The organism is Hydrogenophaga sp. (assembly GCF_026125785.1).
In the GTDB taxonomy this organism is placed as follows: domain Bacteria; phylum Pseudomonadota; class Gammaproteobacteria; order Burkholderiales; family Burkholderiaceae_C; genus Hydrogenophaga.
In genome coordinates this window covers 168849-226519 of record NZ_JAHCKL010000001.1, presented here as the reverse complement: position 1 = coordinate 226519, position 57671 = coordinate 168849, and the positions used below count along the sequence as shown (strand labels likewise).

The window sequence follows — 57671 nt, the reverse complement described above, 5'->3', positions numbered from 1 at the left end:
GCAACACGAAGGCGGTCTCTTCGATGGTATCGGTGCCGTGGGTCACCACCACCGCCCGCACTTCCGGCCGAGCCAGGTGAGCGGCAAGTTGACTCGCCAGAGCCTGCCAGACAGACAGATCCATGTCCTTGCTGTCCACCTGAGCCACCTGCTCCACATCCAAGGAGAGGTCCTGCAGCAGGGGTACCGCATCCACCAGTGCACCCACTGACACCTGCGCGGCCACATAGCCGACGTTGTCGCCCGTCTGCGTTGCGCGCCCGGCAATGGTCCCGCCCGTCCCCAGAATCACCACCCGGCCGTCTTCATTTGCCTGTATCACTTGCCAAGATTTCCAAACTGGTTAAAAATACAGATACTGGATGCAAAAACAGTCCCCGCCCCAGGCAGCATCTGCCCTGCACACCAGCCCATTCCACCGCCCCGTGTTTCAAGAGGTTTCCATGTCCGACCTGCCCTCTTCCGCACCGAAGCTCACCGCCCGCCAACAGCAGATCCTGACGCTGATCCAGACGGCCATTGCGCGCACGGGAGCTCCACCCACCCGGGCCGAGATCGCCAGCGAGCTCGGCTTCAAGTCTGCCAATGCCGCCGAAGAGCACCTGCAGGCATTGGCACGCAAGGGCGTGATCGAACTGGTCAGCGGCACCTCTCGCGGTATCCGGCTTCGCAGCGAAGACCTTCGCACCATCAACGATTCTCGAGCCCATCAGCTTACCCTGCCCGGCCTCGCGCAGCTCGCCCTTCCCTTGATCGGCAGGGTTGCGGCAGGTTCGCCCATCCTGGCGCAGGAACACGTGGACCAGACCTACCATCTGGAACGCAGCCTGTTTCAGCGTACCCCCGACTACCTGCTCAAAGTGCGTGGCATGTCCATGCGGGATGCCGGCATCATGGATGGTGATCTGCTCGCCGTGCAAGCCACCAAGGAGGCCAAGAACGGCCAGATCGTGGTCGCCAGACTCGGCGACGATGTCACCGTCAAACGCTTCATGCGACGCCAGCATTTCATCGAGCTGCACGCTGAAAACCCTGATTACAAGACCATCGTGGTCGAACCCGGCGAGCCTTTCGAGATCGAGGGGCTGGCCGTCGGCCTGATACGCAACAGTTTCCAACTTTGACCGGCCTGGCCGGTGTCGCCTCAGCAGGTGGCGGGCGTTTGGTCCGTGGGCACGGAGCCCGCATGCGGACACATCCCTGCGCTGGCGGCTTTCACGCAATCCTGCCTGTGTTCAACCCCACCAAGGAGTTTCACATGGGAATCCGTTTCAACAGCAACACCTGGCGCGCGCCTCTGCAACTGATCGATTGCTGGCTGCCCGCCCCTGCCGTACGGCAGGCGCCAGCGGCCAATGAACCTTTCACCACGCGGGCCATGCGGCGCTTTGCCCGCGCAGGCTGGCTAGGTCGGAAGACCGCTGACACCCCGAGCGGGGCCATCACGAACGCTTCACAAGCGGTTTCGCCTGCAGGCGCCGTGGCCCACCCGTCTTGTCGGGTCCGCGTACTGCGCCAGGTCGACCCTCTGCCGGCACGTGCGGGGGCGGTACGGCTCGTGATCTCGGGCCGCATCAGCGACGTCTGTGCCGAACTTGATCGCCTGGCCGATCAGGAAACCCAGGTGGCTGCGCGCGTGGCCTGAGACGGCGTGTGCGCCGTGGCATGGCCACGGCGCCGAAACCGGGCCCTCGAAAAGTGAGAGGGCACAATAGCGTCCATGAACATTGTGATCCTGGACGACTACCAAGACGCGGTGCGCAAGCTGCGGTGTGCGGAAAAGCTCGAGCCTTACCCCGCCAAGGTGTTCACCAACACCGTCAAAGGCGTGGGACAGCTTTCCGTGCGGCTGCGCGACGCGGATGTGCTGGTCTTGATCCGTGAACGCACCCAGATCACGCGCCAGCTTATCGAGAAGCTTCCCCGGCTCAAGCTGATCGCCCAGACCGGGCGAGTTGGCAGTCACCTGGATGTGCGGGCATGTACCGAACGTGGCATTGCTGTTGCCGAAGGGGTGGGCTCCCCAGTCGCCACGGCCGAGCTCACCTGGGGCCTGGTACTGGCCGCCATGCGGCGCATTCCGCAGTACGTTTCGCATCTCAAACACGGTGCGTGGCAACAGGCTGGGCTCAAGGCCGCTGCCATGCCGGCCAACTTTGGACTGGGCATGGTGCTGCGGGGTCGCACGCTCGGGGTCTGGAGCTACGGCCGCATTGGCCAGATCGTGGCAGGGTATGGCCGCGCTTTTGGCATGCGCGTGCTGATCTGGGGCAGTGAAGAGGCGCGTGCGCGCGCTGCTGCAGAGGGATATGAGACCGTGGAAAACAAGCAGGTTCTCTTTGAAGAATCCGACGTGCTTTCGCTGCACCTGCGGCTGGGCGAAAAGAGCCAGGGCTGCGTGAAGGCCGAAGACCTGGCGCGCATGAAGACCACGGCTTTGCTGGTGAACACCTCGCGCGCCGAACTCATCGAGCCCGAAGCGCTCATCGCGGCACTCAACCGGGGCCATCCCGGCATGGCGGCCATTGATGTGTTCGAGTCAGAACCCATCCTTCAGGGCCATGCGTTGCTGCGCCTGGAGAACTGCATCTGCACGCCCCACATCGGTTATGTGGAGCAGGACAGCTACGAGATGTACTTCGCCGCTGCTTTCGACAATGTGGTGAATTTCATCAAGGGCACGCCGACCAACATCGTCAACCCTGGAGCCCTGCAGGTCAGACGCTGAGGCAAGCCTCCACTGGGCTCTGGCTCGGCTCAGGGCTTGCTGGTGGGCTCCTGGCTGCCCCCTTCGTCCGCCGGCGGCATGAAATCCTGCAGCTCGAAGTCGATCAGGTTGCTGGGCGCACCCGCGGCCTCCGACTGCGCCCTGTTCGCGGTAGGCTCAATCGCCACATCCACTTCGGGCAAGGACGCTTCAAAGGCAGAAAACTCCGAGATGTCGTCGAGGTTGATGTCCAGGCCGACGTGGTCCGACATCGGCAGAAGATCGTCAAGCGACATCGGTTCGGTAGGCCTGTCCTGCCGAGCGACAACGGCTTCTCGGGCGTCTGAGCGCCCCCCAGGCAGCAGGCGGCCTGCGGCCTTGAGCGGCTGCGAGGCGGTGTGGCTGAAATCGGGGTCCTGCCGATCGACCGGCTCCGCCTCGCGCTTGACCAGATCTTTGGCGATGGCGTGCAGCAACAGCAATTCGCGGTAGGCCTCCAGGTCAAATACCTCCACCTCGTCGTCGTTCGCGTCCCGGAAAATCGATTGCTCGATCAGGTCGAGCACGCGCGGCTCAGGCCAAAGGGTCTGGATGCGGCTGAAGGCGGTTTCGTAGGCCTCCAGGCCACGTCCTGCATCGGCGTAGTGATCGAACGGCGGCGCCCCGGCATTGAAAACCTGGTTGAACTCGTCGCGCAATTGGTCGTAGTCGTGACGACGACCGAGCCTGTGGTAGAGCTTGAAAAGATCCAGGTAGGCCAGCGGACTGGGCTCCAGGCTCTCCGCCAGATGGTTGCGCAGCACCTCGATCGCCTGGTTGTCCTCCCCCAGGGAGACGAAGAAATCGGCCTGCTGCTGCACGTCAAACAGTTCCTCCGTAGCGATGGAGCGCGAAACGCCGATGGCACTGGAGGAAAACTCGCGCTTGTCGCGTGCGCTCAGCGGCGGCACAGTTTCGGGCGCTACGGACGAACGGAAGCCCGGGTTCGCACTGGTCGGGCTGCCTGCCTTGCTCCCCCCGCCAAAGCTCGAATCGGGCTCGAACTGGAAATCCACATCCTTGGCCCCTGACGCTGCCGTCGCAGGACGGGGCTTGGTCTGAAGCGCCGCCGGCACGGTCTTTCTGGCTGTCGGGGGTGTCTCCAGGTGCGCCAGCACCGCCTTGTCATCGGGGTGAGAAGACCACCAGGCACGAGGCTGGCCCGCCACCGGAGTGGCCGATCGGCGGCGCCAGAGCCATGCCAGAGCCAGCAGGGCCAGCAGCAGCAAGGCGCCGAGCAGGTAGATCAGCGGGTTTCGGAAGCGCTCGTCGCGCGCCTGCGCCAGTTCTGCCCGCAGTTCGGCCAGACTGGCCTGGTCCTGGGCGCGGGCATTGCGCAGTTCGGCCGTCTCGCCCTCCAGCGCGCTGAGGCGCCGGGCGTCGCGCAGGATGTCTTCCGGCGATGCGTTGATGGCGGCCCAGCGCTGCAGCGCCTCCGCGCGGGCCTCTTCGGACGCGTTAGGTTCGCTGAGCAACCAAGGCGAGAGCTTCAGGTTCGGATCGCGTTCGACGCCGGGATCGAGATCGATAGGGTCCAGTCGCAGGCGCGGCGTGGCGGCTGCGGGCGCTGCGGGCGCTGCACGGCGGACCACGCTGGACGTCCCACGCGGCGCGGCGGCGGGGGTGTCGGCGCGGCGGGCCGGCGGGCTGCCTGCCGGTTTGCGCACGGGTGTTTCGGTGCGGGGAGTGGCTCGCGGCGTCGGCTCCGACGCTGCAGCAGGCAAGGGAAGCGGCACAGTGCCGGCCAGTGGCGCCGCCGAGGCGGCAGCGGTCGGGGTCACCGGCTCGGACGCGGGGTCGGCCAGCAGCACATACCTGCGTGTAAAGGCGTTGGTGCAACCCGCGCGCACATACAGCGTCACGATGGGTTCGTTGACCGGCACACTGGCCTGGATGCGCACCGAGGCCTGGGCTTCAGGAGAGGTGGTGGCCTGGGTCGCGCTGCGCACCATGCTGGGCGAAACCTGGCTGTCACCGTAGAACACGTCGGTAGACACACAGGTGGTACCCGCGTCTTCACCAGGCGCCAGCAGCAGTTGCACGCGCACGTCCAGCGGTTGCCCTATGAGGGCTGCGCCAGCGTGTCGACCCAAAGTCACTGCCGAACTGCCCATGGCAGTTGATAGCAGAATACAGGCTGTCCATGTCTGGCGCACGTTGGAAATCCTTCGTTCTTTCGTTGGGTCATTTTGTCATAGCCGACAGACCCTCCATTCCCAAATACAACACACTTATGCAACCCAATTTCCTTCATGCAGGCATTGTTGGTACTGGCGCCATGGGCCGTGGCATTGCCCAGATGGCGGCACAGGCCGGCAGCCAGGTCTGGCTTTTCGACTTGCAGCCAGGTGCCGCCGAGGCCGCCAGGGAGGCCTTGCAGTCCGCCTGGCAGACCCTGGTCGGCAAGAACCGCATGAGCGCAGAGCAGATGCAGGACTGCCTGGGCCGCGTGCATCTGGCCCAGGCACTCGCCGATCTCGCTGTCTGTGACCTGGTGGTGGAAGCGGTGGTGGAGCGCCTGGATGTGAAGCAGCGCCTGTTCGGCGACCTGGAAGCCATCGTGGCCCCCGGAGCCGTGCTGGCCACCAACACATCGTCGCTGTCGGTGACGGCCATCGCTGCGACCCTCAAGCGCCCAGGGCAACTTGCGGGCTACCACTTCTTCAACCCGGTGCCCTTGATGAAGGTGGTGGAAGTGATTGCCGGCCTGAAGACCTCGCCCGAGGTCTGCGAGCGCCTGACCGGGTACGCGCGGCAGTTCGGCCACACACCGGTGGCCGCGCAGGATACGCCCGGCTTCATCGTCAACCACGCCGGACGCGGTTACGGCACCGAAGCGCTGCGCGTGGCGGGGGAGTCGGTCGCAGACTTCGCCACCATCGACCGGATCCTCAAGGACCAGATGGGTTTTCGCCTGGGGCCGTTTGAGCTGATGGACCTGACCGCGCTGGACGTTTCCCATCCGGTCATGGAGTCCATCTACCACCAGTACTACGAGGAGCCGCGCTATCGGCCCAGCGTGATCACGGCCCAGCGTCTGGCCGGCGGGGTGGTCGGCAAGAAGGTGGGCGAAGGTTTCTATGTGTACGAGAAGGGAGCGGCCCAGGTGCCCGCCGAGCCTGCCGCCCCCACCGTGACCGAGCTGCCGCCGGTATGGGTTTCGCCCAAGGCGGCAAGGCGCCAGGAGCTCTATCAGTTGCTCAAGGACCTCGGCGCCCGCATCGAGACCGCCGCCACACCCTCGCCTGCTGCGCTGATCCTGGTCGCACCCCTGGGCCTGGACGTCACCACGCTGGCGGCGGTGGAGCGACTGGACGCCACTCGCACCGTGGGCATCGACATGATGCTGGAGGACGCAGCGACCAAGCGCCGCGTGCTGGCCACCAACCCCGCCACCCGTCCCGACATGCGCGACGCCGCCCATGCCCTGTTCGCGCGCGACGGCAAGGCCGTCAGCGTGATCCGCGACAGCGGCGGGTTTGTGACGCAGCGCGTGGTGGCCACCATCGTCAACATCGCGGCCGACATGTGCCAGCAAGGGGTCTGCTCCCCCGCCGATCTGGATGTGGCCGTCACACTGGGTCTGGGCTATCCGGCCGGACCGCTGGCCATGGGCGACCGCATCGGTCCCACCAACGTGCTGGAGATCCTGTTCAACCTGCAAACCGTGTACGGCGACCCGCGGTACCGCCCCTCGCCGTGGCTGCGCCGGCGCGGTGCGCTCGGGCTGAGCCTCACGCACGAAGAGGGGTAAAGAAGGCCTCCGTCGCCCCTTGGGACTTGGCAAAGCCGGTTCCTCGGTATCTCTCCCTGGATGGATCTCTCCTTTCCCAGCCAGTTTCTCGCATTGACCCACGGAACGCATCCCATGACCGCCAGCCTCAAGAGCCACAGCCATGGACAGACCATGGTGCTGACCATCAGCAACCCTGAACAGCGCAATGCGCTGAGCCCGGACATCTATGCGGCGGGGGTGGAGGCCCTCACCGTGGCCGATGGCAGCGCCGAGGTGCGCAGCGTGGTCATCACCGGTGAAGGCAGCCATTTCTGTGCCGGCGGTAATCTGCAGCGGCTGCAGGGCAACCGCCAGAAGCCGCCCGAGGTTCAGGCCGAGAGCATCGAGGGCCTGCACAACTGGATAGAAACCATCCGCGCCTTTCCAAAGCCCGTGGTGGCTGCGGTGGAGGGCTCCTGTGCCGGTGCCGGGTTTTCGCTCGCGCTGGCCTGCGACATGGTGGTGGCTGCACAGAACAGCGTGTTTGTCATGGCTTACAGCAACGTCGGCCTCTCGCCGGACGGCGGTGCCACCTGGAGCCTGCTGCGCGCCCTGCCCCGCGCCACTGCCCTGCAACTGCTGATGTGCGGGGACCGCATCGACGCGCCTCGGCTTGCGCAACTGGGTGTGATCAACCAGGTCAGCGTTGCCGGCCAGGCGCTGACCGATGCGCTGGCGCTGTGCGAGCGGCTCAACGCGCGCGCCCCCAACGCGATCTGCAGCATCAAGGAGTTGGCCAACGAGTCCGTGCATGCCAGCCTGCACGACCAACTGATCGCCGAACGCGACCACTTCGTGCGCAACCTGCACCACCCCAACGCGGGCGAAGGCATCGCCGCCTTCATGGAGAAGCGTGCGGCGAACTACCGCTGAACACCCACGCGCATACCCCGATCCACCCGCCACGTCCCAGTGGCGACAATGTCGGCCTTTCCAGTCACTCAAAAGACAGTCCATGGACGAACCGATTCTGACAATGGAAGAACGCGAGGCGATCAACAACGGTCGCTGGTTCACCAGCCTCTCCCCTTCCCTGCGTCACGACATACTCCGATGCGCCTACGTCAAGCGATTCAAGGACGGCGACCTGATCGTTGCCCGCGGCGATCCGCCGTCGGAATGGTCGGCCGTGGCCAAGGGTGCGGTGCGGGTGAGTTCGACGTCGCTCTCGGGCAAGCAGATCACGCTGACCTACGTGGAGCCGGGCGTGTGGTTCGGCGATGTGGCGATGTTCGACGGCGACCAGCGCACGCACGACGCCTACGCCCATGGTGCGACCACCATGTTGTGTGTCGCACGCACCGACTTCCAGAAGATCCTCAGCATGCACGTGGAGCTCTACGAGGCGCTGATGCGTCTGCAGGCGCGCCGCATCCGCACGCTGTTCGGGCTGGTCGAGGACCTCAACACCCTGCCGCTGCGCGCGCGGCTGGCCAAGCAGTTGCTGCATCTGGTGCGCAGCTATGGTGTCCCTTGCCTGTCCGATGGCAACGAGGTCCGCATCGGCCTGCAGCTCGCGCAGGAGGAACTGGCGCAGTTGCTGGGAGCGTCGCGTCAGCGCGTCAACCAGGAACTCAAGTCCATGGAACGCGAGAACGCCATCCGCATCGAGCAGGGTGGCCTGGTGGTGCGCAACCGCGACTTGCTCATGCGCATCGCCGAAAGCGAAGGCTGAACGCAGGCGGTACAAGCCGCACTCCGCAGCCGGTGGTACACCTTGCAGCCCCTGCCCCGGGCCATGACACGCCATGAGCCATCCGCAGAACTTCACCGGCACCCGCCCCGTCGCGCCGCAACACGCCATCGATGAAGCGGCGCTGGCTGCCTGGCTACAGGAGAACCTCGAAGGCTTTGTCGGCCCGCTGACGGTACAGATGTTCAAGGGCGGCCAGTCCAACCCGACCTACAAACTCATCACGCCGCAACGCGCGTATGTGATGCGCGCCAAACCCGGCCCGGTGGCCCGGCTGCTGCCGTCGGCGCACGCGATCGAGCGGGAGTTCCGCGTGATGGGCGCGCTGCACGGCACCGGCGTGCCGGTGGCGCGCATGCACGTGCTGTGCGAGGACGAGTCGGTGATCGGCCGGGCTTTCTATGTCATGGAGTGCGTGGAAGGCCGCGTGCTCTGGGACCAGTCGCTGCCCGGCATGACGATGCAGGAGCGCGGTGCGATCTACGATGAGATGAACCGCGTGATGGCCGCGCTGCACCGGGTGAAACCGCTGGACATCGGCCTGGAGGGCTACGGCAAGCCGGGCAACTACTTCGAACGCCAGATCGGCCGCTGGAGCAAGCAGTACCAGGCCTCTATCACGCAGCCCATCGAGGCGATGGACCGCCTCATGGACTGGCTGCCCCGCCACATTCCCGACATGGCGCGCGACGAGTCGCTGCTCTCGGTGGTCCATGGCGACTACCGGCTGGACAACCTCATGTTCCACCCCACCGAGCCGCGCGTGCTCGCGGTGCTGGACTGGGAGCTGTCCACCCTGGGCCATCCGCTGGCCGACTTCAGCTACCACTGCATGTCCTGGCACATTCCGCCCGGCGCTTTCCGGGGCATCGGTGGCCTGGACCTGGCGGCATTGGGCATACCGGCGGAGGACGACTACATCGCACGTTACTGCGAGCGCACCGGTTTCGCCGAACCCGCGCAGCTCAAGGCCGATTGGAATTTCTACCTGGCCTACAACATGTTCCGCCTCGCCGCCATCCTGCAAGGCATTGCCAAGCGGGTGGAGGCAGGCACGGCCTCCAGTGCGCAGGCCGTGAGTTCTGGCGCCGGCGCCCGTCCCCTGGCCGAGATGGCCTGGCGGTTTGCCAGCGCTGCCTGAATCTTCTCCAAGGAAACCTCATGAATTTCGACTACACCGACAAGGTCAAGGACCTGCGGGAACGCCTGCTGGCGTTCATGGACCTGCACATCTACCCCAACGAGGCACGCTTCTACGAAGAGATCGCGGCCAACCGCGCGAAGGGAAACGCCTGGGTACCGACCCGGATCGTGGAGGAGCTCAAGCCCAAGGCACGCGAGGCCGGCCTGTGGAACCTGTTCCTGCCCCGCAGCGCACGCGCGCCGCAAGGGCTGTCCAACCTGGAGTACGCGCCCCTGTGCGAGATCATGGGCCGGGTGCCCTTCGCCGCCGAGGTGTTCAACTGCTCCGCCCCCGACACGGGCAACATGGAGACGCTGGAGCGGTATGCCAGCGAGGCCCTCAAGGACCGCTGGCTCGAACCGCTGCTGCGCGGCGATATCCGCTCGGCCTTCCTCATGACCGAGCCCGAGGTGGCCTCCTCCGACGCCACCAACATCCAATGCCGCATCGAGCGCGATGGCGACAGCTACGTGATCAACGGCCGCAAGTGGTGGTCTTCCGGCGCGGGTGACCCACGTTGCGCGGTCTACATCGTGATGGGCAAGACCGACCCGGAGGCGCCGCGCCATTCCCAGCAGTCGATGATCGTGGTGCCCGCCGATGCGCCCGGCATCCGCGTCCTTCGACCGCTCTCCGTATTCGGCTATGACGATGCGCCGCATGGCCACATGGAGGTGCTGCTGGAAAACGTGCGCGTGCCGGCCGCCAACATCCTGCTCGGCGAAGGCCGCGGCTTCGAGATCGCGCAAGGGCGACTGGGCCCGGGGCGCATTCACCACTGCATGCGCTCCATTGGCGCGGCAGAACGTGCCATGGAGTTGATGTGCCAGCGCCTGAACAGCCGCGTGGCCTTCGGCAAGCCGGTGTCGGCGCAATCGGTCTGGCATGAACGCATCGCCGACGCGCGCTGCCGCATCGAAATGGCGCGCCTGCTCACGCTCAAGGCCGCCTACATGATGGACACGGTCGGCAACAAGGTGGCCAAGGCCGAGATCGCGATGATCAAGGTGGTGGCACCCAACATGGCCTGCGACGTCATTGACATGGCCATCCAGGCGCACGGCGGCGGCGGCGTCAGCGGCGACTTTCCGCTGGCCTACGCCTACGCGGGCCAGCGCACCCTGCGCCTGGCCGACGGGCCGGACGAGGTCCACCGCCAGGCGATCGCCAAGCTGGAGCTGGCCCGCCACATGGCCGTCAAGACCGAAGTGGAGATGCCCATCACGCGCGGCTGCTGATCGGGTTCTGGTACAGAATCCGCCCATGATCGACGTTTACTCCTGGCCCACGCCCAATGGCCACAAGGTGCACATCATGCTGGAGGAATGCGGCCTGCGACTCGGCCGCGACTGGCAGGTCCACCCCATCAACATCGGCCGTGGCGACCAGTTCGACCCGGCGTTTCTGAAGATCAGCCCGAACAACAAGATCCCCGCGCTGGTCGACTCCGATGGACCCGATGGCAAGCCCATCAGCCTGTTCGAGTCGGGAGCCATCCTGCTCTACCTTGCCGCCAGAAGCGGCAAGTTCCTGCCGCGTGGCGAGCGGGCCAGGTGGAAGGTACTTGAATGGCTGATGTTCCAGATGGGCGGCGTGGGGCCCATGCTGGGCCAGGCGCATCACTTCCGCATCTATGCACCAGAGAAGATCGAGTACGCGGTCAACCGCTACACGAATGAGGCCAAGCGCCTCTACGGCGTGATGGACCGCCAACTCGCAACGCAGAAGTTCATCGCCGGCAACCAGTACAGCGTGGCCGACATCGCCATCTTCCCCTGGCTGCGCAGTTGGCAGAACCAGGGCATCGACTGGGCCGACTACCCGCGCCTGAAAGCATGGTTCGACACCATCGCGGCTCGCCCGGCCGTGCAACGCGGCGTGGCGGTGCTGGCCGACGCGCGCAAGCCCTTGACGGACGGCCAATCGCGCGACGTGCTCTTTGGCAACACGCAATACCAGAAGCGCTGAGCGAAAGTGCCTCTACAGCGGGTACAATGCACGGCTTAGTCGGAGCGTAGCGCAGCCTGGTAGCGCATCTGCTTTGGGAGCAGAGGGTCGCGAGTTCGAATCCCGCCGCTCCGACCATGTCCACACAACGAAAAGGCCCACAGCGTGGGCCTTTTTCGTCTCCTGCATCGCTCGTGGTGTGCACAGACTGCCCGTAGCTCAACCGGATAGAGCAGCTGCCTTCTAAGCAGCAGGTCGGGGGTTCGAGTCCCTCCGGGCAGGCCAGGTCCCGCGCAGCGGCATCCGGCCCGCCGCGGGCCCGCTCACATCTTGCACAGTGGTGAGGGCGCCGGCACGATGGACGTCGGGTACTCCTGCTCCAGCACCTGCCGCAACGAACCATCGACCATCTTGGCGCGCGCCACGTAGGTCGGCAGCACCAGTTGGTTGTCGGCCGCGCGCATGGTGACCTTGCCGTAGACGGTATCGAGCTGCGCGCCCCGCAGTGCCTTGCTCACGTCCTCGGGCTTCACGCTCTTCGCAAGCCGCACGCCGTCGAAGATGACCTGGGCACCGTTGTAGGCGGAGCCTTCGTTGTCCGTGGGCAGGCGGTTGAACTTGGCCTTCCAGGCATCGACAAAGGCCTTGTTGCGCGCGGTCTTGATGTCCGGCGAGTAGGTCGTGTTGCCGGGCACGTTTTCCAGCGCCTTGCCGGTGGCGCGGATGGTCAGCGGCTGGATCAGCGAATGCCCGATCAGCCGGGTCTTGGGGATCAGGCCGAACTCCTCCGCCTGCTTGAGAAAGGCGATCTGGTCGCGCCCGACTTCGGCGACCCAGATGGCGTCCACATTGGCGGCCTTGAGTTGCGCGATGTAAGGGGCGAAATCCTTGGTCCCCATGGGGGCGAACAGGCTCAGCGCGACCTTCTTGCCCTGGGATTCAATGGCCTTCTTGAAAGACTCACCCGAATCGCGGCCCCAGATGTAGTCCGCGCCGAGCACGGCAAAGGTGTTGCCCGGTATGGTCTTGGCCCACTCGTTGATCATCGCGATGTCCATCGCGTCGGAGTGGTTGGTGCGGAAGCTGCGCGGCTTGCAGGTGTCCCCGGTGAGCCGGTCCGACTTGGAGATCACCGAGAAATAGGCGGCGTCCCAGCGGTCCAGGTTCTGCGCGATGGCCAGCGAGATCGACGAAGGGATGGTGCCGATCAGGAGGTTGTGCCCGTCGCGGGCCAGGCGTTCGGCCACGCGGCGGCCTGCATCGGGCGTGCCTTCGTCGTCGGCCTCGGCCACCTCCACCTTGCGGCCATCCACGCCACCTTGCGCGTTGGCCTCCTCGATGGCGAAGCGGATGCCCCGGATCACTTCCTCGCCCTGCTCGGCGAACACGCCGGACTTGGAAGACACCAGGCCGATCTTCACCGGCTCCTTGCCCTGGGCATGAGACATCAGGGGCAGCGCGGCCAGCAGTGCGGCGCCGAGCACCGTCATGCGACGGCGATTGAGCTTGTACATAAATCCTGTTTCCTTGCTTGTGGCAGTTTCAATCGGTCCAGGGGATCAATCCAGGCGGATGTTCTTGTCCTTCACCACCTTGGACCACAGCGCCTGCTCGCGCTTGAGGATCTCGGCCAGGTCGCCCTGCCCGCCCTTGGCCACCACATTGACGGCCATGTACTTGTCCACGACATCCGGCTGGGCCAGGACCGTGGAGACGGCTTGCGAGAACTTGTCGAGAATGGCTTGCGGCGTACCGGCGCGCGCCAGCAGGCCGAACCACACGCTGGCGGAGAAACCGGGCACGACCTCGGCAATGGCCGGAACGTCGGGCAAGGTAGGCACCCGGTTCGGGTAGCTCACGCCCAGGAAGCGCAGCCGACCCTCCTTCACCAGGCCAGCGGTGGAGGCCGACGGCGTGGACAGCAGGTACTTCACCTGGCCGCCCAGCAGTGCCTGCACGGCCGGCGCGGAGCCCGAGAACGCGACGCGCACCATGTCCTTGATGCCCGCCATGTCGTGGAACACTTCGGTGGCCAGATGGCCGACCCCGCCCAGCGATGCCGTACCCCATTCCAGCTTGCCCGGGTTGGAGCGCGCGTAGGCCACGAACTCGGCCAGCGTGGCCGGCATGGACGGATGTGCCATGAGGATCATGGGAGAGGTACCCTGCAGCGAGGCAGGCACCAGGTCCTTGACCTCGTAACCGGATGAGTTGCGCACCAGCGGCGACGTGATGAAACCGTTGTGGTGCGTGAGGAAGGTGTAGCCGTCGGCCGGTTCGCGGGCCACGAACTGGGTGCCGATGGCGCCGCCGGCTCCGGCCTTGCTGTCGATGACGATCGGCTGCCCCAGAATCTTGCTCAGCGGCTCCGCCAGGTAGCGCGTGAGCGTGTCATTGGTGCCGCCAGGCGCGCCTGGATTGACGATGCGGATGGGACGCTGCGGCCAGTTGTCCTGCGCGGACACCTGAGAAGCCAGCGGGGCCAGCGCGGCCATGGAGATGATTTGTCGACGGTTGATCATGGTGGGCGTCTCCTGAATGGTATGGTCGTGGCCGATGATATAGGCCATATACCCAAACATTCATTGGTAAGACCACTTATGAGCCATCCTTCATGATCCGTCGAGGTCAACCGAGGGTTTACCCGGTTCTTTCGCGCGAAAGCATGAAATATATTGCACGCATCTCGCCATGACCACGCCCGATCGCCTCATCATCCTCGTTGGCTCCGTGACCGACAACGCGCTGCACGCCGCGCAGGCCATAGCGATGGATGGCACCGATCTGATACCGGTGATCGAAGTTCGTCCCATGGACGGCCTGGACACCCGCGTATTTGACGAAGATGCACTATTCCTCATCTGTACGTCCACCCACGGGGCGGGTGACGTGCCTGAAAACGCCCGCGCGCTCTATGAGTCGCTCGACAGCGCGCCCCGCTACCTCGGGCATGTGCGCTACGGCGTCGTCGCGCTGGGCGACAGCGCCTACCCCCAGACGTTCTGCAACGGCGGCCTGCGCTTTGACGAACGCCTGAGCGACCTGGGTGCGCAGCGCCTGGGCGACGTCTTCCGGCACGACGCCTCCATGGGCACCGACGCCGCCGAGCAAGCCAGCGCCTGGTGCCGCGACTGGCTGAGTCTGGTGCGGCCGGCGGCGCAGACCATTCAGGCATGAATGATTCAAATCTGAAGTACGGGTAATTCAGGATCGTCAACCCCTACCCCCGCCCCTACAGTGAAACGCATTCCGGCAACCCCCACAGGAGATCCCACCATGACCACCCGCCGTCTCGTTCTGACCCGCAGCGCCGCCGTGATCGGCGCCGCCTCCACAGGCCTGCTGTTGCCGCAGATCGTGCGTGCGCAATCGGACAAGGTCCGCGTGGGCTTCATGCTGCCCTACACCGGCACCTTTGCCCAGCTTGGTGTCGCCATCGAGAACGGCTTTCGCATGGCCGTCAACGAACAAGGCGGCAAGCTCGGAGGCCGTGAGATCGAATTCTTCAAGGTGGACGACGAGTCCAACCCGGCCAAGGGCATCGAGAACGCCACCCGCCTGGTGCAGCGCGACAAGGTCGACGTGCTGATCGGCACGGTGCACTCGGGTGTGCAGATGGGCATCCACAAGGTGGCGCGCGACACCGGCGTGCTCAACCTGATTCCCAACGCCGGCGTGCACGTCGCCACGCGCGCCCAGTGCGCCCCCAACGTGTTCCGCACCTCGTTCACCAACTCGCAGCCCACGCTGGCACTGGGCAAGGCCATGGTGGACCGCGGACACAAGAAGGCCGTGTGGATCACATGGAACTATGCGGCCGGCGACGAAGCCTATGAAGGTTTCGAGCAGAGCTACACCGCCGCGGGCGGCACCATCGTCAAGAAGCTGGGCCTGCCCTTCCCCAACGTGGAGTTCCAGGCCCTGCTGACCGAGATTGCCTCGCTCAAGCCCGATGCCGTGGCCTGCTTCTTCGCTGGCGGTGGCGCCGCCAAGTTCCTGCGCGACTACGCTGCCGCTGGCCTGAACCGCAACATCCAGCTCTATGGTTCCGGCTTCCTGACCGAAGGCGTGCTGGACGCCGCGGGTGACGCCGCCAATGGCGTACTGACCACCATGCACTACAGCGACTCGCTGGACACGCCGCGCAACAAGCAGTTCCGCCTGGACTACGCCAAGACCTTCCGTCTGCAGCCCGATGTGTACGCGGTGCAGGGCTACGACACCGGCTTGCTGCTGGTCAAGGGCGCCAATGCGGTGAAGGGCGACCTCAGCAACAAGGCGGCGCTTTACGGCGCCATGGAGGGCGCCACCATCGACAGCCCGCGCGGCAAGTGGACGATGAGCAAGGCGCACAACCCGATCCAGGACATGTACCTGCGCAAAGTGGAGAACAAGGAGAACAAGGTGATCGGCGTGGCCGCCAAGGCGGTGGCCGACCCCGCCACCGGCTGCCGCATGGGCTAACGCTCTGGCTGCCCGGCCTCCTCGCAGAACCGAACCGAACTTCCTGCCGACCGGCGCCCCAGGGCGCTGGTCTGTTTTTTGCTCGCCCCGCTGCTCTCCATGGATTTCGCCAACCTCCTGATCCAGCTGCTCAACAGCCTGCAGTACGGGCTGCTGCTGTTCATGCTGGCCGCCGGGCTCACGCTGATCTTCGGGATCATGGGCGTGGTCAACCTGGCTCACGGCAGCTTCTACATGTTGGGCGCCTACCTGGCCTGGTTCCTTGTCGGCCAGCTTGACAGCCTGGCCCTGGCCATCGTGCTCGGTGCGGTCCTCGCGGTGGTCTTCGGCTGGCTGCTGGAATGGCTGCTGTTCCGCCACTTCTACCACCGCGACCACCTCGACCAGGTGCTGCTCACCTTCGGCCTGATCTACATCTTCGAAGAACTGCGCTCCATCCTGTGGGGGGACGACGTGCACGCGGTGCAGGTGCCGGAGATGCTGAACTGGTCCATTCCGCTCACCGAGAACCTGTCCTACCCGGTGTACCGGCTGGTGATGTCGGGTGTGTGCCTGCTGCTCGCGCTGGGCCTGTACCTGCTGATTTCCAGGACGCGCCTGGGCATGAAGATCCGCGCCGGGGCCTTCAACCGGGAGATGACCGAGTCCCTGGGCATCAACATCCGGCTGATCCACGGCATCGTGTTCGCCCTGGGCGTGGGGCTGGCGGCCGTGGCCGGCATGATCGCCGCGCCCATCTCCAGCGTCTATCCCGGCATGGGCAGCTCGGTGCTGATCATGTGTTTCGTGGTGGTGGTGATCGGCGGCATTGGCTCGGTGCGGGGCGCGCTGGTGGCTGCGCTGCTGGTGGGCCTGGTCGATACCTTCGGCAAGGTGCTGCTGCCACAGATCGCCGGCATGGCGGTCTACATGCTGATGGCCGTCGTGCTGCTCTACAAACCCGAAGGCCTGTTCAAGCAATGAGTGCCCCCAAAGCCCAACTGGAGAAGCTGCCGCGCAGCATGCAAGTCGTGCTGCTGCTGGGCGCGCTGGCGCTGGCCGCCTTTCCACTGATCCCGCTCACGGGATCGGACTTTTACCTGCAGATGCTCTCGCAGATGATGATCCTGGCGATCTTTGCCATGAGCCTGGACCTGCTGCAGGGCGTGACGGGTCTGGTGTCCCTCGGCCACGCCGCCTACTTCGGCCTGGCCGGCTATGCCCTGGCCTTCCTCACGCCGGCCGACAAGGCCATCAGCCTGTGGTGGTCGCTGCCGCTGGCCGCCCTCGCCGCGGGCCTGGCCGCGCTGGTCATCGGCTTTTTCGTGGTGCGCACGCGGGGTATCTACTTCATCATGGTCACCATGGCCTTTGCGCAGATGGTGTTCTACCTGTTCTTCGACAACAAGGCCCTGGGCGGATCCGACGGCGTGTACGTCTACTTCCGTCCCGACGCCACGCTGTTCGACCTGGAGAGCAAGACGGTTTTCTACTATTTCACGCTGGCCGTGTTGGTCATCGTCTACCTGTTGCTGCGCCGCCTGCTGTTCTCGCCGTTTGGCCGCGTGCTGGCCGGGATCCGCGTCAACGAACACCGCATGCGGGCCGTGGGCTACGGCACCTTCGGCTACAAGCTGGCGGCCTTCACGCTGGCCGGCACACTGGCCGGCGTGGCCGGCTACCTCTGGGCGGCACAGACCGGCTTCGTCAATCCCGAGCTCATGGGTTTTCACATGAGCGCGCACGCCATCATGATGGTCATCCTCGGTGGCATGGGCAACTTCGCCGGGGCCATCGTCGGGGCTTTCGCGTTCGAGTACGTGATGCACTTCTTCAAGGACCTCACCAAACACTGGCAGTTGCTGATGGGCAGCTTCATCGTGCTGGTGGTGGTGTTCGCGCCGCGCGGCCTGCTGGGCCTGGCCAGCGGCCGGCAGAAAGGCGACGGCGCATGAGCGATCTGCTGCTCTGCGCGCGCCAGCTCACCAAGCGCTTCGGTGGCCTGGCCGCGGTCAACGGTGTCTCGGTCGACCTGTTCCGAGACCGCATCCACGCGGTCATTGGCCCGAATGGCGCGGGCAAATCCACCCTGACCAACCTGCTCTCCGGCGATCTGCCGCCCACCTCCGGCCAGATCACGCTCAATGGCACGGAGATCGCCGGCCACAGCCCAGAGAGCATCTCCCGCCTGGGCCTGGGGCGCAGCTATCAGAAGACCAACATCTTCCCGCCCTTCACCGTCTGGGACAACGTGCGCCTGGCCGCGCAGTCACGCGAACGCCATGCGCCCTGGAACCCCTTGCACTGGCTCACGTCCGCCAATGCCCTGGCCACGGTCAACCAGCGTTGCGAACGGGCCATCGAGCTCGCGGGCCTGGCCGCACGCGCGCGCACCGTGGCCGGCACCATCAGCCATGGCGAGCAGCGTCAACTCGAGATCGCCATGACGCTGGCCACCGAACCCACCGTGCTGCTGCTGGACGAACCCCTCGCGGGCATGGGCCAGGCCGAAGCCGAAAGCATGGTCGCGCTGCTGCAGCGGCTCAAGAAAGACCACGCCATGATGCTGGTCGAGCACGACATGGACGCCGTGTTCACCCTGGCCGACCAGTTGACCGTGATGGTCAACGGCCAGGTGATCGCCAGCGGCACGCCTGCGGAGGTGCGGGCCGACTCGGGTGTTCAAGCCGCCTACCTCGGAGAGGAACACGCATGACCGCCCTGATCGAAGCGCGCGGCCTGCACACCCACTACGGCGTCAGCCATATCCTGCGCGGCGTGGACTTCACCGTGGACAAGGGGCAGACCATCGGGCTCATGGGCCGCAACGGCATGGGCAAGACGACCCTGCTGAAGTCGCTCATGGGCATCGTCAAGCCCAGCGGTGGCCAGGTACACGTCAAGGGCCGCGACATGACTGGCGCCCCGACCTTCGAGATCGCCCGCCAGGGCGTGGCCTACGTGCCCGAGGGCCGCGGCATCTTCGGCAATCTGAGCGTGAAGGAAAATCTGCTCATGTCGGCACGTGCCGGCACGCAAGGCCAACGCGACTGGACCTACGAACGCGTGCTGGAGACCTTTCCCCGCCTGGCCGAACGCCTGGGCCACGGCGGCCAGCAGCTCAGTGGCGGCGAACAGCAGATGCTCACCATCGGCCGCGCGCTCATGACCAACCCGGACCTGCTGATCCTGGACGAGGCCACCGAGGGTCTGGCACCGCTGATCGCGCGCGAGATCTGGCGCATCTGCGGCCTGATCCGGGAAAGCGGCATCAGCAGCGTCATCGTGGACAAGAACTGGAAGCACGTCACCCAGATCACCGATCGCAACGTGATCCTAGTCAAGGGCGAGGTGGTCTTCGAGGGCAGTTCCGAAGAACTGCTGCAGACGCCGGCGCTGCTGGAGCAGTACCTCGGCGTCTGAGGCGCCCACTCAGAGCAAGGGCCGCAGTTCGCGCGCGGCGTCCAGCAGCAAGGGCAGCAGATCCTGGTGCAGGCGGGTCGTCTCCAGGCGTTCGGGTGACGCCACCACGTTGAGCGCGGCCACCGTGCGGCCCTGCATATTGCGCAGAGGAACGGCCAGTGCGTGCACACCCAGCTCGTGCTCTTCCTGCGCGATGGACAGATCGTCTTCCCGCACGCGGGCGATGATCGCCTTGAAGCTTTTCAGGTCCACGGTGGTCCGTGGGGTGAGCCTCGGCAACTCACGCCCCTTGAGCCAGGCACTGAAAGCCGAGCGCGGCATGGCCGCCAGCAGTACGCGACCGGTGGAAGTGGCGTGCGCGGGCAGCCGCGCGCCCAGGTGCAGGCCGTAGGCCATGAGCCGCTGACCGCCGATGGACACACTGCGCGCCACGATCACCACCTCATCGCCATCGAGCACCGCAGCCGAAAACGATTCGCGCGTGAGCGCAGCCAGGCGGTTCAGCGTCGGCTGCAGCAGGCGCGGCAGACGGGCCGATGCCAGGTAGCTGCCGGAGAAACGCAGCACCTTGGGCGACAGCCAGTAATGGCTGCCGTCGGTTTCCAGGTAACCCAGGTAGGCCAGCGTGAGCAGATGGCGCCGTGCGGCCGCGCGCGTGAGGCCCGCGCGCTCCGCCGCCTGGGTGGCGTTGAGCCGTTGCCGTTCGGTGTCGAAACTCTCCAGCACGGCCATGCCCTTGGCCATGCCTTCGATCAGATCCGCCTTGGCGATGCCCGCCGGGGTGCCGTTGTTCATGGCCGGATTATGCCGGCAGATGGCATATTGCGCGGTCATCGCGCAAGTGGTCCGATGATCGCGCAACGACGTGCCGCCAGCCTTGTCGATGGATACCCGCACACCTATTCTGCACGCTGACTGCTCAAGGCGTGCGTACCTGCGTCGCGCCCTCCCCCTTTCCTCAGGAGACACATCCCATGCGAACCCAGGTTGCCATCATCGGTGCCGGCCCTTCGGGCCTGCTGCTCGGCCAGTTGCTGCACAAGGCCGGCATCGACAACGTCATTCTCGAACGCCAGACCGGTGACTATGTGCTGGGCCGCATCCGCGCCGGCGTACTGGAACAGGTCACCACCGACCTGATGGACGAGGTCGGCGTGAACGAGCGCATGCACAAGGAAGGCCTGGTGCACGGAGGCTTCGACATGCTGTTCAACGGCCAGCGCCACCGCATCGACCTGCAAGGCCTCACAGGCGGCAAGAGCGTCATGGTCTACGGCCAGACCGAGCTCACGCGGGACCTCATGGAAGCGCGCGCAAAATCCGGCCGCACCACGGTCTATGAGGCCGCCAATGTGCAGGTGCACGACTTCGACACCCAGCGCCCACGCGTAACCTACGAGAAGGACGGACAGACGCACACCCTGGAGTGCGACTTCATCGCGGGTTGCGACGGCTTCCACGGCGTCTGCCGCGCCAGCGCGCCGCGCAGCGCGATCAGGGAATTCGAGAAGGTCTATCCCTTTGGCTGGCTGGGCCTGCTGTCCGACACGCCGCCGGTCCACCATGAACTGATCTATGTGCGCAGCGAGCGAGGATTCGCGCTGTGTTCGCAGCGCAGCCACACGCGCAGCCGCTACTACCTGCAGGTGCCGCTGACGGACAAGGTCGAGGCCTGGTCGGACGATGCCTTCTGGAACGAACTGCGCCTGCGCCTGGACCCCGAAGCCGCCGAGAAGCTGGTGACCGGACCGAGTCTGGAAAAGAGCATTGCACCGCTGCGCAGCTTTGTCACCGAGCCGCTGCGCTTTGGCCGCATGTTCCTTGCCGGTGACGCCGGCCACATCGTGCCCCCCACCGGCGCCAAGGGACTGAACCTGGCGGCCACCGACGTGAAGTACCTCTCCAACGCGCTCATCGAGTACTACCAGGAGCGCAGCGAGGCCGGCATCGACGGCTACTCCGAGCGTTGCCTGGCGCGCATCTGGCGTGCCGAGCGCTTCTCCTGGTGGTTCACCGGCATCATGCACAACTTCCCGGAAGACGGCCCCATCGTCGCCAAGCTGCAGCAGGCCGAGCTGGACTACCTCATCAACTCAGAAGCCGGCCAGCGCACCATCGCCGAGAACTACGTGGGGCTGCCGCTGGACTTCGGGGGGTAGAGGAGACACCCCCCTGCGCCGCTGCGCGGCTTCCCCCCTCTCTGGCGCGCCTTCGGCGCTGGGAGGGGGGACGATGCCTTGGGCCGGCCAAGCCGGACCCTCGGCATCTCTGGGTTGGGACGCCTCGCTTCGCTCGCTGGGGTGGCTTGGGCTAGCTGTGGAACCGGACCCTCGGCATCTCTGGGTTGTGGTGTGCTGTGGTCTCCCGGAGAGCGCCTTTCTGTCGCCGGTTTGCGTGCGTTTCTTGGCGGCGCGGGTACATTGCGGGCACCTCTACTGCTGGTGTCGCTCCATGACTGCGTCCAACGGCTCTGCGCCATTGCCCTTTGCCCGCGCCCCCCGGCCCCTGCGTGGGGTTCGTGTGCTCAGCCTGGCGCTGAACCTGCCGGGGCCGGCGGCGCTGTGGCGGCTGCGTGCACTGGGGGCGACTTGCCTGAAGGCGGAGCCGCCGCCCGGTGATCCGATGGGGCAGTACAACGCGACGGCGTACGCCACGCTGCATCAGGGCATCCGCGTCGTGAGCTGGGACTTGAAGTCGGCGCGTGGACAGGCCGCCTTGCACCGAGAGCTGGCGCGCACCGATGTGCTCCTGACCTCGTTCCGGCCATCGGCCCTGCTCAAGCTGGGCCTGGGCTGGAAGGCACTGCGTGCGCGCTATCCGACGCTGTCGCTGATCGGCATCGTGGGCGCACCGGGCCCGCGTGCCGAGGAGCCTGGCCATGACCTGACCTACCTCGCCGATGCGGGGTTGGTCACCGGCCTGGACCTGCCGGCCACGCTGTTTGCAGACATGGCGGGCGCGCTGATGGCGAGCGAAGCGGTGCTGCAAGCGGTGTTGGCCCAGAAAACCGGTGGACGCGGCATTCACAGGGAGGTGGCGCTGTCGGACGCTGCCGCCTGGCTGGCCCTGCCCCGCGCCTGGGGGCTCACGCAACCTGACGGTGCGGTGGGCGGTGCGCATGCGGGCTACCGCGTCTACCCGTGCCGCGACGGCCGGGTGGCGGTGGCTGCGTTGGAGCCGCATTTCGCGGCCGCGCTGTGCAAGGCCGCGGGCTGCGTGGTAGAGGGCTTCCAAGGCCTGTTCGAACCAGCGACCCATGCAAGCATGGCCCGCTTCTTCCAAGGGCGCTCTCGCCAGCAGTTGGAGCAACTCGCCCGCACGCAGGACATTCCCCTGCACACGCTGCCGCCTTGAGGCCGCGTGTCAGCGGTGACGGGCCAGCAGCTCCTGCACGAAGCGCCCGGGAATCGCGTAGGAAATGCCCGAGGGGTGGCTGAGCGCGGATTCGCGCGGCCCCTTGATCAGCACCATGTTCATCACACCGAGCACGTGCCCGCTGTCGGGGTCGAACAACGGGCCGCCGCTGTTGCCAGGATAGGCGGTGGCATCGAGCTGGAAGACGTCGAATGCGGCAGCGCGCGCGGCGCGCGCTCTCGGGCGTTCGACACCGTTGGCCGAAGGCAGGGTACCCGCCACACTGGACACCGTGGCGCGGTGCGTGACCGTGGAGTAGCCCAGCAGGCCGCCAATGGGAAAACCCATGAAAGCCAGGTTGTCTCCTTCGCGCACACGGTTGGAATCGCCCATGGGCATGGGCAGCCCAGGGGGGCCACTCATGCGCAGCAGCGCCAGGTCGTGCGTGGCGTCGATGCCAACCAGCGTGAGCGCGCGTGGCTCCCAGGCGTCCGTGCCGGTTCGCACCTGCGCCACCAGGGCGGAAAGATCAACCGCATTCCCCCCTTCGGGCAACACGTGCGCATTGGTGATCAAGAGGCTGCCGTCTTCCACCAGGAAACCACTGCCGCGCAACTGAAAGCGTGGGCTGTCGGTGGCACGGTAGGTGCCCACAGCAAGCACGGAGGCCTTGTAGCGCACGATGGTGTCAGGCAGCCCCGCCCGGGCCGGGGGCAACAGTCCGAGCGCAGGCCATGCACAGAGCAGCGAGGTCAGGCAGGCGCGGCGTTTCATGGCGGCTGCCTCAGGACAACCCGAGCTACTGGGCGCCCTTGCCGGTGAGAACCACACCGATGGTCTCGAAGATCACCACGAGGTCGAGGAACAGCGAGTGGTTCTTGACGTAGTAGAGGTCGTACTGCAGCTTCTGCGCGGTGTCCTCCACCGTAGATCCGTACTGGTAGCGCACCTGCGCCCAGCCGGTCACGCCCGGCTTGACGCTGTGGCGCACGGCGTAGAAGGGAATTTCCTGCGTGAGTTTCTCGACGAAGAAAGCGCGCTCGGGGCGCGGCCCGACCAGGCTCATGTCGCCGTTGAGCACGCTGAAGAGCTGGGGCAGTTCGTCGATGCGCAGCTTGCGGATCACCTTGCCCACACGGGTCACGCGGCTGTCGCCGGCTGTCGCCCAACGAGGCACGCCGTCTTTCTCGGCATCGGTGCGCATGCTGCGAAACTTCACCACGTTGAAGGGCTTGTTGCCCAGGCCCACGCGCTCCTGCTTGTACAGGATCGGCCCGGCGCTTTCGAGCTTGACGAAGATGGCGGCAATCAGCATGACCGGCAGCGTGAGCAGGATCAGCACCGAGGCCCCGGCGATGTCGAACAGGCGCTTGACCGAGGTTCGGATGAAACCCTGGTCGAAACCTTCGCCGAAGATGAGCCAGCCTGCCGATACCGCATCCAGCCGGATCTGGCCGAGGTTCTGCTCGAAATAGGTGGCGATGTCGGTCACGCGCACGCCGCTGAGCTTGCAGTCCAGCAGTTCGCGCATGGGCATGCTGCCACCACGGCGCTCGGAGAGCGCGATGACGATTTCATCGACGCGTTTGTCGGCAACCACCTGTGTCAACGTCTCGCCAGGGGTGAGCACGCCCCAGTTGGTCACCAGGTGCTCCCGCTCGTTGGGGCTGGCGAAGTAGCCGCAGAGCTCGGCGCTGGAGGAGCGGCTGCGCAGGGACTCCCCTACCGCCTTGGCCTTGGTGCCCGTGCCGTAGACGAGCACCCGGCGGCGCGTGAGCGACTTGGGCAGAAACTCGCCCGTGAGCACCTGCACCAGCAGCAGCAGGCCGGTGGCCATCATCACGATCACCACCGCCCAGGTGTGGCCGTAGAACGCCTCCATGGGCAGCACCAGCAGCACGCCCACGACGATGAGGCCCATCATCAGGAACGACACCACCACCCGCGCGACAAGCTGCGTGTTGTTGAAGACGTTGCCGCGCTCGTACAGGCCCAGCGCCGAGTTGATGGCCAGGAAGCCCGCGCTCATGAGCAGTGCGCGCACCATGCCCTGGCCGACCTTGGCCGAGCTGAGTTCCGCCGTCGGCGTCAGCACCACCATGGTGACCATGAAGGCCGCGGTGATGAGCAGCAGGTCCAGGACCATCTGCGCCAGCGTGCGTCGGTCGAAATAGTGATTGAATAGCTTGATCAAACTTCTCTTCCCTGCGATCAGGTCTCCGATCGCTCTCGCCCAGGCTCCTCTGTCGAGGATACCGCCGGCATCCCTTGATTACACCCCGTTACGGGCGGTGGGCACGGCGACAGGCGACCCAAGCGTGACGTTGTCAACAGGACAAGCCACAGCAGCAGCGCGATGCGCGGCATTTCCGTCACACTGATCAGCATGCCGAGCGCGCCCATGGCGACCAGCGAGCCCGCCAGCGCCAAGGCCAGCGGCTCGCGCCGCCGCAGTCCACGCAAGGCCCCTTGCACCGCCAGGCCCGCCAGCGTTCCGAACAACAGCACGCCGAGCACACCCCGCTCGACCAGCACCTCCAGGTACAGGTTGTCCATGTGCCAGGGCTTGAACGCCCCCTGCGCAACCGGGAACCAATGGCGCAGGCCGTCGGCGAACTCGCTGTTGCGCAGCACCTGCCGCCCCTGCGGGTCGATCAGCTCCACCGCGCGCAGCCGCGCAGCACCCCCTGCGCTCAGGGCCGAGAGGCCGAACATGCCTTCACGCCACGACACCGCGGCACCCGCCGGGGTGAAGCGCTGGCCCGAGAGTTCGATCTCCTGCCACATGTCGGGGTCGTGCACCGGCTCAGCCAGGCGCACGTGTTTCCATTGGCATCGGAATTCGTAGAGCAGGTGCCGCTCGCAGACGCTGGCCAGCAGCACCATGGGCGCATCGGTCTCCAGGCGAAGCCGCAGGCGGTAGCTGCCCTGCCGCTCGAGGTCGACGCGCTGCGTGAGACCGAACTCATACGCCAGGTCCTGGCGCGTGCGAGGGGCGTACAGCGTCACCTGGCCACCGCCGTCGGGTTCACGGGTCCAGCGCACGGTGCCGGGGAACTCGCCACCGGGCACGCGCGCGCTGTAGTGCGCCGGCAGGCGGCCCGCGCCCAGGCCGAGCAGGATGTCGCTCGGGGAACGCAGCAAGGACAGCCCGGCGCGCCAATGGTCTACCCGCGCGGTCAGGTCGGATTCCGACTTGGCCAGCCGGTTGGACATGAAGGACTGCCCTCCCAGGACCCAGACCGATTCCGCCGCCAGCGCAAGCACCAACACGCCCAGGGCCCAGGCACGCCGGCGCACGCCCAGGGCAGGCCGGATGCGGAAATGCCAGGCCAGCGCCGCCATGGCCAGCAGCGCGATGGCCACGGCGAGGTACAGGCCACGCGAGTACGTGGTCAGGACCGTGTACGAACTCCACACCGCCAACGCGGCCGCGCCCCACCACCGCCAACCCGTTGGCGCCAGCCATACGGCCCAGAAAGCCAGTGGCACGGTGAGGGCCAGGTAGGCGTCGATGGCGCCGCCGCCTACGTGCATTTCCCAGAAGGCTGCCACCGTGCGGTAGGCGTCGGAGAAATTGAACAGGCCCACGTAGCGGAACCTTTCCCAGGACACCAGCAGACACACCAGTGCCAATCCGGCGGCCATCCCGATCACGAGCTGATGGGCCTGCTGCCGCTGCCAGCGCGCCGGACCGCGCAGCCACAGCGGCACCAGCAGCAAGGCCCACAGCAGGCTGAGGGAAACGCGCAGCGGGTTGAGGGCACTGCCGTAGTCGGCGTACAGCGCCTGAGGCACCAGATCGCCCTGCCGCCAGGCGGACGCCAGGCTGCCTGGGCCAACGCCCGCATCGCGCCAACCCACCACCAGGCCGATCAGCGCACCGCCTGCCAGCGCCACGCGCAGCCAGAGGTCGCCACGGCCGGTCTGCGCGGGCGCCTCGCCTGCGGGCCAGGGAGGCGGCACCCGCCAGGCGCTCTGCTCGGCGTACCAGCGCGCATAACCGCCCGCCAGCACCGCGAGCACCAGCAGATCGAACTCATTCACCAGCCACCATCCGGTGCTGGGCGCCAGGCTGGCCACCGGCAGCAAGGCCATCAGCCACCCGCCCATGCGCTGCGCACGCCATGCGCTCAGGGCCACCAGCGCGCACAGGGCCGCCGCCAGCGCACCGGGCCACAAGGGGTGAAGCGCGGCCAGAACCAGGCAGGCCGGGCCTGCCAGTGCGGGGATCAGCAGCCGTGCTGCGTACAGAGGAACGCCTAACGCCCGATGGGCAGGTACTCGAAGCCCTGGCCGCGCACGAAGGCGGGATCGTAGAGGTTGCGCCCATCCACGATCAGAGGCTGCTTGAGCTTGGCCTTGATGAGGTCGAAGTCCGGACTGCGGAACTCCTTCCACTCGGTCACGATCACCAGCGCGTCCGCGCCCTCCAGCGCCTCGTTGGGCGTCTTGGCGTAGCTCACGCCGTCGCGCCCGGCCACCACGCGCTGCGCCTCGTGCATGGCCACCGGGTCGTAGGCGGTGACCGTGGCACCCGCGCCCAGGAGGTCATCGAGCAGAGCGAGGCTGGGTGCCTCGCGCATGTCGTCGGTATTGGGTTTGAAAGCCAGGCCCCAGACCGCGAAATGGCGGCCCTTGAGATCCTGCCCCAGCCGCGACTGGATCTTGCGGCCCAGCACATGCTTCTGTGCGTCGTTGGCGGCTTCCACCGCCGTGAGCACCTGCAGGTCGATGTCGGCTTCGTCTGCCGCGGTCTTGATCAGGGCCTTGACGTCCTTGGGAAAGCAGGAGCCACCGTAGCCGCAGCCGGGGTACAGGAAGTGATAGCCAATGCGCGGGTCGGAACCAATGCCCTGGCGGACCATCTCGATGTCCGCGCCCAGCTTCTCGGCCAGGTTGGCCAGTTCGTTCATGAAGCTGATGCGCGTGGCCAGCATGGCGTTGGCCGCGTACTTGGTGAGTTCGGCGCTGCGCACGTCGGTGACGATGAGGCGCTCATGGTTGCGCTGGAAGGGCGAGTACAGCGCGCGCATGAGGTGGATGGCCTGCTCGTCGCTGGCACCCACGATGATGCGGTCCGGCCGCATGAAGTCGTCCACCGCGGCACCTTCCTTGAGGAACTCGGGGTTGGACACCACCGAGTACGGCGTCTGCACGCCGCGCTTGCGCAACTCCTCGCCGATCGCCTCGTTGACGCGGTCGGCGGTGCCCACGGGCACCGTGCTCTTGTCGACCACCACCTTGTAGTCGGTCATCCGCTGGCCGATGTTGCGGGCCGCGGCCAGCACGTAGCGCATGTCGGCCGAACCGTCTTCGTCGGGCGGCGTACCGACCGCGATGAACTGGATGGTGCCGTGGTGCACCGCGCGGTCGATGTCCGTGGTAAAGCGCAGGCGGCCCGCCTGCACGTTGCGGCGGACCATTTCCTGCAGGCCCGGTTCGTAGATGGGGATGCCACCTTCCTCGAGGATGCGGATCTTGTCCGGATTGAGGTCCAGACACAGCACATCGTTGCCCACCTCCGACAGGCAGGCCCCGCTGACCAGCCCCACGTAACCCGTCCCTACCACTGTGACTTTCATGATCTTGGTTTCTCAGGAAAACTGCCGCACAAATCGGAACATGATAGCCACGGCGCCAGGCCATCACGCCATCGAAAACGCCCTTGGCGTTGCATTCGACACGCTCGCTCAGGCCGCGCGCATGAGCTCGCCCACCCCCAGCATGAAGTGCAGGTTGGCCAGCACCATGACGGGCAGCAGCGCCAGCGTGATGCGCCGGTGATGCACCATGACGGGCACCAGCATGAGCGTCAATGGTGCGAGCCAGTGCAGGCTGTAGAGCAGCATCTCGTAGCCGAAGAAACCGTGGAGCAAGGCATGGAAAGCCAGCATGGCGCCCAGCAGCCAGGGCAGTTCGCCCCACCCCATGCGCGGCATCCGCCTGCGTACCGAAAGCGCGAGCACCAGCGCCAGCACCAGGATGGCGGCGATCAGCGGCCAGTCGCGGGCACCGCGCGCCACGCTGATCTTGCCCTCCCAGTAGAACGGCAGCACCACCACGTAGGTGGAGAAGCCGGCGCACAGCAGGTTGATCATGTTGGCGACATAACGGTAGACCGAGGACGAGGCATGCTGCCCCACCCAGCGCGCACCGCCCTCCACACCGGCTTGCACCCCCAGCAGTTGCAACAGGCCCGCGTATACGGACAGCACCAGCAGCAAGGCCGTCGCACCATAGAGCGCGCTGCGCCACAGGGCGGCGGGCCAGGAGCGCTGCTCCACGCAGCGCAGGAAGAACAGGTAGGCGATGCCGGCCACCGCCACGTTGGTGATCGTCACGCCCGCCAGGGCCACGGCCAGCAGGAACCACACGCCGTGGTGCCCTCGCCCCGCCTGCCGGCACACCACGTACCAGTGGAGCAGCACCGCGATCAGCAGCCCGGAGAACGCGTAGCTCTCCACCACCACGGCGAACAGCAGGCTGGAGAAGCTCAGCGCGAACACCGCCGTGGCCAGCAGCGCATCGCGCGGCGCCAGATGCAGGCGCGACAGCGTGCGGTGAAACACCGCGATGGACAGGGCAGCGCACGCCGGTGTATAGGCCAATCCCACGTATTCGCGCACGCGCGAAACGGCCTCGGCTCCAGCGCCAGCCAGGCTCGCCAGCCCCCCCACCCACAGTGCCGGCAGGGAAACAAGTTCCAGCAGCGGGTGGGTGGGCGCGTTGCGGCCTCCCCACCAGCCATGGGCGAAAGACGCCAGGTTGGTGTTGGGGTCGGCGTCAAAAAATATGTTGAATACGTCGAAGTAGCCACGGTGGAACCACTGCACCGCCAGCGCATACGCCAGGGTGAAGTAGACCAGGCAGCACGCGGCCACCAGGCGCCGGTGCGCCGCGGGGGCCCCAGGAGGCGCGGACAGCATCATGGGTCGCGCCGGGCTCAGAGAAAACCCGGCACCGGGAAGAAACGAGCAATCAGCATCACCACCACCATGCCGATCACGGTCAGGCGACTGCCCCGGTCCTTCAGCGCGTAGACCACCGGGTCGTCGTGCATCTCACCGCGTGAGGTCTTCACCCACAGGCGCGACAGCCAATAAATGAGGCCCAGCGCGGTGAACCAGAGCAGTTGCGGGCTGAGGTAGCGCCCCTGGGTCTCCGGCGCGCTGATGAACAGCCCGAACACGACCACCGCCGAGAGCGCCGCGCCCACCCCCAGCGGCCAGAGCACCACCAGATCGGTCACCCGGTAGTCGCGCCCCTTGGTGGTGAGCTTGCCAGCCTGCTCCAGGGTTACCAGTTCCGCGCAGCGTTTGACCAGCGCCAGGCTCAGGAAGACAAAGACCGAGAACGCCAGCAGCCAGGAACTGGTGGTTTCCTCGATGGCGATGGCACCCGCGACGATGCGCAGCGTGTAGAGCACCGAGAGCATGATCACATCCATCAGGACGTATTCCTTGAGGACCCAGCTGTAAGCACTGGTAAGAACCAGGTACACCAGCAGGATCAGGAACAGGCCCAGGGACATGGACAGCGCCATGGCAAAAGCGGCCACCAGGAACACCGCCGCCACCGCCAGGCCGTTCTGGATCGGCAGCCGGGCGCTCGCAAAAGGACGCTGGCTTTTCCGGGGATGCGCGCGGTCGCTCTCCAGATCCCAGAGATCATTGACCACATAGGTGGCCGATGCGGTCAGCGAAAAGGCCACGAACGCCACCAGGATATGGACGATATCCGTGGGATCGGAAAAGGAAAAGGCAGTCAACATGGGGACGAACAACAGCAGGTTCTTCATCCATTGGTGCACGCGCAAGGCTTTCAGCCAGACCGCCAATCCGGTTTTTTCGCGAGATATTTCACGCTCCACCGGCACGCTTTTCCGGACATCGGCCGCCACCCCGGCCGACACATTGACCAGCACCGCGGCACGGGCGCCTTTCCAGACCGGAATATCCGCGGAACTGTCTCCCGCGTAAACGAAATCGCCCCCCACCTCTTTCTGAATCGCGGCCAGCTTGGCCGGGCCCTTGAGGTTCGCGCCGCCATCGTCGGAGGCCATGACATGGTCGAACAGGCCCAGGTGCGCAGCCACTCCGTCCGCAATCGAACGGTGTGCAGCCGTTGCCAGGACAATTCGCCGTCCTTTGGCCTTTTCTTCCTTTAAATAGGCCAATAGCGATTCGCGATACGGCAAAACTTCCGCCGAAATACCAACTCGGCTGGCAACCCAGGATTTGAATTCCGAGCGGCCTCTCATCAATTGAAATGGCAGCCTCAGCAAATTCAATGGCGATTGCTTGATCAATTTGATGATCGATTCAACCAGGGTATCGGTCGGCGTCAACGTGCCGTCCAAATCCACCACCAATGGGAAATCGATTGCGCTCATCATGCCTTAATTGAAATATGGGACATTGTCTGATTTGCGGATCTGTCTGGCCCCCCTGAGGATCCCATGGGCTGCGTTGCAGTCCCTGCGTTGGCAAGCCGCCCCGGCCGCTCACCGGGCCCACTCTCTCAGCCCCATCTGACAGGCCTGTGAAAGTGCGAGGTCGGACCCTACCAGAGAAGCCCTGCTGCGGCGCACGAACGCCCGCGAGGCCCGTGCTTTCCGCACAAATATTCAACTCGTAACACTCCCGAACATCTCGGTCACACCGGTCAGAGAGAATACCCCCGGGCGCAGTGGTGCCCAGGGAACATGAAGAGCAGAGGGCCTCCGGCACGGCCCTTGCTGGTGAGACGGGAGGCCGGACGCAGTGTCCGGAACCTCAAACCACTCGAAGGTTTCCGCACTGCAAAATGGCCAGCGCAGTCCACTTCGCAGTCCCTCGTGTTGTGAGAGCTGAACCCGGGAATTGACCCAATCTATTGGCGGACGAGTTTGTATCAATTTGCTACGTCGCTTACAAACTCGCCCTCTCCTTTTTTCAATTCCCTTTCTCCATTGACCGCATGTCGCACTATTGGCCCGCCCCGTCGGGAAAGAAATTTCCGCACAAACGTGCTGGCTACAGTTATTTCCACGATGGGCGAAGAACAGTCAGGGCACCCAAGCCACTGGAATTGCAATGAGCCCGCGAAGCATGCGAAAAAGGCATTCAAAAGAGACCTTCCAGAGTCACTGAACCACCCAGATCTCAACACATTAGCGTTACTTTTAAACCCATGAATTCCAAGACGCACGCCCAGAACGGACTCTCCGTGGATCGCCGGTGGCTCTCAGCCCTCTTCCTGATGACCGCCCTCGCCGGCTGCGGCGGTGGCGGCGGTGGCGACACCGTGCTCGCAGGTACCGACGGCATCGCCGGGACACCAGCGCCCGCACCGGCGCCCGCCCCGGCTCCGTCGACGTCTCCCGCTCCGGCGCCTGCACCAGCTCCTGCGCCGGCCCCTGCACCAGCACCGCGCCCTTCGCGCCCGTCGACTCCCGCCCCTGCACCCGCCCCGGCACCCGCCCCGGCACCCGCCCCGGCACCCGCCCCGGCACCTGCACCCGCTCCGGCGCCTGCACCCGCCCCGGCACCTGCACCCGCTCCGGCACCTGCACCCGCTCCGGCACCTGCCCCCGCTCCGGCACCTGCCCCCGCTCCGGCACCTGCCCCCGCTCCGGCACCTGCTCCCGCCCCGGCACCCGCAGCCGGCACAGGTGGCCTGGCTTGCGACAGCGCCGCCATCACCTGCGTCGAGGTCTCTTCCGGCACGGCCCAGGCGTCGCTGCCCATCACGTTCGGCCAGCCATTCAAGGCCGGACAGCTCGCCGCGTCGCAGGGCCTGGTCGCCCGCGACAGCACGGGCGCCTCGGTGCCCTTGCAGATGGACGAGGTCAATTCGCACGTGGACGGTTCGGTCCGCTTCGCGGTGCTCAGCGCCCAGGTGAGCAACCTGCAGGCCAATCAGGCCCGCCTGGTCAATCTCTACTCCGCGGCCAAGACCACCAGCACGCCCAACGTGCCCGCTTCGCCGGCCTGGAACATGGAGATCGAGGCCAAGATCTACAGCGGCAATACCGTGACCGCCACGCTGGTGGCCCGGCCGCAAGACCTGCTGGTGCAGCAGATCGCGCAGAACAAGGGGCGCCGTCTCGCCGGCAGCGTGGCCACCGAGTACACCGTGGTCGCGCCGCTGCGCAACGCCAGCACCAATGAGGTCCATCCGCACCTCACGGCCCGCCTGCACACCCGCATCTACGAAGGTGGCGCGCGCATCCGCACCGACGTGGTGATGGAGAACAACTGGACCTTCAAGGCCAGCCCCTCCAACATCACCTACGACATGACCATCAAACAGAATGGTCAGACGGTGCACACCCAGCCCAAGTTGACGCACAACCACCACGCACGCTGGCACAAGGTGGTCTGGACCGGCACCGCGCCGCAGTACCGCCTGCGCCACAACATGCCCTACTTCCTGGATACCAAGGTGGCCTGGAACTACAACCTGGGACTGAACGTGCCAAGCTCGGTCCTTGCGGACGAGGCCGCGGCCCTGGCAGCCTCCAACACCAAGCCCATGGGCTCGGCCTTGGTGACGACCTATTTCCCGATGACCGGTGGCCGTCCGGATATTGGGCCGCTGCCGCGCTGGACGGCGCTGTATCTGATCACGCAGGATGATCGGGCCCGCGCCAGCATGATGGCCAATGCCGATGCGGCGGGCGGCGTGCCCATCCACTACAGAGACGAGAACACCGACCAGCCTCTGGACGTGCAGCGATATCCCAACATCACACTCGGCTACCCTGACCGGTCCAACCCCCGTGTGCCCGAGGGTAGCGGCTCGACCGAATGGACGGCCGACCGCGCTCACCAGCCATCGTTCGCCTACATTCCCTACCTGATCACGGGCGATGCCTACTATCTCGATGAGACCTTGTTCTGGGCCAGTTGGAACTTGGCCATCAACGAAGCAGGCACGCGAGGCGGCGCCCTGGGCCTGGTCAACCAGGAACAGATGCGTGGCCAAGCCTGGGCCATGCGCTCATTGAGCGAGGCGGCCTTCATAGTGCCAGATTCACACCCGCAGCGCGCCTTCTACAAGGCCATGCTGGCCAACAACATCAACTGGTACGCGACGCGCACAGCGAGCAGCACGGAAATGTCGCCCCTGGGCGCACTCGGCCTTTTCGACGAACCCGCTGCGACCATTCCCTGGCAGAACGACTTCATGGGCATGATCTTCGCCCGCCTGGCCGAGAACAACGAGCCCAAGGCCCGCGATGTGCTCAACGTGATCAGCAAGTTCAACGTGGGCCGCTTCATGAACGACGCTAACGGCTTCTGTGCGAGCAAAGGCGCGGTGGCTGATATGTTGATCGCCAACCCGAACAACATGCAGTACTTCAGTACCTGGAGTGCGCTGTTCGCGGCCAACTTCTCCAGCATGGTCGGACGCGCCTGCAGCCAGGTGCCGATGAATGAGGAGGCCTACCCCGGCGACCCGCAGGCCTACGCGGCCATCGCACGTGGAACCCTCGCTGCAGCGGCCAACGCCGGTGTGTCCAATGCCGCTGCAGCCTATACCAAGTGGAAGGGCATGACGCCTGCGCTCGACGAGGAGTTCCGCTACGAGCCGCAGTTCGCGATCGTTCCCAAGTAAGGCCACCTCGCCGCGCTCGAACAGCCCCTCCCGTCCTGCGCGAGGGGCTGATTTTTTTTGGGAGGGCCCGCTCAGGAATCGCCGGATCGCAGGACATTCCTGACGTACTGGCGCATCTCCTGCCGCAGGCTGGACTTGCTCCAGTACATGCGCCGTGCAGCCGCCTTCAGCAGCCGCGTTTTCTGGCTCAGCGAAAAAGGCGAACCCGCGATGATCTTCAGGTAGTCGCGGTACAGCGTCCAGGACTGGTAGGCCGCCTTGTCCGGGAACCAGTCGGCATCGGAGGCATGGCCTGTCGAATTGCTGGCATGCAAGCGCTTAAAGGCCAGTCGTTCGGGCAACTCCTGAAACGTGCCGAACAGGGCAAGCCTGCACAGCAGGGCACGGTCGCCTCCATAGTAGGTCGGAAACAGCGGGGTCTGTCTCAGCGCGGAGGAGCGGATCAAACCTTCGCAGGCTGTTACCCAGTGGCCGGCCTGGATGGCAAACGCCATTCGCTCGACCGGATCGGGTGATGGCAGGTGCCACCCCGGATAGTCCACCACCAGTTCACGCTGCTGCTCGTCGATAAATACCGTCTTCGCATAGACGAGCACCGCCTGCGGGTCGGCGTCCAGCACCTCCACACAGCGCTCGATGAGTCTGGCCCCACAGATGTCGTCTGCCGCCGCCCACTTGAAGTACGCGCTGGAAGACAACTGGAATACGCGGTTGAAGTTCCGGTACAAGCCTATGTTGGCTTCGTTGCGGTGGTACCGCACCCTGGCGTCGCGCTCGGCGTATGCGCGGCAGATCTCCGCGGTGCGATCGGTGGAGGCGTTGTCCGAGATGATCAGTTCAAAGTCGTCGAAGGTCTGCGCCAGCAGCGATTCGATGGTCTGCGGCAGGTATTTCTCGCCATTGAAGACGGGCAGACCGATACTGACTCTGCTGCGGTAGTTGGGTTGGGCCATGTCTGGTGTCTCGTCCTGACAGACCGACCGCTTCGTGTGGCGGCCGGCGCGAATGGCTCTTCAGCGTTGCCACACCTTCCAGGGGCAGTCGCCACGGCCTTCCATGCGGTCGTACGTGATCTTGTCCTTGAAGGTGTCCATCTGCTGCCAGAAGCCGTTGTAGCGGTGCACGCGCAGCTTGCGCGCCTGGATCAGGCGCTGGAAAGGCTTCTCCACGAGTTCATCGCCTTCTTCTATGTGGTCGAAAATCTCGCGGCGCATGCAGAAATACCCGGCGTTGATCCAGAAGTCGGCCTCGTGCATGGGGCCGAATGCGGTCACGGTGCCGTTGTCCTCGCCGCTCACGCCATGGAAGGACTGCGCCGAGGACACCCCGAGCATGCTCACGATGGCGTCGCTCTGCTGGAACTCCGCCAGGTGGCGGTCCAGCGGCAGGTCGGTCAGCGCGTCGGCGTAGTTGGCCATGAACATCTCGTCATCGCCCAGGTGCTTGCGTGCCCGCATCAGACGCTGGCCGATGTTGGCATGCAGGCCGGTGTCCACGAAGGTGATGCGCCAGTCGTCGATGTCGCTGGACAGCAGCTCGATCTTCTTGCCTCCTTCGGAGAGCACGAAGTCGTTGGACAGGCATTCGTTGTAGTTCAGGAAGTACTCGCGGATCATGTCGCCCCGGTAGCCCAGGCAGAGAATGAACTCGCGGTGCCCGAAGTGCGCGTAGTAGCGCATCAGGTGCCAGATGATCGGCCGTGTCCCGATGTTGACCAGAGGCTTGGGCACGGTGTCCGAATGCTCGCGCAAGCGCGTTCCCAGCCCACCACAAAACAGCACCACTTTCATTGTTCGACTCCTGGTTCTTCAATCTTCATGCAGTCTGAGCAGCCCCACCTCTTCGAGCGCCTGTGCGGCGTCCGCGACGGTGTCAAAGGCAAGCCCGGAGCGCTGCGCGATCTGCAGCAGGCTGCGCCCGCCGTCCGACTGGTTGAGCACCCACAGCAGCGCGTGCTCGAACTCGCCCGGATGCCCGCCGCCGGTGGGGCGGTAGAGGCCTCGCTTGCCCAGCATGGGCTCGCACTTCGGGTTCAGGTTGAGGTAGCGTCCTTCGCGGTCGGCCGCGCGCAGCAGCGTGGCACAGGCCGCCATGGACTCGGCCAGCGCCTGGCGGTCGATGAGATCGAAGTCGTCGGCCGAGCTGTGGTACTGCGGGTATTCGTTGTTGGGTGTGCGCGTCAGTCGACCTACCGGCAGGTTGAAGCCGGGCGAGCAGAGCTGGCGCTCGTCGTAGCCATAGGGCGAGAACGGAATCAGCCGTGTACCGGGAGCCAGTTGTGGCAGCAGGTGCTCGGCCAGACGGTCGATGCCGGCGTCCTCGCGCCGGCTGCGCTTGTAGGTCAGCGGCCCCCGGTCTCCCAGCAGGCCGATGACCAGGCCATCGCGCACCGCGCCCAGCCGCGCCTCGTTGCGCGCCAGCCAGGTGATGGAGCCGATGGTCCCGGGCGCGAACACGAAGCGGTAGGTCAGGCGCGGCGTGGGGCCCTGGGCCAGTGCGGCGGCCAGCGCGGTGGCCACGGCAATGCCGGTCAGGTTGTCGTTGCACAGGCCGGGGTGGCAGATGTGCGTGAAGACCAGGAACTCCTGTTCGCTGCGGCCCGGTACCACGCATTCGGCGTAGCTGAGATGCCCCGGGGCCAGCGTGCTGTCGATGAAGACCTCGTACTCCCCTTCGGGCAACGCCTGGAGCTGCCGGTGCGGCAGGCAGAAACCCCAGGCCTCGCGGTAGTAGCTGGTGCGGTACGGGATCCAATCCGGGTGGTCCGGCAGGCTGTGCAGGTGCGCGCGCAGTTCGGACAGCGGCATGCGCGCATGCACCGGCGTGCTGTAGCTCATGAGGTGCAGGCTGTGGTCGCGCAGGTCCACCACCTTCTGGCCCGCGGGGTCCTTGATCCAGGCCTCGCGCACATTCCATTCCTGCGGCACGGTCCAGTCGAAGACCGGCAGGCCCGAGGGCACCTCGTGCAACTGCAGCGCGATGCGCTCACCCACAACGGCCAAGGTCTCGCGGACCCCGTCGCCGGTGATGCTGCGGCACACCGGGTACAGGCGCTGCATCAGCGCCCAGGCCTCGTCGGCCCAGCCGACGCAGTCCGCGGCGCTCCGGATGCCCGGAAACAGTTCGTGGCTCATGTCGCTGCGCTCTGCAGCACCCGGCGGTAAGCCGCTGGGTCGAAGTCCGGGCAGTCGCGGTCGCGCGCCAGGATGGTCACGTCTTCGCGGATGGGCCAGTCGATGCCCAGGGCCGGGTCGTCCCAGCGCAGGCCGTAGCCCAGGCCGGGCGCGTACAGGTCCGTCATCTGGTAGGCCACGTCGCTGTCGTCCTCCAGCGTCTGGAAGCCATGCGCCATGAGCGGCGGAATGTAGAGCGCCCGCGCATTCTGCGCCGACAGCTCGACGCCGAAGTGCTGGCCGAAGGTGGCCGAATCCGGACGCAGGTCCACGATCACGTCCAGGATGCGGCCACGCACACAGCGCACCAGCTTGGCCTCGCGCGAAGGCGGCAGTTGCAGGTGCATGCCGCGCACCGTGCCGCGGCGCCGGTTGCGCGAGAAGCTGGCCTGCCGCAACCGGCTGTCCAATCCCTGCGCCGCGAACTCCTGCTCGCACCAGGTGCGGGCGAACAGGCCGCGCTCGTCCTCGTTGGCGTCAATGTCGACAACGAAGGCACCGGCCAGCGGCGCGGGGGTGAATTTCATGCCTTGACCCAGTAGAAGTCGCCGTCGATCTGGCCGGTGGACTGCAGGTACTTGAGCTGCTTGAGCCGGGTAAAGGCGCGGAAGGCATAGGTCTCGGGCGACATCTGGATGCGCTCGAAAACGCCACGCAGTTGCTCGGCGCCGGCGCGCGCATCGAAGCGGCAGGTGAAGCCTGGCAACTGGCTGTGGATGCGGTCGAAGTTGACGCGGTAGCTGCGCGTATCGCCGCTGGGCGGGCCCACGCTGACCTCGCAGCCGGGAAAGGTCTCCGCCACGATGGTGGCGAGCTCGCGGATGCGGTAGTTGTCGGCGTTCTGCCCGACGTTGAACACCTTGCCGCGCACCGCGTCCTCCGGTGCCACCAGCGAGCGGTAGATCGCCTCGCAGATGTCCTCCACGTGCACCACCGGCCGCCAGGGGCTGCCGTCGCTGATCATGGCGATCTTCTTGGTGGTCCAGGCCAGCGCGCACAGGTCGTTGATCACGATGTCGAAGCGCATGCGCGGCGAAGGGCCGTAGGCCGTGGCATTGCGCAGAAACACCGGGCAGAAGTCGTCGCCCGCCATCTTGCCGACGTCGCGCTCGACCAGCACCTTGCACTCGGCGTAGGCGGTCTGCGGGTTGACGGCGGCGGTCTCGTCCAGGAAGTCCCCGGTGCCCGCACCGTAGACGCTGCAGGACGAGGTGTAGACAAAGCGGCGGATGCCGGCCTGGCGCGCTTTCTCGGCCAATGCGACGGACCCTTTGTGGTTGATCTGGTGCGTCACCGCGGGGTTGTTCTGGCCCAGCGGGTCGTTGGAGAGCTCGGCCAGGTGCGCCACGGCATCGCAGCCTTCCAGATCGGACACCTCGATGCTGCGCAGGTCCTTGTTGATGGTCTGCGGGCTCATGCCCATCTGTGCGTCGTTGCTGTAGAGCCAGCCGTCCCGGTAGAACCCCGTGTCCAGCCCCAGCACCTGCAACCCGCGCTGCGCCAGGTACGGCCCAAGCACCGCGCCGATGTACCCATTCACGCCCGTCACGAATACCTTCATCTTTGCCTCATGTGGTTGATGTTGCCCCGGATGGTGCCTCTCAGAGCACCGTCACCTCGGGAATCGGAATCACGAACTTGCCGCCCCATTCGCGGATGTAGGCCGTCTGCTGCATGATCTCGTCCTTCAGGTTCCAGGGCAGCAGCAGCAGGTAGTCGGGCCGCGTCTCGCGGATGGCGTCGGGGTGCAGGATGGGAATGTGCGTGCCCGGCGTGAAACGCCCGTACTTGTGCGGGTTGCGGTCCACCGTGTAGTCCAGGAAATCCTGGCGGATACCGCAGTAGTTCAGCAGGGTGTTGCCTTTGCCTGGTGCGCCATAGCCGGCAATGGTCTTGCCCGCGCGCTTGGCCTCGATCAGGAAGGCCAGCAGCTTGCGCTTGGTCTCACGCACGCGCTCGGCGAAGTCGGCATAGGTCTCCAGCCTGGTGTACCCCTTGGCCCGTTCGCGCTCGCGCAACGCGGTCACACGCTCGCCCACCGGCTTGGAGGCATCGTCGCTGTGGCGGCCGTAGATGCGCAGGGACCCACCGTGCGTGGGCAGTTCTTCCACGTCGAACAGCGTCAGGCCGTGGTGCGCGAAGATGCGCTCCACCGTGGTGAACGACAGGTAGGAGAAGTGTTCGTGGTAGATGGTGTCGAACTGGTTCTGCTCCATCAACTGCTGCAGATGGGGGAACTCCATGGTGATGACGCCAACCGGAGCGAGCAGGATCTTCATGCCACCGACGAAATCGTTGATGTCGGGCACGTGCGCCAACACGTTGTTGCCCAGCAGCAGGCTGGCCTGGCCGTGCTCGCCTGCGATGGCGCGCGCCGTCTCCCGGCCAAAGAAGCAGACCGACGTGGGGATGCCCTTGCCCACCGCGACCTCGGCCACGTTGGCCGCGGGCTCGATGCCTCGGCAGGGCACGCCGGCGCGCACGAAGTGCTGCAGCAGGTAGCCGTCGTTGCTGGCGATCTCCATCACCCGGGACTGGGCACCGAAGCCGAAGCGGCTGATCATCTGCTCGGTGTAGCGGCGTGCATGCTCGACCCAGCTGTCCGAGTACGACGAGAAATAGGCGTAGTCGGAAAAGATGTCCGAGGGCGCCACGTACTCCTCCAGCTGGACCAGGAAGCACTGGTCGCAGACCCAGGCGCACAGCGGATAGAACGGCTCCATGTGGTTGAGCTGGTGCGGCTCGATGTGGGTCTGGCACAGCGGCGACATGCCCAGGTCCACGAAGCGGTGCTTGAGCGGCGCACCACAGAAACGGCAGCAGGCCTGGGTGCTCAGGGCGGTGGCCGCGGCAACGCGGCTGGAGGTGGCGGGGCGTTCAGGGGTAGCGGTCTGGCTCATGGCGGTGGAAGGATCTGGTTCGGACGATGGCGGCGCGACGGGGACTCTTCGGGTCAGGTGGACAACACCAGCTTGCGGGAATAGAAGGCTTCTGCGTAACCACTGGGCGCGTTGCACTCGATGCCACGCAGCCGCATGATAGCGTCGAAGGTTTCCCGGGTGAACCAGGAGCGGCCAAGCTGGGTCTTGAAGGTGCGCATCAGCAGATCGACCTTGCGCTTGCGCGCCGCCTGGCTGATGGGCACGAACACCGAGGGCGACCCGAGCCCTCCGTCGAATTTGGGAATCTCGTACTCCAGAATCAGGTGGTCCCGAAACGTGTTCCAGGTCAGCTCGCCGGTGATGCGGTGGTCCTGGTGCAGGTCGTCGCGGAAATGCGTGAACACCACATCGGGCTGGAAGGCCTTGAGTGTCTCAAAATAGTCCTTGATGGCGGGCTGCTCCGATGGGAAATACGACCCGCGAAAATCCTGGATGCTGACAACTTTGTCACGCACGCCGCGCAGCAGGGCCTGGGCTGCACGGCTGGCTTCCTGCCGGCGCTGCGCCCCCGAACTGAGCACGACCCAATGCACGCTGGCGTCCGGATACCGCCGCAACAACTCGATCACGGTGCCGCCGCAACCGATCTCGATGTCGTCGCAATGCGCCCCAATGAAAAGCAGGCGCGGGGGCCGCGCACCCGTGGCGCCGAGATCTACGGTCAGCATGTTGATGATTCCCTGAACACCCCTGGCATGAGGCCCCTCCGACATCCATTCGAGCCCCGGACCAGGGCCGATGCAAGGTTTCCCGGCATCTGCGCTCGGTAGAATCCCGGCGCGTGTCAAAGTGTAATGTCGTACCTTCGCCGCACAGACGCTTTGTCCACGCCAAAGGCACCGCAAAACGGGCATGGGTGACTTCATTCACACATTCGCGTGGCGCGCAACCACCAGACCCCCGCTTCCTGTATAGCATCGACAGGCTCTCATCCATGTCAGCGCGGGGGCGGTACGAGTGACCGCCCTGCAGGCGGTGACGGCAAACCACACTTCAAGATCGCGGCACACACCCCTGCCCCAGACCATGGCCTCCATCATCGAGAGAATCCGGCGCCGCCTCGTCACCGACTACCAGAAGAAGCGGTACCAGCAAGTGGCCAGCCAGGTGCTGCAGACGCCGCCGTTGCAGCCCGGCAGCAGCCCCTTCATGGCGCTGTCCATGGTGCACCAGCGCGATGTGGTGCCCTACCTGGTGGCCATCAAGTCCTTCTACCGCGTGACGCGGCCGCAGCGCATCGCCATCGTGTGCGACCCCAGCATCGGCGATGCCGAGCGCGCGATCTTCAAGCAACACATCCCCTTCGCCGAACTGCGCCGCGCCGAAGAGTTCCAGCACCCGCGGATCCCCAAGGGCGGCACCTGGGAACGGCTGGCGGCCATCGCCAGCTACTCCCCGGAAACCTATGTGGTGCAGCTCGATGCCGACACCCTCACCGTGGCCGAACTGCCGGAAGTCATGGACGCGGTGACACAGCGTCAAGGTTTCGTGATCGGCGAAATACCGGACCAGCCGCTGCTCACCCTCGCCCAGACCTCGCACAACGCCCGCCAGCGGGTACACCCGCACATCCAGGTGCTGGCCGAGCAGAACATGGCCGATGCCGGCCTGAGCCTGCCGCTCTACACCCGTGGCTGCAGTGGCTTCACGGGTTTCCCATCCAACCCCGCCATGCGCGAGCAGATGTTCGAGTTTTCGGAAAAGATGGCCCGGGTGACCCAGGGCCGCTGGGCTGAATGGGGGACCGAGCAGGTGACCTCCAACTACCTGGTGGCCAACGCGGCCCGCACGCGCGTGCTGCCCTGTCCCAAGTACTCGACGCCCGAGCGCGACTTCGACGCCATCGCGTTCTTCCACTTCATCGGCTACGTGCGATTCGTCAACAGCCTGTACCGCGTCAAGACACAGTACATCCTGCCGCGCCTGCACGAAGCCATCCGATGAGCTGACATGGCCAACCTGCGCGCCTCGCTGTTCATCACCTTCCTCTCGTCCAACGGCGCGACCGCCGTGCAGTTGCTCGTCACCGTGGTACTGGCGCGCCTGCTCAGCCCTGACGAAATCGGCATCTACTCGATGACCGCGGTCATGGTGTCCATGGCCCACATCTTTCGCGACTTCGGCGTCGCCAGCTACCTGCAGCGCGAGAAGGAACTCACACGCGACAGCGTCGGAGCCGCCTTCGGCGTGCTGATCGCCACCTCATGGACGATTGCGCTGGTGATGTTCCTGGTCAGCGGCTGGGTCGCCGAATTCTTCGCCCAACCCGGCATCCGGCAGGTGATGCGCGTGCTGGCCCTGGGCTTCATCTTCATCCCTTTTGGCGCCATCACCAACAGCCTGCTCACGCGCGACTACCGCGCCAAGGAGCAGGCCTATGCCTACGTGGCCGGCACCTCGGCCTACGCCATCACCGCCATCACGCTGGCCTACCACGACTTCGGCTACATGTCGATGGCGTGGGCCAACCTGGCCAACATCCTGGCCACCGCGTTGGCCTTCGTGCCGTTCCGGCCCAAGGTCGCGCCCTGGCTGCCCCGGCTGCGCGGCTGGAAGAAGGTGGTCAACTTCGGCGCCGGTGCGGTGCTGGGCAATGGCCTGAACACGGTGAACAGCGCCATTCCCGACCTGCTGCTGGGCAAACTCAGCGGCCCTTACGACGTGGGCATCATGAGCCGCTCCATCTCCACGCCGAACATGCTCAACCAGTTGCTCGGCCCGACGGTGAACTACGCGGTGCTGCCCTACCTCTCCAAGACCCACCACGCGGGCGAGGATCTCTCCACACCCTTGTCGCGCGCGGTGGCCTACATCACGGTGGTGATGTGGCCCGCGCTGGCCGCGACCTACATCTACGCCGCACCCATCATCCAGTTCCTCTACGGCGACCAATGGCTGGAATGCGTGCCCATCGTGCAGCAGATCTGCCTGATGTTCGCGGCCGTGGCGCCTTTCCTGTTCAACAACGCGGCCTACATGGCCATCGGCCGGCCTTACCTGACCTCGCTGCCCACCGTGCTGGACATCGGCCTCAAGGCCCTGGGCGTGGTGCTGCTGTACGACGGCACGCTGCGCTCCTTCGCCTGGGTGCTGGTGCTCTCCAGCCTGGTGATGTACCCGATACACGTGTTCCTGCTCAAGCGCATCCTTCACTTCCAGCGGCGCACTTTCCTGGCGGCTCAGTCCAAGAGCCTCCTGGTCACGGCAGCGTGCGCGGGCGTTGCCCTGGCCACGCACCACTTCACCGGCCACCTGCATGCCGGCTGGCAGATCCTGGTCATCGCCTTCATCGGGCCCCTGACATGGCTGCTAACGATCTGGCTGGTCAATGCCCCCCTGCGCCATGAACTCGAAATGGCACTCAGGCGAACGCCCCTGCTCTCGCGCCTCATGCGAGGCCACTGAGACAGCCGGATCTGCTAGCGCCTGGCCAGGGTTTTCAATATCTCCACGGCGCGAACACGGTACGAAACCAGTTGGCCAATCAGCGGCCAGGCCATCGCATGCATCTCGCGACGGGGGTAACCCACCCGCAGGCCGTGCAGGGCCCAGCGCAGGAAGCGCTGCCGCGCGATCAGCAGCCGCGCACGGGCCCCGTCGTCGGGTGTTCCATCGAGCTCGCCCACCTTGCCCTGGAGGAGTCGGTCAATCGCCGCGATGCGCGCCATCGCGCCAACATAGTGGTTGGTGGTGGAGCGCGAGAGCGAACCCGGATTGACGCGAGCCATGTACAGCGCGCCCGACACCTTGGCCAGACGGGCCCCCGAAAGCCCCAATGACAGAAAAGGCTGGAAATCCTCGCCATTGCGGTCGGCAGCATAGCCTCCAACCGCTTCCAGCGCGGCCCGGCGCCACAACACCGAGGCCGGGTGGAAGTCGAAATTGCGCGTAAGCAGCCGGTCCGCCAGATCATCCATCCATTCGACCGCATCGTGCTGCGAAGGCAGTCGGTCCAGCCGCCCGGTCAGCTCGGACTCGTCAACGAACTCCACGTGTCCGCACACGACCGCGTCTGGCGTGGGGTCGCCATGGGCAACGCGCAGTTGGCATTCGAGCTTGGCGGGATGCCAGATATCGTCGGCGTCGATGAACGCCAGCCAGGGATGGCCTCCTTGCGCAACCGCGGCGCGGCGCGCCATGCCGATTCCACCGTTCTTCTGTCGCACGATGGTCATACCCGGGAACACGGTCCGGTACGCCTCCAGGATGTCCGCGCTGGCATCGGTACTGCCGTCGTCGACCACGACCAGATCGAACCCCTGCCAGGTCTGTGCCTTCAGGGAGTCCAGGGCCTGGGGCAACGTGGCGGCGGCGTTGTAGACGCACATGGCGACACAGACTTCATGGCTCATGGCGATCTCCAGCGGTGGTTGACCCTCGCCCCCCCGGATTCATGCCGGCGGCTGGCGTGGTGCTGCATTGAGGCGGTACAGCAGGTACAGCGCGATGAATGCCCCCAGCAGGCGGTAGGACTGGAAGACGTTCAGGAGGCTGTCACGGAAATAGTTCAGGAACCCCAGGTTCTGGCTGACCAGGAAGAAGGACACGCCCAGCGCCAGGAGCCACCGCCCATCGCCACCGCGCTCGTCAATGACGGCCGTGAGCATCAACGCATAAATGGGCAGCAGGATGGCGTAGTGGTGTTCCCAGGCGATGGGCGAGGCCATGGAGACCCCCAGCACGACGAAGCCGAGATCGAGCACGTTGGCCTTCTCCTTGCGCCGCAGCAGAAGCGTCGCTCCCAGTATCGCTATGGAGGAGACGAGCGTGGTGGCATAGACCACGGGGTTGAAGGGCGGAAAGGTATGGGCTGACCACTTGAAGTTGCTGCCATTGAACAGCAGACGGTTCATCAACCCGTTGATGGACTGGTTCTGGAAGAAGGCCTCACCACGTTGGCCGATATAGGACAGAACGGCAACGTAGTCGAAGAAATTTTGCAGGCCATAAAGCAGCACGGCCCACAGGGCGAGCAGCGCAAACGTCACCGTACCCGCGATGACGAAAGACCACTCGCGGCGCAACAATCCCCAGACCAGGATGACGGCCCACTGTGGCTTGATAGCGCAGCACAGGCCCAGCAGGACACCGGCAACCACCGGTTTGCCATACATCCACGCCAGCAGCGTCAGCGCCACCAGCAGCGTGATCCAGGTCTGTATCTGACCGAGCATCCAGGCCTTGCTCAGCGGGTAGAAGGTCAAGGTGATCGCCATGATCAACAGCAGGAACCCGATACTGGCACCGCGGCCATGCCCCCACTCAGGCGTGCGATCCGGCAGTGGCCGCAGAGAAAAGAGCAGCCAGCTGACGACGCCCATCAGCAGCACAGAGACCCAGGATGAGGCGTTGAGCAACGGGTACAGTCGCTCGCGCGAAAAACCGCTGATCTGCTGGAAAACGTCCAGCGGCAGCAGGCTGGTCAACGGATACTGGAACTTGACCTGATCTTCGAAGAACAGCTTGCGGTAGAGCTGCATGCCTTCGTGCTGGCGAAGGTACTCGATCGCCATCAGCATGGGCTCCCAGGAGTCGGTCCCGGCCTGCTGGAGCCTGAGGAACGCCAATGCCAGGGCGGGCGTGGACACAGGCTCCCCCAGAGCGAACTGAATGAACCACCCGATGGCCAGGGAGTTGACCAGGAACACCACCAGCAGGATGTTCCTGGGGCTGCGGCACGAGAAACGGTCGATCAGGGCGAGAAGCGCGGCGCGGGACATGGGGTCAGAGTCTCCCTGAGCGGTCGTCGCGATCCCTCGCCCGTTCGCGCCGGTACGCGCGGTAGAGGATGTACACCAGCAGACCGTTGGTGAAGATGATGGCCAGGTTATTGAGCATGGGAAGGCCTCTCGCCGCAGTGGTTCTTCATGCGGCCTTCTGCAGTTTGCCGTTGATGTTGATCAATCCCACCGACAAGGCCGCCAGGTAGTAGAAGTACGGCTGGAAGCCGACGGCGACGAAAGCCCCGCCCGCCATCAGGATGTACAGCGAGAACAGCAGGTAGCGCGCCGCGTCGTTGATCCATGCGTCCTCGGGCGCGGACTTGCGTCTGGCGATGCGGGCAAACGCATTGCGCGTCAGCAGCACGATCGTCAGGTACATCGCCATCCCGGGAATGCCGGTTTCGCCGAGGATCTCAAAGTAGATGCTGTGGAATGCGCGGCCCGTCTCCATGATCACGGAACCGTCTGAGAGCCGCAGAGCAGTCTGGCTGATGCGGTAGACATCGAAACTGCCCCCCAGCGGGTGGGTGGCGACGTACTCCAACGTCCAGAACCACACGGCCACACGGGCCATGGCCGAGCCTTCCGTGTCATCGCCGATCGTGCCCATGCGACCGGCCCATTCGTCCGATGTGATGAGCGACAGCAGGAAACCCGCAACGCCCACGATGACCAGGTAGGCGACCTTGTGGCGACTGCGCAGGATCAGAAGCATGCCCAGCACGCCGATACAGACAAGACCGGTGCGAGCATAGGTGCCGACGGCGGTGAGCAAGGCCATGATGATGAAGAAGATCAGCATCGGCTTGACCCATTTGCCCTCCGGCAGCAGTGTCTGCCACTTGTAGAGGTACAGGCACATCGGGATCAGGAATACGGCGAACATGGCCAGGGTACTGCCCTCGCCCAGTCCGGCGTTGTACATGATCAGCCCCAGGGGTTTGCCATAGCCTCCGCCCGACACCAGGACCTTCACGCCGAACGGGATGCAGTGCGCGATCCCCGCGACCACGATGGTCCAGAGCATGGCCTCGATGTGCATGCGAGAACGCAGGAAGAACGGGATCAGGCATGAGAACAGCACGGCCTTGACGGCCCAGTCCCACTTGTACATCGCCGCAGCAGGCACCGCTGCCCACAGCAGCGTTATGGTCATCCAGACACCGAACATGGCCGTGACCAGCGTCGCGGCGCGCAACCGGATGTCAGGGTCCTTGGGCAGGCGGAACAGCGACAAGAACACGCACAGGCCGAGAATCATCGACACCGGTATGGACGGCATGATCGAATAGGCGATGCGCTGCGGCGTGAAGATGTCTGCCCACACATAACCCATGACCAGGATGAACGGCGTATGGAATCCCATGTAGAGGAACGCCATATACACCGACAGCAGCAGGATTCCGCGCACCCCTCAGTCCTTCCCGGTGTGGATGGCCATGGGGGCGGCGGCCGCGCCGGCATGGCCCTGCCTGGCGAGAATGCCCCGGAACAGACGCAACTGGCCTTCGGTGGTGGCGGTCCAGGAGAACTGCTCGGCGTGTGCCCGCGTGGCCTCGCGCGCGGGGTAGTGATCGAAGAGCTGGCGCCAGGCCCGGGCCACACCAGCGCCGCTGCGCTCGTCCATGAGCAAGCCGGCCGAGGACGTGCTCACCACCTCGGGCGTGCCCCAGATGTTGGAGGCGATCACGGGCGTGCCGCAGGCCATGGCTTCCAGCAGCACGTTGGCCCAGCCCTCGCGGCTGGAGCACAGGGCGAGCGCGTCGGCCGCGCTGTACCACCACTTCAGTTCGGTCTGCGGCACCACGCCGACGAAACGCACACGCTCCTTCACCCCCAGGCGTGCGGCCTGAGCCTGCAGGCGCGCCAGTTCGGGACCGGCGCCGGCCACCAGCAGCTGGACGTGAGGCAGCTCGGGCAGCGCGTCGATGGCCAGGTGATGGCCCTTGCGCTCGATCAGGTGGCCCACCGACAGCAGGTAGGTGCCGCCGGGCTCCAGACCCAGGCGCTCGCGCGCGGCCTGGCGCGGCTCGGGCACGAAGCGCTCCAGGTCCACGCCGTTGCGCAGGGTATTGAGCTTGCTTTCCTCGGCGCCCAGCTCCTTGAGCGTGGTCATGAGCGCCTGGCACACGCCAATGGACGCACTGGCCTCCTGCGCGGTGCGCAGGATCAGCTTGCGCGGAAAGGGGTACTTGGGAATCAGGTTCAGGTCGGTGCCGCGCGCGGTCACGACGAAGGGCTTGCCCAGCCAGCGCGACAGCAGCCCGGCGGCCACGCCGTCGGGGTAGTAGTAGTGGGCGTCGATGAGGTCGAAATCAAAACCCTCGCGCTGCAGGCGGCGCAGCGTGGGCAGCGCGCCCAGCGCCATTGCATAGGGCGCGAGGTTCATGCCCACCTTGGGGAGCAGCAGGTAGCGCGGGTGGTGCACGTCCAGCCCGTTGCGGTGCTCGAAACGCGGCGTGGCGGCGAACTGGGCGTATTCGCCGAAGCGGCGGTGCCGCAGCGGAAACCAGGGCACGGGTGCCACCACGCGGGCCTGGACCTCGCCCGTCTTGACCAGCTCGCGCAGGCGCGTCTCCACGAAGATGCCGTGGATGGGCCGCGCCGCGCTGGGGTAGAGCGAGGAGAACAGCAACACCTTCATGCGGCCGCCCTCGCCAGCTCCACCACGCGCCGCGCGTTGCCCACCCAGGTCAGGTTCAGTCGATCGATGGTGTCGGCCGCGCCCTGGGCCAGACGCGCGCGCAGGGCGGCGTCGGCACACAGGCGCGTCAGCACCTGCTCCAGCCCTGCCGGGTTGGATTCCTCGAACAGCAGCGCGTTGACGTCGTGCGTCAGCACCTCACGCAGGTTGCGGGTGCCGGGGGCCACGATGGCCTTGCCCAGCACCAGGTATTCCATGAGCTTGAGCGGAGACGCATAGGCCGTCACCGCAGGCTGCAAGGCGACGTCGAATGCGGCCACGTGCGCCGGCACCTGGTCGCGGTGGATGACGCCCGTGAACGCCACCCGCCCCCCCAGGCCCAGCCGGCTGGCCTGCTGTTCCAGCGATGCGCGCACGGGGCCGTCGCCCACCACCAGCAGATGGGTATGGGCCGGCGCGTCGGGCGTGGCCATCCAGTCCACGATGCGGTCCACGCCATGCCAGTCGCGCACGAAGCCGGTGAAGCCGAGCACCAGGCGGCCCTGCAGGCCCAGGCGGGCCTTGGCCTCGTCGGGTGCGGGCGCCTGTGCGAAATGAGCCCGGTTGATGCCGTTGGGAATCACCTGGATGCGTGCCTCGGGCACGCCATAGGCCCGAACGTGGTCGGCCAGCACGTCGGTCACGGGCAACACGCGGTCGGCGCCGCGCCAGGCCGCGCCTTCGGCCCAGCGCGCCAGGCCCGGCAGGGCCAGGCCACCGCTGTGGCGCGAGCGCTCCTGCACCAGGGGTGAGTTCACTTCCAGCAGCAGCGGCACACCCAGGCGTTTCTTCGCCATCAGGCCGCTGAGCAGGTAGAGGTTGTAGCGCTCATAGATCACATCCGGCCGGAACTCGCGCGCCGCCGCCATGAGCTTGCGGTAGGCCACCAGGCTGTAGGCCAGTTCCATCAGTTCGTAGACGGCCTTGGGCATCATCGCCTTGAGCCGGTGCACCCAGCCCACGCCACCGCCCATGCGACCGGCATCGCCCTGCCCGGCCCCGTCGTCTTCGCCACCGGGCGCGACCACGCGCACCTCATGGCCTTCGCTGCGCAGGGCTTCGATCATTTCCTCGATGTGGACGGCCTGGCCGTCCTTCGAAGCGGTGCGGTGGTGGTAGAGGATGCGCATGGAAAGGGGCAAAGCGCTGCTCAGGCAGCCGCCATCGGACGGCCACCGGAGAACAGCGGAACGTAAGCTTCGACCATCGCATCCAGCGCGAAATTTTTCAAGGCTCGATCACGGGCCGTCCGTGCAAAAAGACTGGTTTTCGCCGGATCCTGATGCAGGGACCAGATGGCATCGGCCATGGCGGCCTCGTCCTCGGAAGGCACCAGGTAGCCGGTCACGCCCTGCTCCACCAGGTCGGGCGTACCTCCCACCGCGGTGGCCACCACCGGCAGGCCGCAGGCCATGGCCTCCTGCAGCGTGCAGGAAGTGCCCTCGGCCTGGGAAGGCAACACGAAACAGTCCAGCATGCGCAGGATGTCGGCCACGTCGTTGCGCGAACCCGCCAGCCAGGCCAGGTGCGAAACGCCGGCCTCCTCCAGGATGCGTTCGACTTCGGCGCGCAGCGGCCCTTCCCCCACCACCACCAGGCGCACATGGTGCTGCGCCTCGGGGTGCTCGCGCAGCAGGCGCACGAAGGCGCGCGCCAGCAACGGCTGGTTCTTGACCGTCTGCAGCCGGCCCACCGTGCCCAGCAACCAATGCAGGCCGGGTTGGAAGGGGCAGCCGGGCACCGTCTGCGCGACGTGCTCGGCGGGCGAAAAAGTCTGGGTATCCACACCGTTGGCGATCAGGCTGCGGCGCCGGGCAGGCACATGGATGGCCCGATCCAGATAGTCGTCGAGGTCCTGCGACACCGCGACATAGTGGCTCACGAAAGGTTTGTACAGGCGCCGCAGGCGCTGGTAGCGCGGGTTGCGGCCTTGCGGGTCGTGCGCGTCCCAGCCGTGTTCCGCATGCACACGCACCGGCACCCGCGCCAGCCACGCCAGCGGCGTGATCTCCAGGGCGGCCAGGTTGCAGGTGTGCACCACATCGGGCCGCAGCTCCCGCAGCAGCCGCACGATGCGCGGGTACAGCGGGATGGCGTGGCCGGGCGGTTTGTGCAGCTCGATGAAGCGCACGTCCGGCCGGGTGATGCGGTTCCTGAAGTCGCTGATGGTGGTCAGCGAGAGCACCACGTGCTCGAAATCCTCGGCCGGCAGGCGGTTGATGAGCTGGACGACGACGTTCTCCAGCCCACCGACGGAAAAGCTGTAGACAACGTGGACGATGCGGCGGCGGCGCGTGGAACTCATGACGACGCGGGACGCTCGACCTGGCGCAGGAAAGCATCGAACATGATGAGCATCCACAGCGAGGTCGAATGGTCGGACTGGCCGCTCAGGTGCTGCTGGACTAGCGACTGCAGCACCTCGCGGTGGAAATAGCCGGTGTCGAGCATGCGCTGGCTGAGCACCGACTCCCGCAGGCGCTGCTGCAGCGGCCCGCGCAGCCATTTGGCCAGCGGCACCGAGAAGCCCATCTTGGGTCGGTACAGCACGTCGTGCGGCAGCAGCGGCTCGAACGCCTTCTTGAACACCGCCTTGCCCTCGCCACCCTGGATCTTCAGGCTGCTGGGCAGCGTCGCCAGCCATTCGATGAGACGGTGGTCCATCAGCGGCTCGCGCACCTCCAGCGAGTGCGCCATGCTGGCACGGTCCACCTTGGTGTTGATGTCCCCCACCAGCCAGGTCTTGTAGTCCAGATACTGGATGAGGGCCAGCGGGTCCTCGGTGCGGGCGTTCGCAGCGTGCTGGCGGAACACCTCGATGGCACCGTAGCCACCCAGTTGCTGCCGGAAAGCCGACGTGAACAGGCGCTGGCGCTGGTCCTCGCGCAGGTGCGACATGCTGTGGTGGTAGGCCTGCACGCTGTCCATGGCCATGGCCTGGAAGGTGGTCTTGGCGCGGAACATGCGCGGTGCCCAGTCGGCCTTGGGATAGAGCCGTCCGAGTGGGCCGAAGAGTGCACGGCGCAGGCCTTGTGGCAGGCGGCCGCGCACCGCCTCCTCCCCCAGGTGAAGCCGGTAACGACGGTACCCGCCCAGACTTTCGTCTCCCCCGTCGCCAGACAGCGCCACGGTCACGTGCTTGCGCGCCATTTCGCAGACCCGGTAGGTGGGAATGGCGGAGCTGTCGGCGTAGGGTTCGTCGTACAGCCAGGCCAGGGTGTCGATCAGGTCGAAGTCGTCGCTGCGCACGATCTCCAGCCGATGGTCGGTGCCGTAGCGTTCCGCGACCTGGCGCGCGAACTCGGACTCGTTGAAGCGCGGGTCGTCGAAGCCGATGGCGCAGGTCTGCACCGGCCGCTCGGACAGGCCGGCCATGCTGGCCACCACGGCGCTGGAGTCCACGCCGCCGGAGAGAAAGGCGCCCAGGGGCACGTCGGCGATCATGCGCAGCCGCACCGATTCGCGCACCCGATCGCGCAGTTCGGCCTCGGCGTCGGCCTGGCCAATCGGGTTGTCGTTGGTGAAATGCACGTCCCAATAGGGCACAGGCTGCGGCCGGCTCTGCGCACCGCGGCGCAGCGTCAGCGTGTGCGCGGCCGGCAGCTTGTGGGCGTTGCGGTAGATGCAGCGCGGGTCGGGCACGTAGCCGAAGGCAAAGTACTCCTCCACCGCCAGGGGGTCGATCTCGCGCGAAAAGCCGGGGTGCGCGGTGACCACCTTGAGTTCGGAGCCGAAGATGAAGCTGCCGTCCGGCAGCCAGGCGTAGTGCATGGGCTTCACACCCATGCGGTCGCGCGCGAGGAACAGGGTCTGCTGCGGCCGGTCCCACAGCGCGAAGGCGAACATGCCGCGCAGGCGGTGCACACAGTCCGGCCCCCAGGCGCGCCAGGCGTTGACGATCACCTCGGTGTCGCTGCGCGTGCGGAACACCTGGCCCAGCGCCTTGAGCTCAGGCACCAATTCCTGGTAGTTGTAGATCTCTCCGTTGAAGACGATACCCACGCTGCCATCGACGCTGAACAGCGGCTGCTGGCCCGTGGCGAGGTCGATCACCGAAAGCCGCCGGTGGCCCAGCGCCAGGCCCGGCTCGAAATGCAGATCGTCTTCGTCCGGTCCCCGGTGGGCCTGGATGTTGTTGATGCGCGAAGCCAGGGCGCGGTCGAAATCGCGCTGGCCCACGGTGTCGAACAGACCGGAGATGCCACACATGTCAATGCGCTCCTTCTTCGGCGGTAGGCAAGGTGTCGAGACAAGCGTCGATGCCGCTCAGATGGGCCTGCCAGCTGAACCGGCGCAGCACGAAACCACGCGCTTCGCGGCCGAGCTCGGCAGCGTGCGCGGGCGACGCCAGCAAGGGCTGCAGCGCATCCAGGAACTCCCCGGGGTCGGACGCCTGCAGCAAGCCTTGCTGCGCACTGGCACCAATGGCCTCGGCGCACGAGGGCACGGTGACCACCGCCTGCCCCATGGCCATGGCTTCAAGGATCTTGTTCTGGATACCACGCGCCACCCGCAGCGGCGCCACCACCGCGGCGGCATGCTGCAGGTAGGGCCGCACGTCGGGCACGGTGCCGGTCACCACCACGTGTTCTCCAGCCAGCGCCTGCACCTGCGGCGTGGGGCTGCGGCCCACGATGTAGAAGCGCGCCTTCGGCCAGCGCTGGCGCAGGCCGGCCAGCATGTCCTGCGCGAACCAGCTCACGCCGTCCACGTTGGGCCAGTAGTCCATGGCACCGGTGAACACCACCGCCTGTTCACCGGCCGCGAACGGGTTCGCGCAGGCCGGATCGGGGGCGAAGAAATCGGCGTCCACGCCATTGCTCAGCGACTGCACGCGGCCTTCGCATTCCGGTGCGCGCGCGAGAAACAGCGCGGTCTCGTTGGGGGTGACGAAGAAGGAACGGCGGGCCTGCGCGGCAACCTCGCGCTCATAAGCCAGCAGGCGTTCACCCTCCCGGCGGTAGACGGCCGACATGGGCCAGCGGTGCGCCGGCGCGTACTGCGTCCACTTCTCGGAATCCACGTCCACGAAGTCCACCAGCATGGGCACACGGGGCAGCAGGCCTTGCGCGTACTGCGCCATGGCGCCGGAGAACACCACGCTGGCGTCCAGCGCATGTTCCCGCGCGACCTGCGCCACCCAGCGCTGCATGCCGGCGCTGCGGTAGTAGGCCAGCGTGAGGGCTTCGCCACGCAGCAGGCCGGTGGCGCTCATCAGTTTCGCGGTGCGGGGTGCCAGGCGTTCGACGTGCAGGTCCGGACAGATACGGCTCAGCGTGGCAATGTGCTGCTCATCCTCCGGGTCGTCGACAAAGGTCCCCAGGAACACGCGGTGCTGCTGCAGCAGGTGCCGCAGAAGATGGTAGGAGCGCACCTTGTCGCCCTTGTTGGGCGGATAAGGCAGGCGGTGCACGAGGTAGAGCAGGTTCGCCATGCGGGGCCTCTGTTGCGCCTCAGCCGAGGTTACGCACGATGAAGGGCCCGAGCCAGTTCGCCAGGCTCAGCGGCATGCGCCGCCAGGTAGCGATCAGCAACCGGTACTTGGCGTTGGCGGGGTTGTTCTGCGGAATGCTGTCGCGCTTGTACAGGCGGTACTCGTAATGCAACTGCGTGGGCTCGAAACCCCAGTTTTTCTTGAACGCATAGGGGCCGGTGCCCTCCTTGCTGCGCCCATAGTCGAACACCTTGATGCCGCGCGCACAGGCCAGCCGCATGAGTTCCCAGTACTTGAAGTCGTTGGCGGCGAGGTCGCGCGCGGCCTCGTCGTCGCCCGCGTAGTACGGCAGCACCTCGTCACGGAAGTAGAAGCTGAGCACGCTGGAAAGCGGCCGCCCTTCGGCGGAGCAGACCGTGAGCACCTCGCAGTCGGCGCCAAAGGTGTCGCGCAGCGCCTGGAAGTAGCGCCGTGGCATGGCCGGCGTGCCATGCCGGTGCACGTTGTCCGCATACAGGGCGAAGAAGCGGTCCACGCCCGGGTCGATCTGGGAGGTCAGGCCATTCTTGATGCCCTTGCGCACCATGGCGCGCTGCTTGCGCGGAATGGCCAGCATGTTGTCTTCTTCCTTGGGCAGGATGGCCTTGCGGAAGGTGACATAGAGCTCCTGCACCGGCCAATCCTCGTGGCGGCGCTCGATGTGGCGCAGTTCCAGGTGGTCGGTACCCAGTTCGATGGCCAGGCGCTGTGCCTCGGCCTCCAGGGCGTCGGCCGCTTCGGGTGTGAGCGCGGCGACGCCACCGTAGACGGCGAAAGGCAGCCCGGTGAGTGCGTTGCCGAACAGGCGGCTGTTGACGTGCGCCAGCGGCAGCACGCCCTGGATCTGCCCATCCTGCTCGGCGTAGAGGAAATAGGTGGCGTGCCGGAACACCTCGCCGATGATCTTCTGCCAGCCGGCGCGGTGGAAGAACGTGGCCTGCGGATGGGCGAAGACGAAGGCATCCCAGCGCGCGACCTCCTCAGGCCGGCGGCTGTCAAGGCGAAGGATGCGCAAACCGGTGGTGGCGTTCTCAGACAACGGGCACCTCCTGCGCGCGCTCGGGCAGGAAGATGCGGTCCATGCGGCCCCAACGGAAGTCCCGGATCAGGCGCGCCAGGCGCTGTTCGGTGCGACCGATGTTGACGTAGTGGCGAAAGCGCGTCTTGAGGTCGATGCCGGGCACGCGCGGCTGCTGAGGGTCGATCTCCCAGGGGTGGAAGTAGAAGATGGCGGACTGGGCGTCGCGTTCGTTCACCTGGCGCAGCATCCAGCGCGACAGGCCATAGGGCAGCAGTCGGAAGTAGCCGCCGCCACTGGAAGGCAGGTTGCGGTTGAACAGGCGCAGCGTGGTCGGCGGCACCTCCAGCAAGCCGTCGCGTGCGGCGTAGGCAAAGCGCGGCGCATCCGGCATGCCGTAGTGATCGTGCTGCACCGGGTAGATGCTGGAGCTGTAGCGGTAGCCCGCGCGCAGCAGCGTGTCCAGCGCCCAGAGGTTGTCAGCGCCAATAGAGAAGCTGGGTGCACGGTAGCCCAGCACGGGCTGGCCGCCCAGGTCTTCCAGAATGCCTTTGGCGCGGTGGATGTCGTCGTAGAAAGCGGCCTCGTCGAGATCGCTCACGCGCTGGTGGCCATAGCCATGGCTGGCCAGTTCGTGGCCCTCGCGCACGATGCGGCGCACCATCTCGGGGTAGCGCTCGGCCACCCATCCCAGCGTGAAGAAAGTGGCCTTGGTGCCGTTCTCCGCCAGCAGGCGCAGGATGCGGTCGATGTTGTGCTCGACGCGGCACTCGCGCTGGTCCCAGTGGGCGCGATCGATGTAGGGCGCAAACGCCGAGACCTGGAAGTAGTCTTCCACGTCGATGGTCAGGGCATTGATGATGGGCGGGTTCTTGCTCATGCGGCGTCCTCCGGATCAGCCACCACCGTTGCCGTTGCGTGGCTTGCGGGTGGCGGCCACGATTTTCTTGAGCGCGCTCAGGATCTCCAGGCTCACGCGTTCCTGGCGCAGCACGCTGCGCTCCATGCGCAGCAGGCGCGTACTGAGCTGTTCGGCCGAGACACGGGTGAGCTCCTCGCTGATGCCTTCGACCAGGTTGACATCCAGCTCGATCTCCTCGGGGCCGATGCCATCGACCAGCGAGGGGCGCGGCGACGTGCCTTCGGCCGCCCTGGGCAGGTCCGCCCAGCGGTCCTCGACCTCCTGCGGACCAGATGTGGTCACGGCGGATTCGGCCTGCATTTCAGCGATCACCTCATTGAGCGCTTCCACCGTGAGGTGCGGCGTCTCGGCGAGAAAACCCTGCAGCAGCAGGCGGTCGCAGACGGTGTTGATACGGCGAGGAATGCCGCCACTGAACTGGTAGATGCCGGCGAACACGCCGGCATCGAAGCTGGGCTTGTCCACCGCACCGGCGCACTTGAGGCGGTGCTCGATGTAGGCGCGCGTGTCCTCTTCGTCCAGCGGCCCCAGGTGGCAGCGCGCGGTGACACGCTGGCGCAACTGCAGCATGCCCGGGCTCTGCAGGATGTTGCGGAATTCCGGCTGCCCCACCAGGAAGGTCTGCAGCAGCGCCTGTTCGCCAAACTGGAAGTTGGAGAGCATGCGCAGCTCTTCGACGGCCAGGGGCTGCAGGTTCTGGGCCTCGTCCACGATGAGCAGGCAACGCTTGCCTTGCGTGGTCTGGGTGATGAAGAAGGCCTCCAGCGCCATCAGCATGTCGGCTTTGCTGGTGCCGCGCACGGCCACGCCGAATGCAGCGCAGACCAGCTTGAGCGCGTCGTCCGCACCGAGCTGCGTGCTCACCAGGTGGGCGGCCACCACGGAGCCGTTCTCCAGGCTGTCCAGCAGGTCGCGGACGATGGTCGTCTTGCCCGCGCCGACCTCACCGGTGATGACGATGAAGCCCTCGCCTCGCATGACGCCGTACACGAGGTACGAACGCGCCCGGCGGTGCGGCTTGCTGCTGTAATAAAAACGGGGATCGGGGTTGAGCTGGAAGGGCTTGCTGCTCAACCCGTAAAACGCTTCGTACATGAATCAGAACCGGTGCGTGATGTTGGCCGAGATGGCGACCTCGCGGTACGGTGCCCCCACCTGGTCATAGATGGAACGCTGCAGCTGCACCGTGCCGCTGGTGCGCGCGGCCAGGCGCGTGGTAGCGCCCACGGTGAAGGTCGTCAGCGTATTGCTCAGGCCGGCCACCGAGCCCTCGTTGGTCTGCCGGCCCACCCCGGCGGCAAAGGTGGTCAGCGGCGTGAGGCGGTGCGAATAGTTGACGCTCCAGGAACGCTGGCGGATGCTTTCGCTGACATCGAAATCATCGCCCAGGTTGGCAGAGGGTCCCAGGCGGCGCGAGTTGCCGCGCAGCAGCGTGAAGGTGACGCCATTGCGGACCCCCACCAGCGCCAGCGAGAGCTGCTGCGAGCGCACCAGTGTGGCCGACGAGGACAGGAAGTTGTTGATCGAATTCGCATCGGCCGGCAGGCCCAGGCGCAGCAGTTCGGCCTG

The 57671-nt window shown here is 65.9% G+C and carries 50 protein-coding genes and 2 tRNA genes (2 of these 52 cut by a window edge); 22 read left to right on the top strand and 30 right to left on the bottom strand.

The genetic code is table 11. The features are described 5' to 3' along the window. Positions 1–322, bottom strand: partial view of an asparaginase gene (locus tag KIT53_RS01045; RefSeq protein WP_297746235.1) — the 5' end (the start) only. Its footprint begins 650 nt before the window's first position; the window shows 322 of its 972 coding nt (coding positions 1–322); its start codon is at positions 320–322; its stop codon lies beyond the left edge, outside the window. Positions 323–443: 121 nt separating this feature from the next. Between KIT53_RS01045 and lexA the strand changes: the two genes are divergently transcribed. The 3 genes from lexA (at position 444) to KIT53_RS01030 (ending at position 2728) form a co-directional block, all read left to right on the top strand. Beyond that, the gene (lexA, locus tag KIT53_RS01040) at positions 444–1124 is read left to right on the top strand and encodes a transcriptional repressor LexA (RefSeq protein WP_297746233.1); all 681 of its coding nucleotides are present in this window, start codon (positions 444–446) and stop codon (positions 1122–1124) included. Between the two features lie 134 nt (positions 1125–1258). Beyond that, entirely contained in the window at positions 1259–1645 is a 387-nt protein-coding gene (locus KIT53_RS01035) for a hypothetical protein (protein ID WP_297746230.1), read from the top strand. A 75-nt stretch (positions 1646–1720) separates the two neighbouring features. Then, on the top strand, positions 1721–2728 hold the full coding sequence (locus tag KIT53_RS01030) for a D-2-hydroxyacid dehydrogenase family protein (protein ID WP_297746227.1): 1008 nt from the start codon (positions 1721–1723) through the stop codon (positions 2726–2728). A 29-nt stretch (positions 2729–2757) separates the two neighbouring features. Here the strand turns inward: KIT53_RS01030 and KIT53_RS01025 are convergent, their stop codons facing one another. Then, the gene (locus KIT53_RS01025) at positions 2758–4788 is read right to left on the bottom strand and encodes a hypothetical protein (protein ID WP_297746224.1); all 2031 of its coding nucleotides are present in this window, start codon (positions 4786–4788) and stop codon (positions 2758–2760) included. 191 nt (positions 4789–4979) lie between these two features. On the opposite strand from KIT53_RS01025, the gene KIT53_RS01020 reads away from it, so the two are divergent. The 8 genes from KIT53_RS01020 (at position 4980) to KIT53_RS00985 (ending at position 11629) form a co-directional block, all read left to right on the top strand. Then, positions 4980–6500 (top strand): 3-hydroxyacyl-CoA dehydrogenase, encoded by a 1521-nt coding sequence (locus KIT53_RS01020; protein ID WP_297746222.1) that lies wholly within the window; start codon positions 4980–4982, stop codon positions 6498–6500. 114 nt (positions 6501–6614) lie between these two features. Next, positions 6615–7394 carry an oxepin-CoA hydrolase, alternative type gene (locus tag KIT53_RS01015; protein WP_297746218.1) on the top strand — a complete coding sequence of 260 codons (780 nt, stop codon included), beginning with the start codon at positions 6615–6617 and terminating at the stop codon, positions 7392–7394. Positions 7395–7476: 82 nt separating this feature from the next. After that, a complete protein-coding gene (locus KIT53_RS01010; protein ID WP_297746215.1) occupies positions 7477–8196 on the top strand; it encodes a Crp/Fnr family transcriptional regulator in 720 nt (239 codons plus the stop codon). Between the two features lie 73 nt (positions 8197–8269). Continuing rightward, entirely contained in the window at positions 8270–9355 is a 1086-nt protein-coding gene (locus KIT53_RS01005) for a phosphotransferase (protein WP_297746212.1), read from the top strand. Between the two features lie 20 nt (positions 9356–9375). Beyond that, positions 9376–10635, top strand: coding sequence for an acyl-CoA dehydrogenase family protein (locus tag KIT53_RS01000; protein WP_297746209.1), 1260 nt, complete (start codon positions 9376–9378; stop codon positions 10633–10635). 25 nt (positions 10636–10660) lie between these two features. Next, on the top strand, positions 10661–11365 hold the full coding sequence (locus KIT53_RS00995) for a glutathione binding-like protein (protein ID WP_297746206.1): 705 nt from the start codon (positions 10661–10663) through the stop codon (positions 11363–11365). A 40-nt stretch (positions 11366–11405) separates the two neighbouring features. Then, positions 11406–11482 (top strand) — tRNA-Pro (locus KIT53_RS00990). Between the two features lie 70 nt (positions 11483–11552). Beyond that, positions 11553–11629, top strand: a tRNA-Arg gene (locus KIT53_RS00985). 38 nt (positions 11630–11667) lie between these two features. On the opposite strand, the gene KIT53_RS00980 is transcribed toward KIT53_RS00985, so the two are convergent. Together KIT53_RS00980 and KIT53_RS00975 are read right to left on the bottom strand one after the other, a co-directional pair. Then, positions 11668–12858 carry an ABC transporter substrate-binding protein gene (locus tag KIT53_RS00980; protein ID WP_297746203.1) on the bottom strand — a complete coding sequence of 397 codons (1191 nt, stop codon included), beginning with the start codon at positions 12856–12858 and terminating at the stop codon, positions 11668–11670. A gap of 45 nt (positions 12859–12903) precedes the next feature. Beyond that, positions 12904–13866, bottom strand: coding sequence for a tripartite tricarboxylate transporter substrate-binding protein (locus tag KIT53_RS00975; protein ID WP_297746199.1), 963 nt, complete (start codon positions 13864–13866; stop codon positions 12904–12906). Positions 13867–14035: 169 nt separating this feature from the next. On the opposite strand from KIT53_RS00975, the gene KIT53_RS00970 reads away from it, so the two are divergent. The 6 genes from KIT53_RS00970 (at position 14036) to KIT53_RS00945 (ending at position 19210) form a co-directional block, all read left to right on the top strand. Next, the gene (locus KIT53_RS00970) at positions 14036–14521 is read left to right on the top strand and encodes a flavodoxin domain-containing protein (RefSeq protein WP_297746196.1); all 486 of its coding nucleotides are present in this window, start codon (positions 14036–14038) and stop codon (positions 14519–14521) included. Between the two features lie 99 nt (positions 14522–14620). After that, positions 14621–15808 (top strand): ABC transporter substrate-binding protein, encoded by a 1188-nt coding sequence (locus KIT53_RS00965; protein WP_297746192.1) that lies wholly within the window; start codon positions 14621–14623, stop codon positions 15806–15808. A gap of 99 nt (positions 15809–15907) precedes the next feature. Further along, entirely contained in the window at positions 15908–16771 is an 864-nt protein-coding gene (locus KIT53_RS00960; RefSeq protein ID WP_297746189.1) for a branched-chain amino acid ABC transporter permease, read from the top strand. Next, positions 16768–17742: a branched-chain amino acid ABC transporter permease gene (locus KIT53_RS00955; protein WP_297746186.1), complete on the top strand. Its 975-nt coding sequence runs from the start codon at positions 16768–16770 to the stop codon at positions 17740–17742. The genes KIT53_RS00960 and KIT53_RS00955 overlap by 4 nt, the downstream gene beginning before the upstream one ends. Continuing rightward, the gene (locus KIT53_RS00950; RefSeq protein ID WP_297746183.1) at positions 17739–18503 is read left to right on the top strand and encodes an ABC transporter ATP-binding protein; all 765 of its coding nucleotides are present in this window, start codon (positions 17739–17741) and stop codon (positions 18501–18503) included. The genes KIT53_RS00955 and KIT53_RS00950 overlap by 4 nt, the downstream gene beginning before the upstream one ends. Beyond that, positions 18500–19210: an ABC transporter ATP-binding protein gene (locus tag KIT53_RS00945; RefSeq protein ID WP_297746181.1), complete on the top strand. Its 711-nt coding sequence runs from the start codon at positions 18500–18502 to the stop codon at positions 19208–19210. The genes KIT53_RS00950 and KIT53_RS00945 overlap by 4 nt, the downstream gene beginning before the upstream one ends. Positions 19211–19219: 9 nt before the next feature. Here KIT53_RS00945 and KIT53_RS00940 read toward each other — a convergent pair whose 3' ends face one another. Continuing rightward, on the bottom strand, positions 19220–20005 hold the full coding sequence (locus KIT53_RS00940; RefSeq protein ID WP_297746178.1) for an IclR family transcriptional regulator C-terminal domain-containing protein: 786 nt from the start codon (positions 20003–20005) through the stop codon (positions 19220–19222). Between the two features lie 179 nt (positions 20006–20184). Between KIT53_RS00940 and pobA the strand changes: the two genes are divergently transcribed. After that, complete coding sequence (pobA, locus tag KIT53_RS00935; protein WP_297746175.1) at positions 20185–21369, top strand: 4-hydroxybenzoate 3-monooxygenase; 1185 nt, start codon at positions 20185–20187, stop codon at positions 21367–21369. A gap of 292 nt (positions 21370–21661) precedes the next feature. Next, positions 21662–22564 (top strand): CoA transferase, encoded by a 903-nt coding sequence (locus tag KIT53_RS00930; protein WP_297746172.1) that lies wholly within the window; start codon positions 21662–21664, stop codon positions 22562–22564. A gap of 9 nt (positions 22565–22573) precedes the next feature. On the opposite strand, the gene KIT53_RS00925 is transcribed toward KIT53_RS00930, so the two are convergent. The 6 genes from KIT53_RS00925 to KIT53_RS00900 all read right to left on the bottom strand — a co-directional run bounded on the left by KIT53_RS00925 (position 22574) and on the right by KIT53_RS00900 (position 30962). After that, positions 22574–23338, bottom strand: a complete 765-nt coding sequence (locus tag KIT53_RS00925) for a serine protease (protein ID WP_297746169.1) — start codon at positions 23336–23338, stop codon at positions 22574–22576. Positions 23339–23363: 25 nt separating this feature from the next. After that, the gene (locus KIT53_RS00920; protein WP_297746164.1) at positions 23364–24758 is read right to left on the bottom strand and encodes a TIGR03013 family XrtA/PEP-CTERM system glycosyltransferase; all 1395 of its coding nucleotides are present in this window, start codon (positions 24756–24758) and stop codon (positions 23364–23366) included. A gap of 17 nt (positions 24759–24775) precedes the next feature. Next, positions 24776–26746, bottom strand: coding sequence for a hypothetical protein (locus KIT53_RS00915; protein WP_297746161.1), 1971 nt, complete (start codon positions 26744–26746; stop codon positions 24776–24778). 80 nt (positions 26747–26826) lie between these two features. Then, positions 26827–28149: a UDP-glucose/GDP-mannose dehydrogenase family protein gene (locus KIT53_RS00910; RefSeq protein WP_297746157.1), complete on the bottom strand. Its 1323-nt coding sequence runs from the start codon at positions 28147–28149 to the stop codon at positions 26827–26829. 108 nt (positions 28150–28257) lie between these two features. Beyond that, positions 28258–29496, bottom strand: coding sequence for a hypothetical protein (locus KIT53_RS00905; protein WP_297746154.1), 1239 nt, complete (start codon positions 29494–29496; stop codon positions 28258–28260). 14 nt (positions 29497–29510) lie between these two features. Beyond that, positions 29511–30962, bottom strand: coding sequence for a UbiA family prenyltransferase (locus KIT53_RS00900; protein WP_297746152.1), 1452 nt, complete (start codon positions 30960–30962; stop codon positions 29511–29513). A gap of 1283 nt (positions 30963–32245) precedes the next feature. On the opposite strand from KIT53_RS00900, the gene KIT53_RS00895 reads away from it, so the two are divergent. After that, a complete protein-coding gene (locus KIT53_RS00895) occupies positions 32246–34168 on the top strand; it encodes a hypothetical protein (protein WP_366521883.1) in 1923 nt (640 codons plus the stop codon). Positions 34169–34239: 71 nt separating this feature from the next. Here the strand turns inward: KIT53_RS00895 and KIT53_RS00890 are convergent, their stop codons facing one another. From KIT53_RS00890 to KIT53_RS00860, 7 genes are read right to left on the bottom strand one after another with little or no spacing between them, the layout of a single operon-like run. Then, positions 34240–35121 carry a glycosyltransferase family A protein gene (locus tag KIT53_RS00890; protein ID WP_297746149.1) on the bottom strand — a complete coding sequence of 294 codons (882 nt, stop codon included), beginning with the start codon at positions 35119–35121 and terminating at the stop codon, positions 34240–34242. Positions 35122–35181: 60 nt separating this feature from the next. Further along, positions 35182–35958 (bottom strand): sugar phosphate nucleotidyltransferase, encoded by a 777-nt coding sequence (locus tag KIT53_RS00885; RefSeq protein ID WP_297746147.1) that lies wholly within the window; start codon positions 35956–35958, stop codon positions 35182–35184. 18 nt (positions 35959–35976) lie between these two features. Then, positions 35977–37302 carry a DUF4910 domain-containing protein gene (locus KIT53_RS00880; RefSeq protein ID WP_297746145.1) on the bottom strand — a complete coding sequence of 442 codons (1326 nt, stop codon included), beginning with the start codon at positions 37300–37302 and terminating at the stop codon, positions 35977–35979. Continuing rightward, positions 37299–37868: a dTDP-4-dehydrorhamnose 3,5-epimerase gene (gene rfbC, locus KIT53_RS00875; RefSeq protein ID WP_297746142.1), complete on the bottom strand. Its 570-nt coding sequence runs from the start codon at positions 37866–37868 to the stop codon at positions 37299–37301. Before rfbC ends, KIT53_RS00880 begins: the two co-directional genes overlap by 4 nt. Then, positions 37865–38902 (bottom strand): SDR family oxidoreductase, encoded by a 1038-nt coding sequence (locus tag KIT53_RS00870; RefSeq protein WP_297746139.1) that lies wholly within the window; start codon positions 38900–38902, stop codon positions 37865–37867. Before KIT53_RS00870 ends, rfbC begins: the two co-directional genes overlap by 4 nt. Before the next feature lie 40 nt (positions 38903–38942). Then, complete coding sequence (locus KIT53_RS00865) at positions 38943–40241, bottom strand: class I SAM-dependent methyltransferase (protein ID WP_297746136.1); 1299 nt, start codon at positions 40239–40241, stop codon at positions 38943–38945. A gap of 53 nt (positions 40242–40294) precedes the next feature. Next, the gene (locus KIT53_RS00860) at positions 40295–40951 is read right to left on the bottom strand and encodes a PIG-L deacetylase family protein (protein WP_297746133.1); all 657 of its coding nucleotides are present in this window, start codon (positions 40949–40951) and stop codon (positions 40295–40297) included. Between the two features lie 358 nt (positions 40952–41309). On the opposite strand from KIT53_RS00860, the gene KIT53_RS00855 reads away from it, so the two are divergent. Both KIT53_RS00855 and KIT53_RS00850 read left to right on the top strand, forming a co-directional pair. Then, a complete protein-coding gene (locus tag KIT53_RS00855) occupies positions 41310–42227 on the top strand; it encodes a hypothetical protein (protein ID WP_297746130.1) in 918 nt (305 codons plus the stop codon). A gap of 6 nt (positions 42228–42233) precedes the next feature. Then, entirely contained in the window at positions 42234–43688 is a 1455-nt protein-coding gene (locus KIT53_RS00850) for a lipopolysaccharide biosynthesis protein (RefSeq protein WP_297746127.1), read from the top strand. Between the two features lie 14 nt (positions 43689–43702). Here the strand turns inward: KIT53_RS00850 and KIT53_RS00845 are convergent, their stop codons facing one another. The 12 genes from KIT53_RS00845 to KIT53_RS00790 form a co-directional block, all read right to left on the bottom strand. Continuing rightward, positions 43703–44635 (bottom strand): glycosyltransferase, encoded by a 933-nt coding sequence (locus KIT53_RS00845; protein WP_297746124.1) that lies wholly within the window; start codon positions 44633–44635, stop codon positions 43703–43705. A 39-nt stretch (positions 44636–44674) separates the two neighbouring features. After that, positions 44675–46003 (bottom strand): glycosyltransferase family 87 protein, encoded by a 1329-nt coding sequence (locus KIT53_RS00840; protein ID WP_297746121.1) that lies wholly within the window; start codon positions 46001–46003, stop codon positions 44675–44677. Between the two features lie 145 nt (positions 46004–46148). Next, the gene (locus KIT53_RS00835) at positions 46149–47417 is read right to left on the bottom strand and encodes a putative O-glycosylation ligase, exosortase A system-associated (protein WP_297746118.1); all 1269 of its coding nucleotides are present in this window, start codon (positions 47415–47417) and stop codon (positions 46149–46151) included. Between the two features lie 3 nt (positions 47418–47420). Then, positions 47421–48650, bottom strand: a complete 1230-nt coding sequence (locus tag KIT53_RS00830; RefSeq protein WP_297746116.1) for a glycosyltransferase family 4 protein — start codon at positions 48648–48650, stop codon at positions 47421–47423. Then, complete coding sequence (locus tag KIT53_RS00825) at positions 48647–49819, bottom strand: glycosyltransferase family 4 protein (protein ID WP_297746112.1); 1173 nt, start codon at positions 49817–49819, stop codon at positions 48647–48649. Before KIT53_RS00825 ends, KIT53_RS00830 begins: the two co-directional genes overlap by 4 nt. A 20-nt stretch (positions 49820–49839) precedes the next feature. Beyond that, a complete protein-coding gene (locus KIT53_RS00820; RefSeq protein WP_297746109.1) occupies positions 49840–50994 on the bottom strand; it encodes a TIGR03088 family PEP-CTERM/XrtA system glycosyltransferase in 1155 nt (384 codons plus the stop codon). Beyond that, a complete protein-coding gene (locus tag KIT53_RS00815; protein ID WP_297746106.1) occupies positions 50991–52898 on the bottom strand; it encodes an XrtA/PEP-CTERM system amidotransferase in 1908 nt (635 codons plus the stop codon). Before KIT53_RS00815 ends, KIT53_RS00820 begins: the two co-directional genes overlap by 4 nt. Before the next feature lies 1 nt (position 52899). Further along, the gene (locus tag KIT53_RS00810; RefSeq protein WP_297746103.1) at positions 52900–54123 is read right to left on the bottom strand and encodes a TIGR03087 family PEP-CTERM/XrtA system glycosyltransferase; all 1224 of its coding nucleotides are present in this window, start codon (positions 54121–54123) and stop codon (positions 52900–52902) included. Between the two features lie 19 nt (positions 54124–54142). After that, complete coding sequence (locus KIT53_RS00805; protein ID WP_297746914.1) at positions 54143–55177, bottom strand: FemAB family XrtA/PEP-CTERM system-associated protein; 1035 nt, start codon at positions 55175–55177, stop codon at positions 54143–54145. Between the two features lie 16 nt (positions 55178–55193). After that, complete coding sequence (locus tag KIT53_RS00800) at positions 55194–56060, bottom strand: XrtA system polysaccharide deacetylase (RefSeq protein ID WP_297746099.1); 867 nt, start codon at positions 56058–56060, stop codon at positions 55194–55196. A 15-nt stretch (positions 56061–56075) separates the two neighbouring features. After that, positions 56076–57197, bottom strand: coding sequence for an XrtA/PEP-CTERM system-associated ATPase (locus KIT53_RS00795; protein WP_297746096.1), 1122 nt, complete (start codon positions 57195–57197; stop codon positions 56076–56078). A gap of 3 nt (positions 57198–57200) precedes the next feature. After that, a protein-coding gene (locus tag KIT53_RS00790) for a TIGR03016 family PEP-CTERM system-associated outer membrane protein (protein ID WP_297746094.1) crosses the window boundary here: on the bottom strand, positions 57201–57671 show its end. It continues 1110 nt past the right edge of the window; the window shows 471 of its 1581 coding nt (coding positions 1111–1581); its start codon lies beyond the right edge, outside the window; its stop codon occupies positions 57201–57203.

Bases quoted from the DNA above. Each gene is read 5' to 3' on its own strand.
- KIT53_RS00820 (WP_297746109.1), bottom strand. From the start codon at position 50,994: ATGAGTTCCACGCGCCGCCGCCGCATCGTCCACGTTGTCTACAGCTTT.
- KIT53_RS00845 (WP_297746124.1), bottom strand. From the start codon at position 44,635: ATGAGCCATGAAGTCTGTGTCGCCATGTGCGTCTACAACGCCGCCGCC.
- KIT53_RS00885 (WP_297746147.1), bottom strand. From the start codon at position 35,958: ATGAAAGTGGTGCTGTTTTGTGGTGGGCTGGGAACGCGCTTGCGCGAG.
- KIT53_RS00925 (WP_297746169.1), bottom strand. From the start codon at position 23,338: ATGAAACGCCGCGCCTGCCTGACCTCGCTGCTCTGTGCATGGCCTGCG.
- KIT53_RS00930 (WP_297746172.1), top strand. From the start codon at position 21,662: ATGACTGCGTCCAACGGCTCTGCGCCATTGCCCTTTGCCCGCGCCCCC.
- KIT53_RS01000 (WP_297746209.1), top strand. From the start codon at position 9,376: ATGAATTTCGACTACACCGACAAGGTCAAGGACCTGCGGGAACGCCTG.
- KIT53_RS01020 (WP_297746222.1), top strand. From the start codon at position 4,980: ATGCAACCCAATTTCCTTCATGCAGGCATTGTTGGTACTGGCGCCATG.
- KIT53_RS00980 (WP_297746203.1), bottom strand. From the start codon at position 12,858: ATGTACAAGCTCAATCGCCGTCGCATGACGGTGCTCGGCGCCGCACTG.
- KIT53_RS01015 (WP_297746218.1), top strand. From the start codon at position 6,615: ATGACCGCCAGCCTCAAGAGCCACAGCCATGGACAGACCATGGTGCTG.
- KIT53_RS01010 (WP_297746215.1), top strand. From the start codon at position 7,477: ATGGACGAACCGATTCTGACAATGGAAGAACGCGAGGCGATCAACAAC.
- KIT53_RS00880 (WP_297746145.1), bottom strand. From the start codon at position 37,302: ATGAGCCACGAACTGTTTCCGGGCATCCGGAGCGCCGCGGACTGCGTC.
- KIT53_RS00865 (WP_297746136.1), bottom strand. From the start codon at position 40,241: ATGAGCCAGACCGCTACCCCTGAACGCCCCGCCACCTCCAGCCGCGTT.
- KIT53_RS00825 (WP_297746112.1), bottom strand. From the start codon at position 49,819: ATGCGCATCCTCTACCACCACCGCACCGCTTCGAAGGACGGCCAGGCC.
- KIT53_RS01005 (WP_297746212.1), top strand. From the start codon at position 8,270: ATGAGCCATCCGCAGAACTTCACCGGCACCCGCCCCGTCGCGCCGCAA.
- KIT53_RS00860 (WP_297746133.1), bottom strand. From the start codon at position 40,951: ATGCTGACCGTAGATCTCGGCGCCACGGGTGCGCGGCCCCCGCGCCTG.
- KIT53_RS00870 (WP_297746139.1), bottom strand. From the start codon at position 38,902: ATGAAGGTATTCGTGACGGGCGTGAATGGGTACATCGGCGCGGTGCTT.
- KIT53_RS00830 (WP_297746116.1), bottom strand. From the start codon at position 48,650: ATGAAGGTGTTGCTGTTCTCCTCGCTCTACCCCAGCGCGGCGCGGCCC.
- KIT53_RS00910 (WP_297746157.1), bottom strand. From the start codon at position 28,149: ATGAAAGTCACAGTGGTAGGGACGGGTTACGTGGGGCTGGTCAGCGGG.
- KIT53_RS00955 (WP_297746186.1), top strand. From the start codon at position 16,768: ATGAGTGCCCCCAAAGCCCAACTGGAGAAGCTGCCGCGCAGCATGCAA.
- KIT53_RS00815 (WP_297746106.1), bottom strand. From the start codon at position 52,898: ATGTGTGGCATCTCCGGTCTGTTCGACACCGTGGGCCAGCGCGATTTC.
- KIT53_RS00960 (WP_297746189.1), top strand. From the start codon at position 15,908: ATGGATTTCGCCAACCTCCTGATCCAGCTGCTCAACAGCCTGCAGTAC.
- KIT53_RS00850 (WP_297746127.1), top strand. From the start codon at position 42,234: ATGGCCAACCTGCGCGCCTCGCTGTTCATCACCTTCCTCTCGTCCAAC.
- KIT53_RS00890 (WP_297746149.1), bottom strand. From the start codon at position 35,121: ATGGCCCAACCCAACTACCGCAGCAGAGTCAGTATCGGTCTGCCCGTC.
- KIT53_RS00975 (WP_297746199.1), bottom strand. From the start codon at position 13,866: ATGATCAACCGTCGACAAATCATCTCCATGGCCGCGCTGGCCCCGCTG.
- KIT53_RS01030 (WP_297746227.1), top strand. From the start codon at position 1,721: ATGAACATTGTGATCCTGGACGACTACCAAGACGCGGTGCGCAAGCTG.
- KIT53_RS01035 (WP_297746230.1), top strand. From the start codon at position 1,259: ATGGGAATCCGTTTCAACAGCAACACCTGGCGCGCGCCTCTGCAACTG.
- KIT53_RS00800 (WP_297746099.1), bottom strand. From the start codon at position 56,060: ATGAGCAAGAACCCGCCCATCATCAATGCCCTGACCATCGACGTGGAA.
- KIT53_RS00840 (WP_297746121.1), bottom strand. From the start codon at position 46,003: ATGTCCCGCGCCGCGCTTCTCGCCCTGATCGACCGTTTCTCGTGCCGC.
- KIT53_RS00950 (WP_297746183.1), top strand. From the start codon at position 17,739: ATGAGCGATCTGCTGCTCTGCGCGCGCCAGCTCACCAAGCGCTTCGGT.
- lexA (WP_297746233.1), top strand. From the start codon at position 444: ATGTCCGACCTGCCCTCTTCCGCACCGAAGCTCACCGCCCGCCAACAG.
- KIT53_RS00855 (WP_297746130.1), top strand. From the start codon at position 41,310: ATGGCCTCCATCATCGAGAGAATCCGGCGCCGCCTCGTCACCGACTAC.
- KIT53_RS00965 (WP_297746192.1), top strand. From the start codon at position 14,621: ATGACCACCCGCCGTCTCGTTCTGACCCGCAGCGCCGCCGTGATCGGC.
- KIT53_RS00810 (WP_297746103.1), bottom strand. From the start codon at position 54,123: ATGGCGAACCTGCTCTACCTCGTGCACCGCCTGCCTTATCCGCCCAAC.
- KIT53_RS00940 (WP_297746178.1), bottom strand. From the start codon at position 20,005: ATGAACAACGGCACCCCGGCGGGCATCGCCAAGGCGGATCTGATCGAA.
- KIT53_RS00970 (WP_297746196.1), top strand. From the start codon at position 14,036: ATGACCACGCCCGATCGCCTCATCATCCTCGTTGGCTCCGTGACCGAC.
- pobA (WP_297746175.1), top strand. From the start codon at position 20,185: ATGCGAACCCAGGTTGCCATCATCGGTGCCGGCCCTTCGGGCCTGCTG.
- rfbC (WP_297746142.1), bottom strand. From the start codon at position 37,868: ATGAAATTCACCCCCGCGCCGCTGGCCGGTGCCTTCGTTGTCGACATT.
- KIT53_RS00945 (WP_297746181.1), top strand. From the start codon at position 18,500: ATGACCGCCCTGATCGAAGCGCGCGGCCTGCACACCCACTACGGCGTC.
- KIT53_RS00995 (WP_297746206.1), top strand. From the start codon at position 10,661: ATGATCGACGTTTACTCCTGGCCCACGCCCAATGGCCACAAGGTGCAC.
- KIT53_RS00900 (WP_297746152.1), bottom strand. From the start codon at position 30,962: ATGATGAGCGCAATCGATTTCCCATTGGTGGTGGATTTGGACGGCACG.
- KIT53_RS00905 (WP_297746154.1), bottom strand. From the start codon at position 29,496: ATGATGCTGTCCGCGCCTCCTGGGGCCCCCGCGGCGCACCGGCGCCTG.
- KIT53_RS00795 (WP_297746096.1), bottom strand. From the start codon at position 57,197: ATGTACGAAGCGTTTTACGGGTTGAGCAGCAAGCCCTTCCAGCTCAAC.